32 protein-coding genes and 2 pseudogenes are annotated in these 52,301 nt (G+C 37.8%); 6 read left to right on the forward strand and 28 right to left on the reverse strand.

What is annotated here, in order from left to right; all coding sequences use genetic code 11:
- The first annotated feature begins 250 nt into the window (after positions 1–250).
- The 3 genes from KO502_RS02645 to KO502_RS02655 all read left to right on the forward strand — a co-directional run bounded on the left by KO502_RS02645 (position 251) and on the right by KO502_RS02655 (position 3,433).
- Positions 251–1,252, forward strand: a complete 1,002-nt coding sequence (locus tag KO502_RS02645) for an HAD family hydrolase (RefSeq protein ID WP_216021016.1) — start codon at positions 251–253, stop codon at positions 1,250–1,252.
- Positions 1,253–1,932: 680 nt separating this feature from the next.
- Positions 1,933–2,403, forward strand: a complete 471-nt coding sequence (locus KO502_RS02650) for a dihydroxy-acid dehydratase (protein ID WP_354668294.1) — start codon at positions 1,933–1,935, stop codon at positions 2,401–2,403.
- Between the two features lie 4 nt (positions 2,404–2,407).
- Entirely contained in the window at positions 2,408–3,433 is a 1,026-nt protein-coding gene (locus tag KO502_RS02655) for a glucokinase (RefSeq protein WP_252730464.1), read from the forward strand.
- 105 nt (positions 3,434–3,538) lie between these two features.
- Here KO502_RS02655 and KO502_RS02660 read toward each other — a convergent pair whose 3' ends face one another.
- The 12 genes and pseudogenes from KO502_RS02660 to KO502_RS02715 all read right to left on the reverse strand — a co-directional run bounded on the left by KO502_RS02660 (position 3,539) and on the right by KO502_RS02715 (position 29,867).
- Entirely contained in the window at positions 3,539–4,699 is a 1,161-nt protein-coding gene (locus KO502_RS02660) for a helix-turn-helix domain-containing protein (RefSeq protein WP_216021017.1), read from the reverse strand.
- A gap of 187 nt (positions 4,700–4,886) precedes the next feature.
- On the reverse strand, positions 4,887–8,087 hold the full coding sequence (locus KO502_RS02665) for a di-heme oxidoredictase family protein (RefSeq protein ID WP_216021018.1): 3,201 nt from the start codon (positions 8,085–8,087) through the stop codon (positions 4,887–4,889).
- 219 nt (positions 8,088–8,306) lie between these two features.
- On the reverse strand, positions 8,307–10,805 hold the full coding sequence (locus KO502_RS02670) for a carbohydrate-binding domain-containing protein (protein WP_252730465.1): 2,499 nt from the start codon (positions 10,803–10,805) through the stop codon (positions 8,307–8,309).
- A 424-nt stretch (positions 10,806–11,229) separates the two neighbouring features.
- Complete coding sequence (locus KO502_RS02675) at positions 11,230–13,137, reverse strand: glycoside hydrolase family 2 TIM barrel-domain containing protein (protein WP_252730466.1); 1,908 nt, start codon at positions 13,135–13,137, stop codon at positions 11,230–11,232.
- Positions 13,138–13,220: 83 nt separating this feature from the next.
- Positions 13,221–15,842: an exo 1,3/1,4-beta-D-glucan glucohydrolase gene (locus KO502_RS02680; protein WP_216021019.1), complete on the reverse strand. Its 2,622-nt coding sequence runs from the start codon at positions 15,840–15,842 to the stop codon at positions 13,221–13,223.
- Positions 15,835–17,115: a sugar MFS transporter gene (locus tag KO502_RS02685; protein ID WP_216021020.1), complete on the reverse strand. Its 1,281-nt coding sequence runs from the start codon at positions 17,113–17,115 to the stop codon at positions 15,835–15,837. Before KO502_RS02685 ends, KO502_RS02680 begins: the two co-directional genes overlap by 8 nt.
- Before the next feature lie 100 nt (positions 17,116–17,215).
- Positions 17,216–20,263 carry a TonB-dependent receptor gene (locus tag KO502_RS02690; RefSeq protein ID WP_216021021.1) on the reverse strand — a complete coding sequence of 1,016 codons (3,048 nt, stop codon included), beginning with the start codon at positions 20,261–20,263 and terminating at the stop codon, positions 17,216–17,218.
- A gap of 642 nt (positions 20,264–20,905) precedes the next feature.
- Positions 20,906–23,542 (reverse strand): annotated as a pseudogene (locus tag KO502_RS02695) (family 16 glycosylhydrolase); the annotation flags it as partial.
- A gap of 261 nt (positions 23,543–23,803) precedes the next feature.
- Entirely contained in the window at positions 23,804–24,649 is an 846-nt protein-coding gene (locus KO502_RS02700; protein WP_216021023.1) for a LytTR family DNA-binding domain-containing protein, read from the reverse strand.
- A gap of 3 nt (positions 24,650–24,652) precedes the next feature.
- Positions 24,653–25,795 (reverse strand): histidine kinase, encoded by a 1,143-nt coding sequence (locus tag KO502_RS02705; RefSeq protein WP_252730467.1) that lies wholly within the window; start codon positions 25,793–25,795, stop codon positions 24,653–24,655.
- Positions 25,796–26,712: 917 nt separating this feature from the next.
- A complete protein-coding gene (gene eno, locus KO502_RS02710; protein ID WP_216021024.1) occupies positions 26,713–28,011 on the reverse strand; it encodes a phosphopyruvate hydratase in 1,299 nt (432 codons plus the stop codon).
- Between the two features lie 224 nt (positions 28,012–28,235).
- Positions 28,236–29,867, reverse strand: coding sequence for a CTP synthase (locus KO502_RS02715; RefSeq protein WP_216021025.1), 1,632 nt, complete (start codon positions 29,865–29,867; stop codon positions 28,236–28,238).
- A gap of 344 nt (positions 29,868–30,211) precedes the next feature.
- Here KO502_RS02715 and KO502_RS02720 point away from each other — a divergent pair, with 344 nt between their 5' ends.
- The gene (locus tag KO502_RS02720) at positions 30,212–31,561 is read left to right on the forward strand and encodes an NAD(P)/FAD-dependent oxidoreductase (protein WP_354668295.1); all 1,350 of its coding nucleotides are present in this window, start codon (positions 30,212–30,214) and stop codon (positions 31,559–31,561) included.
- Between the two features lie 147 nt (positions 31,562–31,708).
- Positions 31,709–32,305 carry a DUF4202 domain-containing protein gene (locus KO502_RS02725; RefSeq protein WP_216021027.1) on the forward strand — a complete coding sequence of 199 codons (597 nt, stop codon included), beginning with the start codon at positions 31,709–31,711 and terminating at the stop codon, positions 32,303–32,305.
- Positions 32,306–32,580: 275 nt separating this feature from the next.
- Here the strand turns inward: KO502_RS02725 and KO502_RS02730 are convergent, their stop codons facing one another.
- The 5 genes from KO502_RS02730 to rlmD form a co-directional block, all read right to left on the reverse strand.
- Positions 32,581–32,934, reverse strand: coding sequence for a YbaN family protein (locus tag KO502_RS02730; protein ID WP_216021028.1), 354 nt, complete (start codon positions 32,932–32,934; stop codon positions 32,581–32,583).
- A 17-nt stretch (positions 32,935–32,951) separates the two neighbouring features.
- Positions 32,952–33,551: an RNA methyltransferase gene (locus KO502_RS02735; protein WP_216021029.1), complete on the reverse strand. Its 600-nt coding sequence runs from the start codon at positions 33,549–33,551 to the stop codon at positions 32,952–32,954.
- 70 nt (positions 33,552–33,621) lie between these two features.
- Complete coding sequence (gene mazG, locus KO502_RS02740) at positions 33,622–34,434, reverse strand: nucleoside triphosphate pyrophosphohydrolase (protein ID WP_216021030.1); 813 nt, start codon at positions 34,432–34,434, stop codon at positions 33,622–33,624.
- Positions 34,435–34,508: 74 nt separating this feature from the next.
- On the reverse strand, positions 34,509–36,869 hold the full coding sequence (gene relA, locus KO502_RS02745) for a GTP diphosphokinase (RefSeq protein WP_252730468.1): 2,361 nt from the start codon (positions 36,867–36,869) through the stop codon (positions 34,509–34,511).
- 154 nt (positions 36,870–37,023) lie between these two features.
- Positions 37,024–38,406, reverse strand: coding sequence for a 23S rRNA (uracil(1939)-C(5))-methyltransferase RlmD (gene rlmD, locus KO502_RS02750; RefSeq protein WP_216021031.1), 1,383 nt, complete (start codon positions 38,404–38,406; stop codon positions 37,024–37,026).
- A gap of 243 nt (positions 38,407–38,649) precedes the next feature.
- Between rlmD and barA the strand changes: the two genes are divergently transcribed.
- Complete coding sequence (gene barA / locus KO502_RS02755) at positions 38,650–41,517, forward strand: two-component sensor histidine kinase BarA (protein ID WP_216021032.1); 2,868 nt, start codon at positions 38,650–38,652, stop codon at positions 41,515–41,517.
- A 287-nt stretch (positions 41,518–41,804) separates the two neighbouring features.
- On the opposite strand, the gene KO502_RS02760 is transcribed toward barA, so the two are convergent.
- From KO502_RS02760 to rpoE, 11 genes and pseudogenes are all read right to left on the reverse strand, one after another.
- Positions 41,805–42,053, reverse strand: coding sequence for a hypothetical protein (locus KO502_RS02760; protein ID WP_216021033.1), 249 nt, complete (start codon positions 42,051–42,053; stop codon positions 41,805–41,807).
- Between the two features lie 214 nt (positions 42,054–42,267).
- Positions 42,268–42,999, reverse strand: a complete 732-nt coding sequence (pdxJ, locus tag KO502_RS02765; RefSeq protein WP_216021034.1) for a pyridoxine 5'-phosphate synthase — start codon at positions 42,997–42,999, stop codon at positions 42,268–42,270.
- A 108-nt stretch (positions 43,000–43,107) separates the two neighbouring features.
- The gene (recO, locus tag KO502_RS02770; protein ID WP_216021035.1) at positions 43,108–43,863 is read right to left on the reverse strand and encodes a DNA repair protein RecO; all 756 of its coding nucleotides are present in this window, start codon (positions 43,861–43,863) and stop codon (positions 43,108–43,110) included.
- 35 nt (positions 43,864–43,898) lie between these two features.
- Entirely contained in the window at positions 43,899–44,816 is a 918-nt protein-coding gene (gene era, locus KO502_RS02775; RefSeq protein WP_216021036.1) for a GTPase Era, read from the reverse strand.
- Positions 44,817–45,035: 219 nt separating this feature from the next.
- A pseudogene (gene rnc, locus KO502_RS02780) lies at positions 45,036–45,671 on the reverse strand (ribonuclease III); the annotation flags it as partial.
- Positions 45,672–45,806: 135 nt separating this feature from the next.
- Positions 45,807–46,739 (reverse strand): signal peptidase I, encoded by a 933-nt coding sequence (lepB, locus tag KO502_RS02785; protein ID WP_216021037.1) that lies wholly within the window; start codon positions 46,737–46,739, stop codon positions 45,807–45,809.
- Positions 46,740–46,898: 159 nt separating this feature from the next.
- A complete protein-coding gene (lepA, locus tag KO502_RS02790) occupies positions 46,899–48,689 on the reverse strand; it encodes a translation elongation factor 4 (protein WP_216021038.1) in 1,791 nt (596 codons plus the stop codon).
- Positions 48,690–48,896: 207 nt separating this feature from the next.
- Positions 48,897–49,409, reverse strand: a complete 513-nt coding sequence (locus KO502_RS02795; RefSeq protein ID WP_216021039.1) for a SoxR reducing system RseC family protein — start codon at positions 49,407–49,409, stop codon at positions 48,897–48,899.
- A complete protein-coding gene (locus KO502_RS02800) occupies positions 49,402–50,466 on the reverse strand; it encodes a MucB/RseB C-terminal domain-containing protein (protein ID WP_216021040.1) in 1,065 nt (354 codons plus the stop codon). Before KO502_RS02800 ends, KO502_RS02795 begins: the two co-directional genes overlap by 8 nt.
- A gap of 157 nt (positions 50,467–50,623) precedes the next feature.
- On the reverse strand, positions 50,624–51,370 hold the full coding sequence (locus KO502_RS02805; protein WP_216021041.1) for an RseA family anti-sigma factor: 747 nt from the start codon (positions 51,368–51,370) through the stop codon (positions 50,624–50,626).
- A 71-nt stretch (positions 51,371–51,441) separates the two neighbouring features.
- Positions 51,442–52,068: an RNA polymerase sigma factor RpoE gene (gene rpoE, locus KO502_RS02810; RefSeq protein ID WP_252730469.1), complete on the reverse strand. Its 627-nt coding sequence runs from the start codon at positions 52,066–52,068 to the stop codon at positions 51,442–51,444.
- Positions 52,069–52,301 lie beyond the last annotated feature (233 nt).

A 52,301-nucleotide genomic window follows, 5' to 3' on the forward strand; every position in this document is an offset into this window, starting at 1 on the left:
TAAATTTAACGATGTTAGTGTGCATCGAACAAGCTCCCAAGGGCGAGTTTAAAAGGCTTATATGCAGTGTTATTAATTTTGACAAGGGAACAACCATTCTCTTCAATCAATGCCTTGCCTCTAAGCCTTTTAATTCTCGCTGAGTGGGAAAGAACTTAATCAAATTGGTATTACTACAATCTATAATATTCTTTCTATACCTAGCTAAAGCAAGTTAACTAACTTAAATTAAACAGTGGAGATCAGTTCAATGCAATTATTTAGTCGATTAATTGTTATATTGTCAGCGTTTGCTATGACAGCGTGTGTGACAACCAGCGATCCACTTCCTTCATGGAATGATGGTCAGACAAAAACAAACATTGTTACTTTTGTAAAACAAGTAACCGATAAAAACTCCCCAAATTTTGTACCAGCAGCAGAGCGAATAGCAACCTTTGATAACGACGGTACATTATGGAGTGAACAACCTTATTATTTTCAATTAGCTTTTGTTTTTTATCAAATAAAAAACATGGCTGATAAACACCCTGAGTGGAAAACAACTGAGCCTTATAAAAGTGTGTTAGCTAACGATATAAAAGGTGTAATGTCTTCAGGTGAAAAAGGCTTAATGCAATTACTTGCGGCTTCTCATGCCAATATGACGGCAAGCGAATTTGCACAAGCAGTGACCGATTGGAGCATGACTGATACGCACCCAATCAGCGGCAAACCATATACCTCAATGGTATATCAACCAATGTTAGAATTATTAACATATTTACGCGCTAACGACTTTAAAACTTTTATTGTTTCTGGTGGTGGTATCGAGTTTATGCGCGCATTTACCGAAGACGTATACGGTATTCCACCTGAGCAAGTTATTGGTAGTAGCCTTGAATCACATTTTGAAATGCGTGATGGTGTGCCAACTATCATTAAAGATGCCAAGCTTCGCTTTAACGACGACAAAGAAGCTAAACCTATTGGGATTTACCGCCATATTGGTCGTCGCCCGATTTTAGCCGCAGGTAACTCTGATGGTGATGTAGCTATGTTGCAATACACAACCATTAACCCTAGTAAAGAAGATACCAGCCTACGTCTTGGTTTGATGGTTCATCATACTGACGAAAAGCATGAATGGGCTTACGATAGAGACTCAAAAATAGGCAAGTTTGATAAAGGCATTGAGGAAGCAGCCAAACAAGGTTGGACAATGATTGATATGAAGAATGACTGGAAAGTTATTTATCCAACAGTGAAGTAATATATTCAGCAATAAAGTAATCAAGTTTATTGTCTACAGCTAACCGCTCAATGTAATAATGCAAATTGATTTTAAAAGGCTGCTAAAGAAATTTAGCAGCCTTTTTTATATTCGTTGTCAAACCAAGTCCGTTAAATTATTGCTTTCCTGCCTAGATTAAAATAATTAAATACTGTGTTGCTTTCAACTACAAAAGCTAGCTATTGCTCAATAAATCGCCTTATCTTTAGTTATTTCTCAGTATATCAGGCCCCCTTTATCTCATTTTTATATCTTGTTAACGTATGTTCCGTAATCATTTCATTTTCATCTCATACATCATTCTTGATAACGCGTTTACATAGAGTTGTCCGCTTAAGTATCTCATTATGTTATCAACAAGCGACCAAGATATATCGCATAAAAGCGCCAAAAAATGATGTTTTAACCTGATGGCGTAAGTCAAATATACTTCAATCACATAAACAAGTTAATAGAGATACACAAAAACCAACACTAAAAAATGGCAAACTAATTTGGGTTGATGGGGTTAAGACTGCTGATGATAGTGAAATTATTACGACAATAGAGCAACCTTTCAAAAAAGATGGCGGCCTAAAAGTGCTTTCTGGCATATCGGCGTATCCGTTATAAAAATATCTTCACTGCCTGTTAGTAACTGTATTATTGAAGCGCCCGCAATAGTATTTGAAGATCAACATGAGATAGAAGTTGCTTTTAAAAATGGCGAGTTAGATAAGGATTTTATTGCCGTTGTTAAGTTTCAAGGGCCCAAAGCACGAGGAATGCCTGAGCTACATAAGCTTATACCACCATTGGCTGTACTGCAAGACAAAGGATATAAGGTAGCATTGGTGACAGACGGACGAATGTCAGGCGCATCAGGTAATGTACCTGCGCCCATTCATTTATCACCCGAAACACTTTATGGCGGCATTATTGCAAAAATTAACAATGGTGATTTAATTAATTTAAATTGTGAAATAGGCCACTTAACCTTATTAGTTGATGAACAAGTACTTGCTAAAAGATCAAGCGCTCAATCCCCTTTAGAGCAGCATCACGTTGGCATGGGACGAGTGCTTTTCGGTTTTATGCGTAACAATCTAAGATCGGCAGATACCGGTGCTTGTTCTCTATTTAAAAAATAGAACAATGCGCAAGTCTTTAAATATTGAAAATGAGAGTGTTAACATGACTAATGATTTACCTATAAAACCAACTACGGTCAATATTGTTGCCGACATTGGCGGCACCAACTTACGAATTGGTACAGTAAGTACATCAGGCGAGGTAGAGAGCTTAGAGGTTTATCGATGTGCTGACTATCAAGGCTTAGCCGATATCATTCAACATTATGTTAGTGCGCAAAATTTATCTGGTAAGTGTTTAAATGCTTGCCTTGCTATTGCCTGTCCTGCTGACAATGATGAAATAAAAATGACTAATTTACCGTGGAAATTTAGTCAGTCTGCACTAAAAAGCACATTACAGCTCAATACTTTGTATATGATTAATGACTATACTGCCATTGCTCATGCTGCGCCCTTTTTAAATGACAAGCAAAAAGTAAAAATTGGTGCTGGTATGACAGTGCCTCAAAAACCTATTTCTATATGTGGCCCAGGCACAGGGTTAGGTGTTTCCAATGTTGTTTTTCACAATCAGCAGTGTATTACCATTTCTGGCGAAGGTGGTCATGTTGATTTTGCACCAACAAACAGCACAGAGGCAGCAATATTAAACTTCCTGCTCACTAAATATCAGCATGTATCCTATGAACAATTATTGTCAGGCCTGGGTATAGAGCAAATTTACCAAGCAATATCACACATCAAGCAACAGCCTGTACAATCATATACCGCCGCTAAAATATCAGAAAAAGCTATTGATCGCAGCTGCGATATTTGCCATCAAACCTTACTGCAATTTTGTAAAATATTGGGCGCTTTTGCGGGGAATTTATCTTTAACCTTTGGCAGCTTCGGAGGCGTTTATATAGCAGGTGGAATAGTACCTCGCTTTATCGAATTCCTGCAGAACAGTGAATTTAGACAAGCATTTGAAGCAAAAGGACGTTTTGCAGGCTTTAATCAAAAGATACCAACCTATGTTATTACTGAAGAGCAACCGGGTATTTTAGGTGCTGCGGCGTATTTACGGCAGCAAATAAGCCATTAACACTTGCGTTGATAAACTAAAGCTAAGTAATATCTAGTTATTTACAAAGAATTCTGCAAATAATATTGTTTATTAATCAGCCTTAGCACTACTCACTTAAAAGCGTTACCTTCCAACATGTTTATCATTATCTGAATTAACTTTTCTATACTCACTCGGCGATACGCCAACTAATCGATTAAAAAAACGATGAAATGACGATTTATTATTAAAGCCAGACATTAATAAAATATCTAAGATATTTTTATTTTTCATTGTGCTGTCTTTGAGTAAACTTTTGGCTTCTTCAATGCGGTGGTAATTAATAAATTCAAAAAAACTGGTGTTTAATTTTTTATTTAATATGTATGAAACATCTTTAGCTGAAACCGCTATTTTTTTAGAAAATTCTTCAATATTTATATTTGGTTCAAGATGAATTTTTTCTTCAATAATAATCTTATTAATTTTGTTAATAATTTTCTCACACTCAATTGCTTTATCATTATTTTTTTTAATAAAGGGCTGACAGGTTAGCATTTTATGACTATGAAATAGGCTATAAATAAAAAGAGAGTTAATCAAAAAGAAGATAATATAATTATACATTTTGCCTATATTATCGGCAAAAATACCGCCCCATAAGTCAGCAACCACCACCACAATAAAAGACCAACTCCAACAAAGAATAAAACAAAAAGATATGATGGTTAACCAGTTAATTTCTACCGTAGAAAAAGTGGAGTAATTAGCCTTAAGCTGAGCATAATAGCGTCGTACAGAAAACAATGAAAATAAAGCATATCCCATAGATACTGTAGTAACAAAATACCACATGACAGTAGATATATAGGACTTTTGCAGAGTTACTTCGGAGTACATTTTTAAATCTTGGGTCGTTGCTGAATTTAAAAAAACAATAAAAAGCCCTACCGCCATAGGGATAAAGTGCAAACTATCAGATATTTTTATACGGTATTGGGTTTGTGTTATTGAGTAAACATACAATAAGAATAAAGGGCCTCTGGTTAAGTGGCCAATAACAAACAGGTAGGGAAGTAAATACTGACGAACGCCTGTAGAGATAGGAACGAGTTCATTCCATATTAATAATTTAGTTAAAATCTCTATTACAATAGCAAGCAGAAAAGCACCAAAAATAAAACGCTGTAAACCTTGGCTTTTATCTAAAAAGAATCGGTAAAATGCCAAAATTAAGCATTCAATGATGGTGATGATGAAACAAATATCGTTTAAATTAAAAATACGTGCGTCTATTACTGACATAGTTAACCCTTTAATTATCAATCCCTTATAAAAAATCAGAATTAAGTAGTCCAACGAGGAGTTCTAACAGTAAAACGCTGTTTCAACCCAGGTTAGATTAATGCGATACCAGGCTTATCAAATATAGCATGAACGGAGTATTCCTCCCCATTCACGCTAACTTATACATCAAAGGGATTAAATATACTTATAACGCTTCTAAGAAGTTAAGTAAGTTAGTTCGATGTTCATCTGTTAATGCTTTATAATTATTCGTTGATGTTAACGCTTCACTACCATTGGTACCATGCCAAAGAATAGCTTCTTCAATAGTGCGTGCTCTACCATCATGTAAGTATGTGCCGCCAGGGGCTTCGTTACAAACATCATCACCTTCAGCGCCCGTTGGGTTTATTACGCCATTGGTTACACACATTGACAAACCTAATCCCCAAAGTGGTGTAGTACGCCATTCTCGGCCACTAACCGTACCTTCGGCTAAGTTATCAGCCAAGCCATCCCCCATGTCGTGCACCAATAAATCGGTATAAGGTTGAATTGCTTGGTCTCGCACTTCAACTAACGGATGATATTCGCTTGTTTGGAATGATGGCGTATGACATTCAGCACAACCTGTGTCTATAAAGACTTGTTTACCTGCTTTAATTGACGTATTTTCAACGCCTGATTCCATGCCACGTTGTGCACGTACTGCAAGGGCTTGCACATAATACACAAGATTATCTAGGTTGGTATCGTCTAATGCTTGCGCAGCAGAGTTACAGTTAGTTTGATTACTACCACAATCAAGCTCAGGTAAAAGTGACGTTTTAACACCCATATCGGTATTTAATGCGCCTGCCACTTGATGTTCAACGCTGACAGTACCTGCTTTCCAGCCAAAACGACCGATACGCGTAAGGTTTGGTTCTTTAGGGTCGCTCACTAAGTTTACTCGACCAGAAACGCCATTAATACTCTCTGACTGCGCTAGCTCTAATGCAAAAATATCTGCCTCACTAATAGCTTCAAGCAAGCCTAAACCTACTAACCTTGGTGAAATACGAGCAGAGAACGTTGCTGGCTGTCCGCTTTCAAAAGCATAGGTTGGCGTGCGCAAACCTTCTTTGGATTCTGTCCACTGGGCAATAGATACTGTGCCCTCACCGCTACCACTTCCATTTGTACTGCCATTTTCACTAGCATTGCTCGGCTGTATTACCCGTCCACGCTCTGCGTCAGGCGCACCTGTTTCATCGCCCACTTTAAATATCCAGCGATCTAGTGGAACCCCAATGGCTTCAACACTTGAGCCGCCATTACGAACATGACAACCCGAACAGCTTTCGTTGACATGATGAGCGCCGATTAAACCCGTAACGTCTTCAAATTCACCGTTATCGTCAAACTCATCGTGTAGTCCATCATTAAATGATGAGTGAAATACGCGGCGACCTTCTAAGAATTTTTGCGATTTGTCATAGTCAATATTCAAGGCCATTTGCATAAAGTAATTGTCTGGCTCGTCGGTATATTGATATGGCGCGGTTGTATCGCCACCTAAACGGTATTCTTCAGGTAGTTCTCGGCTATCTTCTTGGAAATGCTCGTAATATTGAACGAACTCTCCAGGATTTTCTAAATACCAAGGAACAATACCTTTACCAGCAACATATAAAAATGTTGAACCGTAATAGTTTGTTTGCCCTGTTATCGCAACACCGTCTACTTCTCCACTAAACTGGCTAATTTCAAACTCCATTAAATCGCCAACCTCAATCGCTGGAGAGTCGTAAGAAAAATTACCTAGCGCGGTATCTCCTGCTGTACTTAGGTTTGACGGTGATTTTCGTGGGTTAAAAGTAACCGTTTTGGTGTAATGATAATATGTGCCGTCAAAGCCATTTTCATCACCTCGACTGGTATCTATTTCCATTAAGGAGTTGTCAATGTAGTCAGCGAGTGTGCCCCATCCCATATACCAAATACGACCTTCACGCTGCGTTGATATAGGCCAAACAGTGCGTACATTTAACGTTATACCCTCGCCTCCCATTGCTACGCGGTCAATGATTTCAATGCTTGAAGAGCGATGTTCAAAGTAATGGGCGATATAATGATCATAAGATTGAAATGCACTTTCTTTGGCGTGACGAGTACGCGGGCGATCACCAAAACGCGTGATTAATGCTTCTGTTGTGTACTCTTGATAAACGCCGTCTAAGGCGGTTGAAGTATCGAACAACGCTGTAACATCATCAGAAGAAAGTACAGGGCACCCTGAAATGCTTACTACTTCACCTGCAGGCGTGTCAACGCATTGGTCAATACGATCAATAACACCGTCATTATCTAAATCGCCCGTGTCGTCAGTTAAGCTAAGTTGTAACCAGTTAATATTAAAAGCACCATTAAGCACGTTAAGGCGCAGTGTATAAATACCTTGCTGTACTGTAATTTTGCCTACGTTATGGGTTTCATAGCTTTGCCAACTACCAGTGCTGTCTACCGTGTCAGTAGCGAATACATTACCATCTAACGCGAGTTCATAACTTGCGCCGCCTCGAGATGAAGCTACGCGTGTACTAATATTATAAATACCTGCACCTAAGGTTACGCTGTACTCTAACCATTCATCGGCAGCCGTCCAACCAACATTGTAAGTGCCGTTAATGTCGCCTGTTATTTGAATATCAACATCATCAGAGCGGTATTCACCACCAGTATTACCAATAGTGCTATCGTAAAAATCGGTATAGTCTTCGGCTTCTAGCAATAATTGGCTAGTAACCAGTACAATACAACCTGTTGAGTCTACCACTGTGTCTGCTGGGGTATCAGCACAGAGGTCAATGTCATCATTAATACCGTCATTATCTGTATCTGGCACTGCTGCGGCTGTTAACTCAAGGTTAAGCCAATTAATGTTAAAGTTACCACTATCAGCGGTAAGTGTGAGTATATGTTGATTATCAGTTACGGTAATAGAGCCAAGCGTTTGAGTTTCAAACGCTTGCCAACCATTCGTAGAAACAGAGCTGCTTGCAATGGTTAGGCCGTCAATACTTAGGGTGTAATCACCACTGGCAGCTGACGCAACGCGTGTATTTACTTCATAAGTACCTGCGTCCAATTCAAGTGTATATTCAAGAGTTTCTCCGCTTTCTATCCAGCCAACGTTATATCCGCCGCCTGTGTCTGAGGTGGTTTCAATATCAACAGCATCTGTGCGGTATTGACCGCCAAGATTATTGTCTGAGGTGTCAGAAAACCCTGTGTAATCTTCTGCTTGAATTAATACGCTAGCAGCGGTAGTAGCAGATACTTGAGTACTAGCTAACAAGAGTGTTCCTGTTAAGCAGCTAAAAAGGAGGTTGAATGTTTTTTTATTTAATTTTATTTTTTTCATTCGAGTTATTCCTACATTGATACTTTTTTATTTTTTCTCTGTACTGTGTACCTCTACATCAGTAATCCCATAAAAAAGTGAATGGTTTGAGAGTTAAATTTACAACTAAAGCACTTATTATCCTTATTAAGATGTTGATAAATGTATTGAAGTGTAAGTAACTACCATCCTTTTTTATCGAAAAGAATGGCAGCCGCCTTAATTAATAATTAGCGAAATTTATTGGCTAGCACCACTAACAGTATGCGTTGCCCAAGCCGAATCTCTAACCGTGCCATCATTATCTTGATAGGTATAGAAATACGTGATTACATCGCCAGCAGATACATTTTCTAAAGCGTATGTATTACCACTGCCTGTCAGGAGCATGCGTAAATTTTGTTGTCCACCGTCATTCAATTTATAGTGAACATCAGCCCAACCCGTTACGTTGACAAAAAACTCAACACTGCTGTCAGACGTTTCAGTTACACCGTGTACTTCAACCGCAATAACTTCACAGCCTGTTTCGTCTACGATTGTGCCTGCACTGGTATCTAAACATTGGTCAACATCATCAAGCACACCATCGTTATCTGCATCTACAACACTTGCATCAATAAGTTCAAGGTTTAACCAGTTGATGTTGAAATTGCCACTATCTACTGTAATGGTAAGTGTATGTTCACCGGCATCAACCGTTACCTCACCCAGTTCATGGGTTTCATAAACCTGCCATGCATTAGTAGCTACGGTATCATTGTTGATTGTGACGCCATCAACACTTAGGGTGTATGTACCCGTTCTATTCGAGGCTACGCGGGTAGAAATAGCATAGGTTCCTGCGCCAAGTTCAAGGGCATATTCAAGCATTTCTCCGCTTTCAATCCAGCCAACGTTATAACCGCCATCGGTGTCTGACGTGGCTTGAATATCAACCGCATCGCTGCGGTATTCGCCGCCAATATTATTTGACGTGGTGTCAGTGAAGTTAGTGTAGTCTTCTGCTTGTATTAGTTCGCTTTTGGCAACAATTAAAGGACAACCGTTATCATCAACCAAGCTACCGATAATTGTGTTTGGACATAAATCATCGTCATCGTTAACACCATCATTATCGGTATCAACAACGGTAAGGATTTCACAGCCATTATTATCAACTACAGCACCCGCAGGTGTATTTGCACAGTTATCTAATATGTCAGCAACACCATCACCATCTGAATCAGTAACAATCACTTCACCGCCACCTGTCCAGACAATATTATCTATCGCCATTTCAAAAGGAGCTATAGGTAAGGCACCATCGACACTAGCAATATAAAACATGCCTTCAAGTGACTGTAAGGCGATTAAGGTACCACGCATATCTGCAACAGGAATAGTTGCTGTTGCCCACTCACCATCACGAACTAACCCATAAGTTGTAGTATTTGCAGGAAAATCTAGCCAGTTTTGGTTGCTGTAGGTGTCTTCAATACCCACTTTAAAAGCCACATCAGCTGGAATTTTAATATCAAAGCTTATTTCGCCATTTTCAGCAAAGTTACTCATGTCACGTGCTTGTCGAGTATTAATACTACCACCAAACCATTCGTTTGAACCTGTGTAACTCCACGCAATAACATTTTCGCCTTCATTGGCAGCAATAGTGCCATCTTCTACGGTAGCTGTATTCCATACATAAATGTCTGAAGTTTGCCCTGCTTCTAGCTTATTATCGGTTGGTGTTACATCAGTAAACACACCAAAAGTACCCGCTTCAGGAACTGTTTGATCACCAATAAATACTTCACCTTGACCGTCTAATTCGTAAACACGTACGTAATCTATGTACATTTTGGCAGGTGTTGTTGCAGTAACTTGATCATTGGTTGCCGCATCAGTAAAGTTTCCACCAACCGCTAAGTTAAGTAGTAAATAGAAAGGGGCTTGAAATTCATCAGACTCGGCTGAAATAGTAAAAGGGGCGTCGAACATATCATATTCCACGCCATTGTCTTCTACCGTGAATCGAATCTCAGTCTCGGTCCAGTAGGTGCGATATGTTACAAAACGGTTTGTTAATGGTGTGTCTGAAAGGTGGGCATTGTCATTTTGCCAAGCAATACTTGCTGCACACGTTGGGTTGCCATCGCTACAGGCAGCATCAGTATAAAAAATAAGATTAGAGCCTGTGTAGTTATTTATTTCTGCATCGGGGAAACCAGCATCGGTGCGTGATTGCACACTTTGCCCCATTTCCATCATGTCAATTTCGCCTTTGGCTGGCCAACTTTGTGTTGTTGTACCTAGCATCCAAGCAGCGGGCCATAAGCCAATACCTACGTCAGGTATTTGTAAGCGAACTTCAATCATACCGTATTGAACGGAGATTTTATTACTACTTTGTACTTTGCCTGAGGTAAAAGCATAGCCATTGCTATCTTCTGAAATAGCTTCTAGAACAAGAGCTTTATTACCTATTTCTCCGGGTACATCTAGCACGTAGGCATTGCTTTCGCTGTACCATTGCAGTTCGGCGTTACCCCAACCACATAAACCTTGGTCGCAACCATCACCAACATCAACTGTCCAATTTTGTGTATCTAAGGTATTAAAGTTGTCTTCCCATAACAACGCTCCCACTTCGGCATTAGCTTGAGTACTCGCTAACAAGAGTAAACCGGTCATACAACCTAATCGAATTTTAGATAATTTTTTATGGGGTAACATCTCGTTGTAATTTGTATTTTTCATACTAACAATCTCTCTATAATTTTTGTTTTTATTTACACCTAATACCGTAAGCTAATAAACAGAGTCAGCTAGGTAATTAGATATTGGAACCACCTTGTTAATGTCAATTTTTAAGAAAAGTAAGTCGTCACTCTTTTACTTTTTTATCAGTAAAGCGTAGAAATAAAGAGTGACGCTATTTTATACCACTGATTTAATTAGCATTAATATGAAAGTTTTTTTTCAAAAAATTTAAATTATTTCATGTTTTTTTATATTAAAAATTAGAGTAATAAACTTATTTTTTCCTAAAAATCGGTAACTTGCGTTGATAGGTAACATAAGTAAGCTGTAATGTTTTTTAGTGGTTCATAGTAAATATCATTGAAGGTGAAATTTATGCTCAAACCAAGGCCAAGTATTAGCTACTTGACCTTAGTTGATATTATTTTTCATTCTCGATTAGTGATTGGTAAAAGTCATTCAACACAAACCACGCTTGTTTCTTTACACCACTTTCTGACAAGAGCCCTTTCCTATTCCAGAAGTCTTGAATATTTTTTAACGGTCTACGTGGTGAACGAAAATCTTTTAGGATCCAAGGACTAACACCTTGAATACCCGGAATATTCATTACCATTGCTAAATTGTACTTATATAAATCAGCTTGATACTCTTCTGTCCAACGCTCACCTTTAGCACCATGTTTACCTGAGAGTGCGCCTGCGCCAAACTCACTTACTACTACGGGCTTGTTATGCGGGTTTTGCCAAACAATATCTGCACACTTTTCAGATACCGAGTAATACCAACCGCAGTAATGATTAATACCAATAACGTCTACTGCTTCAATTAATGGGTCATCAATAACAACCCCATCTTTCGAGCTGCTATGAGTGTCCATTGCTGCCGTATACAAACGGTTATTGTCTAGTTCTCTCGCTTTGCTAATAAGCTTGGTTAAGAATGATAAACGACTGTCAGAGTTAGGCGTTTCATTAGCAACTGACCATAAAATAATGGAGGCACGGTTCATATCACGACGCAGCATTTCAACTAACTGTGTTTCTGCTTTTGTATAAACCTCTGCGTTATCAAACATTACTGTCCAATAAACAGGAATTTCAGACCACACCATTAAGCCAAGTTCATCAGCTATTCTTAACATGTTTTCATTATGCGGGTAATGCGCTAAGCGTACAAAATTACAACCTAACTCTTTTGCCCAAGTAAGTAATATTCTCGCGTCAGCTTCACTCCATGCTCGCCCATTCGTTAATGGCGATTCTTCATGTAGGCTAATACCACGTAAAAACAAAGGCTGACCATTTAATAATATTTCATCTTGCTTGGTGTTTATGGTTCTAAAGCCAATTTTGTCTTTAATCACCTCACCGTTGTAGGCAATATTTACTTGGTATAACTTAGGGTTATTTGGCGACCATAATTCAGGCGCTGCTTTAAAGCTAAATATCGCTTTACCTTGGCTATTCGCTTTAATTTGTTGAGTAATTCCTAATTCAGGAATACTTATTTCAACGTTAAGCTTATTACTTTTATCGTCTTTAGAACCGGCTAACCAAATTTCTCCTTGAATGGTATTAGTTGATTCGTTGTTTAACGCTACTTTGTAATTAGCAACATAGCTTTTAGGTAATGTTAGTATACTAACTTCACGGGTAATGCCGCCGTAATTCCACCAGTCGGTATTTACCGTAGGAACTTGGTTTCGCTCTCGTCGGTTGTCTACTTTCAAGGTGATAAAATTATCTCCATTTTGTAGGTGCTGACTTATGTCAAATTGGAAACTAGTAAAGCCACCTTCATGACTCCCTACTTTATTACCATTTACATACACAATAGCTTGGTAGTTAACCGCGCCAAAATTAACGATATAACGCTTATCGGTTTTCTTCTTTATTTGGAAGTTTTTGTGGTACCAAATTGTGCCTTCGTAAAACATTAACTCTTGCTTTTGAGTATTCCAATCACCTGGTACTTGCAGTGTTTCTGCTGCGTCAAAATTATACTCAATCAAGTCATCAGGCTTTGTCATTTTCTTGTTTTTGAAGTAACCCTGATCATAAGGCTCGTATCTATGGTTGTAATAACCATTTTCATACGGGTCAATAATATATGACCATGCACCATTTAAGCTTAATGAGTTTCTACTGGAAACATTTTGGATATACGCATTAACATGCATTAACGAGTACTCACTATTAACGTTATCGTTATCGTTAATAATATAAGCAGTATTACTGCTGTTGCTTGCATTGCTAGCGGCGTAGCTAATGCTTATAACGCTGAAGCAAAGATACAAGATCGCTAAACGCGTAGTAAGAGTTTTCATTGTTTCACCTTTTTAATTTTGGATTAATAGCGATGTGAAACCCCACTGAAACATTTATTGTAGCAGTGGAGCTTGATTGAAGATTACTGACAAGTAATATGCGTTGAGATGTCGTTATTTTTTTTCTTAAACGACACATTACTCACCGATACAGTAAGTGGCCCTTTTGAAGTTAATTGAAAAGGGGTAATGGTTTGTTCAAACTTCATGCCTTTTTCAGAAAAACATGCTAAGTCTACAGAAACATCTTGCCATGTATTAATTGGTAATTTGGCAAGGTGCTTCTGTAAATCCATATCAGCATTACAGCTACCTACAGGATCACCTAAGCGTTCGCAATTCATTGATAATGACACAGCTGAAGTCACTGGCTCATCTAGTTTAATACTAAAGTGCAACGAGAGTTTCTGTTCAACAATACTTGACAAATCTTCACTAAAATTACCAAAACTTGTGAATCGAATACCAGCGCCATTTCCAGTACTTCTCTCTGCTTGCATTTTGCCAATGCTCACTTTAAACGCATCTTCTTGGATCTGCTTATCAATGGTGCGATAACTAACACCACTAATAGACTGACTACTTGAATTAATGTGTTCATCACCTTCACTTGATGTTAAATACAATCGCCAAGGTTTAACCGTTTGACCATTAAAAATATGTTTGGCGTCATTAGCATTAACTTGAGCAACATAAATGTCATTTAGTTCATCGCTTAAGGTGTCTTTGTCTGAATATGTTAAGCCGTAACCATAAGCAAATAAAGGCTGTTCTTGGTTCACCAAGTTGTCGCCTTTATTCACATGTTGGTAGGCATTGTTTGGCCAAGAAAATGATAACTTTCCGTTAAAGTCATTTTGCTTAGTTTCATCAGCATTATTTAACAGTACATCAGCAATAGCACTGCCTTCAGAGCCAGGTAACCAAGCGGCGACAAACGCGTCACTGGCATTTAATTCAGCATTTACCCACAACGGTCTGCCGCTTAAGAATACTGAAACCACAGGTATACCTTGTGCTTTCAATTTTCTAAGTAACGCTAAATCTGATTTAGTCGACTTCTGATAAGCTAAATTAACAATATCGCCATGACCTTCTGCATAAGGGTCTTCACCGAAAACAACAATGGCAACATCAGGTTTTTCATCGTACTCAGCTGTAACACTTAATTGAACAGAGCCACCAGCAGCAGTTATTTGCTCAGCGAAACCATCATAAATTGAACTACCACCAGGGAATTCAGAGTTCACGTTATTAGTACCTTGCCAAGTAATTGTCCAACCGCCTGATTGTTTACCAATATTATCAGCACCATCGCCTGCAATTAAGAATGATTGCTTAGGTGATAACGGTAAAATGTTATTTTTGTTTTTAAGTAAAACTAATGATTCTCGCACTGCTTGTTTGGCAATATCTCTATGAGTTTTACTGCCAATGTGCTCGGTTTTATTGGAAAGAACTCTATTAGCTGGACTTGGTTTATCAAATAAACCCGCACGAACTTTTACTCGTAAAATACGCGTAACCGCATCGTCTATACGCGATAACTTTATTTCACCTGACTCAACTTGCTTAATGGTATTTGCCATTAACGGCTTCCAATCAGCGGTAGGTACCATAAAAATATCTAAGCCCGCATTTACCGACTGTGAACAACTGTCATTAGTACAGCCTGCAACTTGTCCGTGACCATTCCAGTCACCGACAACAAAACCGTCAAAGCCCATTTTTTCTTTTAGCACTTCAGTTAGCAGGTAATGACTACCGTGCAATTTTTTACCGTTCCAACTGTTGAATGATGCCATAACCGACTGTGCGCCAGCTGCTAAGCCGCCCATATAGCCTTGCGCATGAATATTAAATAAGTCGCTCTCGCTATCTATATTATTGCCTTGGTCATCACCATCAACGGTTCCCCCATCACCAATAAAGTGTTTAACGGTACTGATAACACGGCGATCACTAAGAAAGTCTTTATTTGCATCACCTTGTAATCCCTTAACAATGGCACTTGCATAGCTTTTCACAATAGCTGGATCTTCTGAATAGCTTTCATAAGTCCGCCCCCAGCGATCATCTCTAACAGTGGCAACTGTTGGCGCAAACACCCAATCAATACCTGTTACCATAACTTCGGTTGCTGTAGCCTCTGCAATTTGAGTAATTAACTCAGGGTTATTTGCTGCACCTAAACCAATATTATGCGGAAACAATGTCGCACCAATAACGTTGTTATGACCATGTACAGCATCGGTTCCCCACATGGTAGGGATAGTTGTTCCGTCAAGTGAATCATCAATAGAGGCTTGATACATTTGCTCAGCTAAATCAACCCAGTCTTGCGGTGTAGAGTGTTTGTTGTTATTTGGAAAAGCGCCGCCACCGTTAAGGTATGAGCCAAAACCATAACGGCGCATATCTGCAACCGTAATTTCTTTAATTTCAGGTTGTATCATTTGTGCTATTTTTTGCTCTAGCGTCATTTTTGATAAGAGAGCTTTAACTTGCGCTTCTAATTTAGGGTCTTTAACAACTTCTGATTGAACATAAGGCCAAAGTACTTCATTTGCTTTTGACTCTACATTAACTTCAGCATTCACATTGTCTGTAGTGTTAGCCGGTTCTGCTGTTGAGCTAGGTTCACCACAGCCAGATAAAGATACCGCAATAAAAGTCGCTAAAAAGGTAGGTTTAAATTTATGCATTGTTATCACCCTCGCTTAAAACTGGTTTGAAACCTTTAACGCCGTAATAAACAATAAATAGATAACATAAAATAGGTAAAATGAAAGCCTCCTGTAATCCTATCATGTCAGCCAAAACGCCTTGCAATAAGGGAACTATCGCACCACCGACAATAGCTAAACACAAGACACCTGCGCCGTGACTTGTTGCATCTCCTAACTTATTAATGGCTAAACTGAAAATAGTTGGGAACATAATAGAGTTGAATAAACCAACCGCTAATATTGCCCACATGGCTAATGCGCCTTCAGATAAAATAGCCACCGAAACTAAAATAATTGAACTGATACCGTTAATGTAAAGTACCTTATTAGCCGCTACTTTTTGCATTACTAAAGCACCAATAAAGCGGCCAACCATAGCGCCGCCCCAATAATAGGCGATGTAATGTGAAGCGGTGGCTTCATTCATGCCTGCTATTTTGGGGTCTGCTAAAAAGCTTACTAAGAAGCTACCAATGGCAACTTCTGCCCCCACATAAACAAAAATACCAATAGCACCAAGCTTTAAATGACTGAACTTTAACGCTTTAAGCGGTGATAATTGTACGTTTTCACTTTTACCTAAGTCAGGTAAATTCAGTCTTGTAAAAATAAAAGCCAATAAGATTAATGCGCCTGCAAGTATTATGTAGGGTGTTTGTACTGCAGAGCTGTCAATAACGTCCATATGCTCAGCGCCTTTAAACAATAACCAAGAGCCAAAAAATGGTGCAACTGTGGTACCTAATGAATTAAATGCTTGGGTCATAGTTAAGCGTGAAGAAGCCGTTTTACTTGGCCCCAAAGCACTAACATAAGGGTTTGCTGAAACTTGCAGCAAGGTAATACCTGATGCGAGTACAAATAATGCAAATAAAAATAGTCCGTACACTTCAGCATTTGCTGCGGGAATAAACAGTAAACAACCAACACTAGCAACGCCTAAGCCAGAAACAATACCGGTTTTATAACCTATTTTTCCAACAATAGCACCGGCAGGGATAGACACAATAAAGTAAGCACTAAAGAAACAAAATTGAATCAACATTGCTTGGGTATAATTTAAAGAAAACATGCCTTTTAAATAAGGAATTAAAATATCATTTAAACAGGTGATAAATCCCCACATGAAAAATAGCGAGGTTAATGAAATAAGAGCAAAGCGATTACTGCTATTTGTATTTGAATCATTAAATGATTCACTTACCGCAGAAGTTGTTGCATGTTCGGTAAATCCAGGAGAACTAGCCATGAGAGTTCCTTAGCCAATGTATATAAACAAAAAATAAAACAGGGTGTTCTGTTTTAGAAAAAAATCCGCCTTTGAAGCGACAAAGGCGGACTAAAAGTCGCTATTTGAAGCGATAGCGTGCACCTAAAACGTAACGAGTGCCGTACTGATTAGCTTCTAAAAACTGACGTTCATATCGGCCGTACTTTTGCTCTGTTTCATTAGTTAAGTTAATACCCTCAGCAAATACTGTGAAGTTATCGGTGATGTCATAGTTAACACTGATATCCCATTGTCCATAAGCTTTAGCATTTTGTGACGGTGCATCGGCAGAGCCTTGATCTTGCCCTATACCAATTAAGTAATCGTCGCGCCATGCATAGGTAGTTTTGATTGACCATCCATATTTCTCATAAAATCCTTGGAAGTTGGCAGAATCACTTGCACCTGGTAGCACTTGCTGAACACTTAGGCTCTCAGGATCATATTTTTCACTTGGATCCATTATCGTGCCATTTATGCCAACACCAAAACCAGATTCACCAAATACATGCTGAATGGCTAATTCAATACCTTGAACAGTAAAGGTTTGATCACTATTAAATGGCTGAGTAATATTCCACTCTATTAACGCATCAGTATCAAGCGGCTCTATATAACCTTGATCATTTAATACCGCACCGTTGGTTTGCATTTGGGCGAAAATAGCGTCGTTTGTGGCAACTTCATCACGTGCTAAAATATCAGCCTCGGCAACATTCCAGCGGTTACTTTGGTAAATATCATGAAGACCGTCAATTTGAACTTGGAAAATATCAGTACCTATCCAATCAACAACCGATTTATGAAAGTAGCCTACTGACGCGTAACTTGCTTCACCGTAGTAATATTCCAAACTTAAATCGATGTTTGTAGACACGTAAGGTTCCATGCCTGTATTACCATCATAACCACTACGAGAGCCAATTTTTGGGCTACCCGATAATATTCTAGTACCAGCTAATGCACTTAACGGAGCTCTAGCCAACGATTTACCCCATGACGCTCGCCCTATTAAGTCTTCAGTGAACTCAAATTTTGCATCAATCATAGGTAAGAACACGTCGTAATCACCCGTTGTTTCTAAAGCAGCATTATTGCCCGTTTCTAACTGGGTATGCCATTCACTGCCGCCTAACCACCATACGTCAACAGGTACATCTTGTTTAACGCGGCTTGTAACATTGGTTTTTTCATAACGTAAACCAAAATTCATTTGTACAGGTAAGCTGATTACATCAAATTCCATTAGCATTTGTGCATAAGCACTTGTTGTAACTTCTTGTACTGAAGTTTCTGAGTAGGTTGATCCGTCACGGTAAGCGGTTGGCGCAAAGTAATCATCGCCAAGTACCTCTTCATTTAAAAAAGACTCAGAACGTGCAACTACTTCATCAAAGTCAAAGTCATAGTAATAATTTAGTGCTAAATCATTACCACCACCGTCAAATTCATTAAGAAATTGGCTAGTGTCATTTTTAGTAAACATACTGTCAGGGAACATTGCCGTGTATTGAGGATTGAATAAGAAACCGCCAATTAAACCACTCCACGCACTTGAGCCACCAATAAGTTGATCGGCATGGGAGATACCCATTTTGATATTCACTAACGGTGAGTCAGTATCATTCTCCCATTCTGCATCAAGTTGAAATTGCTCAACCTCTGATTTACCTGGTGAATGAATAAATTGACTGAAATGTGAGTCCATTTCGCTTGGAGCTAATGTGGTTGAGCCATTATTCCAATTAACCAAGGTTTGTGGAATTTCGCCTTCACGATAATCGTAGGTTTTAGAAACCAGTTGGTCGGAGCCTAATACCAAAGAGCCATCACTACCAAGACCTTCATCAGCACCATTATCGGCTTCATTGCTTGAGTTATGGTAATCAAAAGCAAAACCTAAAGTTTGTGTTGCTTGCCAAGCTAAGTTTAAACCTATTGATTTTTCAGTAACTTCAGTGATACTTCTTGAGGCGGTATATGATGCATCGTTGCCACTAAATTCAGCATAAGTGGCTGTGCCATTTTCATCGAATTCATAAGCATTAATATTTCCACCGTAATCATGCCAAACTCCCCAGCCTAGCGAGTCACTGGAGGTAAATGCTTTACCAAAGCTGTAATCAATTGTCGCAATAATGTCGTCTGTAGGCGCATATTGTAAGCTAACAAAGCCATTGGTACGCTCTCGAGAAATGTCATCAAAACCGTAATTCATGCTTCTAGGAAGGTAGTAATTACCAACTCGCTCACCTTCACCATCTACAGGGCGAGGATCAGTTACCATGCTTTCATCAAGGTTTGATGGTAAAGCAACATTAGCCTGCCAACCTTGAATACTCGCATTTTGCTGTTGAAAATCTCTGCGATGATGCACAACAGATGCTGCTATACCGAAAGTTTCATTAGCAAAAGTATTACTAAATACGCCTGAAATTTCAGGAGTAACGTCATCACCTTCAACATTAGATTCGTCATACATTGCTTGCCCCATAACCGTCCATTTCAAACCTGGGCTATCGAAGGGTTTTAGGGTAACGATATTTACTACCCCACCAATACCGCCACTTGCGGTTTCAGCGCGTGCTGTTTTAATGACTTCTAAAGTACTGATACCTTCAGATGAAATGTTTTCTAAGTTATATGAACGTGAATTACCTGTAGCAGGCATTTGACGGCCATTTAAGGTAATTAAGTTATAGTCTGGACCAAAGCCACGTATGGTAACTTGACTACCTTCTCCGTTTGAGCGGCTTACACTAACACCTGTAATACGCTGTAAAGATTCAGCTAAATTTGTGTCTGGAAACTTCCCCATATCCTCTGATGAGATGGCATCAACAACACCTGAGGCATTTCGCTTTAGGTTCATTGATTTGCCTAAGCTACCAACAATACCGGTAACTTGAATGACTTCTATTTCTGCTTGTTTTTCCTTGAAATCAGCAATTTCTTCAGTTGCTAAAACTTCTGTGGGCTTAACTTGGGACTCAACTTCGGACTCAACGACAACAGCTTCTTCATCAGGAGCGGCTTCAACCGCAAATGCATGATTATAAGTAGCTGCAGATAATGCTGCTGAGATGTATATTGCTAAACGTGTTTTAGTAAATTTTGATTGTTTCATGATGACCTACTTAATTAATTCTTTTTATTAATATCAGGCTAATATCAGGCTAATATCAGTTAAATGAGTTTTATAAGGACGGCGCGTTCTACGCCGTCAACTTGTAATAACAGGTGGTTAAGGCGCAGTAATTGCGACGTTATCAATACGGTAAACTGCACCGTCACCCGTTCCCCATGTAGGGAAAACCATCAATACATCTATATCGCTAACATCTAAGCCCGCAGCAAATAAGTCTGAAAGTAAGAAGGTGTAGGTTTGCCATTCACCTACGGTAGGTGCTACCCCCTCTTGGCTAGCAGAAAGTTCAAGCTCTACCGCAGCAGATGCGCTACCAGATTCAACTTTGAATAACCAAGTACCTGAGGTGTCGGTTGGAGGTGTAACTACTTTCATATCGAATGTTACTGAGCCTGTACTTGAAATAGCTGTGGCATCGTATGAAACACTGTCATTAGCTAAAAAACCCATGACTGTTGGGGTAGACCCGATTGCAAATTCAGTAACCATGTTATGACTGCTACCATCATCAACTACAGCAGGTGTAGAGCCAGCACAACAATCCCAAGCAGGCCAGTCGGTATGCGCACTTTCATCAAATATAGTTAGCCCTTGCGGAGTAGAAACACTGCTAGGGTCAAATATCATAATATTATCAAGACGGTACGTTGCACCTTCACCAGCACCCCATGCAGGGAAAACCATTAGTACATCAACAGCACTTAAGTCTAAGCCGGCATCAAACAAACTTTGCAATGAATAAGTGTAAGTTTGCCATTCACCAACCGTTGGATTTACGCCTTCTTGACTATCCGATAAATTAAGCTCTACAGCACTAGCAGCATCGCCTGATTCAATTTTGAATAACCAATCCGCTGAAGTATCTATTGGCGCTGAAACAACTTTCATTTCGAATTGAACTACACCATCAGTTTGTAGTGCTGAAACATCAAGATACACATCATCGTCTGCTAATATACCCATTACCGTTGGATCAGCGCCGATAACGAATTCGGCTGTATTACCATGTTCAGTGTCATCGTTTTCAACGGTTGGTGTAGTGCCACCACAACAGTCCCATATACTCCAGCTAGTTCTTGGTGCATCATCAAACAGTACGTACCCGCTAAAACCAGTAGAAGCTGTTGGGTCATAAATCTTCATATTATCAATGCGGTAAATAGCATCTGCACCACTGCCCCATGCAGGGAATACCATTAATACGTCAATAGCACTGGCATCTAAACCTGCAGCAACTAAGTCTGATAAATTAAAGGTATAGGTTTGCCATTCGCCTTCAACAGGCGCTTTACCTTCTACGCTTGCCGTTAGATCAACAGCAGCTTCGCTATCTGCATTATCACTTTCAACTTTAAATGACCATGTAGCATCAGAAACGGTTGGTAAAGATACAACTTTCATATCAAATTGAATAATGCCATTACTTAAAATACCTGTTGCATCAAATGGTGCAGGGGTATCTGTAAACTCACTGCGAGAAATAAAGCCCATTACAGTAGGTGATTCGCCAATACTAAATTCCGCAACTGCACCGTGCTCGTCATCATCAATTTCAACCGTTGGCGTTGTACCACCACAACAGTCCCACATTGGCCATGAAGCATTTTGTTCATCTTCGAAAACAGTTACCGATGGAGATAAAATTTGGTCCGATTCAATTTTCACATTGGTCACCTGATAAACAGCCCCTTCACCTGTTCCCCAGGCAGGGAAAAACATGAGTACATCAATTGCGCTTACATCTAAACCGTTGTCTTGAAGAGTTTGCAGTGAATAAGTGTATGTTTGCCATTCACCAACAACAGGCTCTGCAGCTTCTTCACTTTCGCTTAAAAGGAAATCAACCGCTGTATCACCGTTGTCACTTTCAGCTTTAAAAGACCAAGGAGAGGTTGTATCATTTGGCGCGGTTACAATTTTCAAGTCAAATGTGACTTTGCCACTATCAACCATAAGAGATCCGTCAAATGGTTTTACTTGACCTGAGTCATCTGTAATGAACTCAGCTCTAGTAATAAAGCCGTTTACGGTAGGGGTTTCAGCAACCAAGAATTCAATAACGTTGCCTTTATCTGCATCTACAACAGTTGCAGGTGTTGAGCCACCGCAACAATCCCATGCAGGCCAGTTAGGGTTATTACTACCTGAATAAATAGTTAAGTTTTCAGCGGTAGGACCAACAGGTGCTTTAGGAGTAGGAGCTTCTCCTTCAACCAAGGCATCGTCTAAGCTATCATAACCGCCTCGCACGGTTTCACAGCCCTTACCTGTATCGGTATTTTGTATGCATTGATATACGCGCACATAATCAACTTGGAAACTCTGACCTGCTACAGCATCAGCATCAACACCAGTATTATTCACATTTTCAGGCCAGTCACCACCAACAGCAAAGTTCAAGATCATAAAAAAATCTTGATCAAACGGGGCTGCATCCCAATGGGTAGCTAGTTCACCGGTGTTTCTGTCAAAATATTCGGCAAACCAGCCTCTGTGTGCCAAACCTACCGCTTCATCTTTACTGTTGTAGCGAACTTCAGATTGACGTTGTGTTCCATATAAATGACCATCTATATACCAACGGATCTCGCCTTCTTGCCATTCTACCGCGTAAACTTTAAATTCATCTGCTGGGTTTACACTATCAATAACAGGGTATTCTTTACCTGAGTGTGAATTGTCAGGCCAAGATTCTCCGTAATGTAACGTTCCCCATATAGAGCTTTCTATGGCACCATCTTCGTCGGCTACTTTAAGGTTAACCGCTTCCATAATATCTATTTCGCCAGAATGTGGCCATCCGCCATAAACAGCGTCTGTAGGCATCATCCAAAATGCAGGCCAGCTTCCTTGTCCGCTCGGCAATTTCGCACGCATTTCGAAACGCCCATATTTAAAATCTGCTTTGTTTTGGGTGATAAGTCTTGCTGATGTAAAAGGTTGCTCTGCGCCTTCTGCTGCGGCCAATGCTTTAATATTAAGCATGCCATCTTCTACATACGAGTTTTCACTGCTGTCGGTATAACATTGCTTTTCGTTATTACCGCCACCGTCACAATTTACTTCATGAGTCCATTTTGTGCTGTCTATTGTCGTTCCATCGAATTCATCATTCCAGACCATCTTCCAATCACTTACTGGTGCAAGTGGGTCAACCGTACTTGGTGTTGCTTTTGTGTCAACGCCCCCACAACCAAAGAGTGTGGTTGTAGATATGCATGCAAACAAGAGTGTTAGTTTTTTTGTTGCTTTTATCATAATAATTATTCCAAATATCTAACAATTGTCGCTATATACTGCGATCGGTAATTGAGAGGGTTACAACACAATTATCGATTTATAGCTTGATGGCTCTTCAGCTTAAACTGATTATTTAACCATCCCCTAGATTCATATTGGGATAAATACAAAAAGCTTACAATTTAAATAAGGCATGAGCACATAACGATGAGACATTTGTCATTTAAACAAGTATGAATGCGACAAAGTGTATTAATTATGCGATGAAGTGCTCATTCATCACAAATAAATAGCTTGGCCTCGATTTAGATCAACTATTTTTTGAATGGACGGACTGAAATTTCGACTCACCTTTAAAAACACTTCATTAGCTAACTCAACAATACACTCACTGTTTTTTAATGAGCGAATACTTTCAATAAAATTGACATTAACTAACGTTGATTTGTGAATCCGTTTAAATACTCGTTCATCTAACTGGCTGGCAATTTTCTTCATGGTTATGCGCACTATATGCGTTTCGGCTTCGGTATGAATACACATATAATCACCAGCCGCGTCGATCCAACGTATATCTTTTACAGGCAGGAATATTTTTTCGTTATCGTTACTTTTTATTACTATTTTTTGAACGTAATTGGTGGGGAGAGGTCCATCACTAACGAGCCAATCTTCTAATTCAGTAATGTTTACCCCCGAGCTTTCACCTAATGCTTTAATCAGTTTGAATTTTTCATGATTAGAGTTTTGTGGGGTATGACGCTCTAAAATACGTTCAACGGTTTTTTGCAATCGCCCAAGGTTGGCAGGTTTCATTACATAGTCAATTGCATTTAACTCGAAAGCTTCAAGCGCATACTCACCATAAGCCGTAACAAAAACTACCAATGGTAAGATATCGGATTGTAGTGATTGAACCACTTCAATGCCATTTAAACCGGGTAATCTTAAATCTAAAAATAATACGTCTGGTGAGAGTTCCTGACATAACTTAATGGCTTGGTCGCCATCAACGGCTTCTGCAATAACTTTTATTTCAGGTATTTTCTCTAAGCGTAACCTTAGCCCTTCAAGTGCTAGAGGTTCATCGTCAACAATTAATGCCGTTAGTGGTTTTGGGCACATAGTTTAGCTCCCTTGATTGTATGGAATAGAGATGGTTATACAGGTCCCTGTACTGTAGTTATCTTTCATCTTAATAGTAAAGTCGCCATTGAACATGGTGTCTAAACGCTTGCGTGTATTACTCATGCCAATACCAAAACCATGACTGTTTTTTTCATTCATAGCGGTGCCATCATCTTTCACATATATAAATAAACGTTTCTCTTTAACTCTCGCCGTAATTGAAATTAGACCCGCTTCTTTTCTGGGCTCAATGGCATATTTAATCGCGTTTTCAACTAACGGTTGTAACAACATACTTGGTACCAAACAACTCCTCGCTTCAGGGATAATATCTAAACTCACTAGTAAGCGTTCCCCAAATCTAACTTTCTCAATAGAAAGATAGAGTGCTAATAATTCGAGTTCTTTAGCTAGAGTCGTTTCTTTTAATGCATGCTTATCTAAGGTATAACGGAAAAACTCACAAAGCTTATCTAACATATCGTTCGCTTTATCGTTTTCGTTTTTATAAATGAGCGTTGAAATAGCGTTTAAAGTATTAAACATAAAGTGAGGGTTTAACTGGTACCGTAACATTTGTAATTGAGCATCTTTTACAGCAGTTTGTGCCACTAATCTTTTTTCATGCTCTTTTTGTAGGTTATTGTTATATAGCATAACAAAGAAGATCGATGTCCAAACATACATGGTGGTAAGTGAGAATAACAACCAACCACCAAATTCAAGTAAATTCCAAGCTTCATTCCATTCTTGATGATACACCACCACTTTATAGCAGCTTAGTTTAATGATATTAAAGATAACACCTAGTATTGACGCGGAAAAAAAGCTAAGCAGGAGCGTTTTTTTTAAAGGCAATCGCACTGCTTTTTGTATAATAAACCATTGAAAATATGATAATAAAAAGCCACATACAGTTTCTACAAAAAGGTTAATTAACTGTGCACTTAAACTAAAGTCTGCTTTTTCAAATTGTGGGTGAACAATGGCTAAAAATACAAACACCGAGTAGCCCAACCAACCGACAATTTGTATTGTCCAAAATTGTTGACCTTGATTAGAAAGCAAATTAGGCTTTAATTGTTGCCTAGAAAGCAGAGAAGAGTCACTTTCTTTGTAGGTTTTTTCCATATCTAGAATCATGTTTAATTACTGTAACTTATGTTGATAGTGCCTTTTGGCTCCATATTTATCAATAGCTAAAACGATAAACTAACTAGTGCAAATATTCAGTTTTTTGCGATAAAGCGAGAGGATTCTGCGATAACGCCTTATAGACAGATAAAAATTAGGACTTCACAGTACACCTCGCTATTTCCGAACAAAATTAGATAAACGGTATTTAATCTTCCCTCCCCTAAATAACAGGCATAAAAAAACGCGACTAAAAAGTCGCGTTTTTTGTCTGTAAATACGAAAATGATATTTACAAAATAATGATTAAAATTAAAGCTTATTCTTTGAATAGCGAGGCGCTTGCACGGAGTTGACGCTAGTCAAGATTCCGGACATCATGTCCTCCACCCTACGGGTTAGCTTCCAGCTATGCCAATTTATTCCAGACAAATTGGTGAGTACAAGCAACGCAGTGACTCTGCTCACTTAGCAAAACTCTCCCATAAAAAAACGCGACATCAGTCGCGTTTTTATATCTACAATTTAAATAATCAAAATTGCAGAGTAATGATTAAGACTGAAGCTAATGAGTGAAAGAACAAGGCACTTGCACGGAGTTGACGTTAGTCAAGATTCCGGACATCCTGTCCTCCACCCTAAGGGTTAGCTTCCAGCTATGCCAATTTGTTCCAGACAAATTGGTGAGTACAAGCAACACGGTTTTTTTTGCTCAATTAGTAATATTTAACCAAAGTATAAATATAAAAAAACGCGACTTCAGTCGCGTTTTTTTATGTCTGTAAAATCAAAATAAATGTTTTTTACAGAATAAGGTTTTAAATTGAAGCTTAATTACTTGAAGAGCAAGGCGCTTGCACGGAGTTGACGAATGTCAATGAGTACAAGCAACGAAGCTATTCTGTTATTAAGAAAAATTTATAATCTTATTGGCCTTTAACTTCTGATAAGCCATTGTATGGTGCTTTTGAACCTAAAGCTTCTTCAATACGTAGAAGTTGGTTGTACTTAGCAACACGATCAGAACGGCTTAATGAACCAGTTTTGATTTGGCCAGCAGCTGTACCAACCGCTAAATCAGCAATAGTTGCATCTTCAGTTTCGCCTGAACGGTGAGAGATAACAACTGTGAAACCAGCGTCTTTAGCCATTTTGATAGCTGCTAACGTTTCAGTTAAAGAACCGATCTGGTTAAACTTGATTAAGATTGAGTTAGCAATACCGTTGTCGATACCACGCTTAAGGATCTTAGTATTTGTTACGAATAAATCGTCACCAACTAATTGGATTTTATCACCCATTAGTTTAGTTTGGTGTGCAAAACCGTCCCAGTCAGACTCGTCAAGACCATCTTCGATAGAAACGATTGGGTACTTGTTAGTAAGGTCTTGTAAGAAGAAGTTAAATTCTTCTGAAGTGAATTTTTTGCCTTCACCTTTAAGATCGTAGATGTTTGCTTCTTTGTCGTAGAACTCAGATGCAGCACAATCCATAGCTAAGGTGATATCTTTACCTAATTCATAACCTGCGTTAGCAACAGCTTTTTCGATTGCAGCAAGAGCCGCTTCGTTAGACTCAAGGTTTGGAGCAAAACCACCTTCATCACCAACTGCTGTTGAGTGACCGTCAGCTTTAAGTACTTTAGCAAGGCTATGGAATACTTCAGCACCCATACGTAAACCTTCACGGAAGTTAGGAGCGCCAACAGGTTGGATCATGAATTCTTGGATATCTACAGAGTTATCAGCATGCTCACCACCGTTGATGATGTTCATCATTGGAAGAGGCATTGAGTAAACACCAGAAGTACCGTTTAAGTCAGCAATGTGCTCGTATAAAGCAACTTTCTTAGAAGCAGCCGCCGCTTTTGCAGCAGCAAGAGATACAGCTAAAATAGCGTTTGCACCGAACTTAGCTTTGTTTTCTGTGCCATCTAAGTCGATCATGATTTGATCAAGTTCAGCTTGTGCTAATGCATCTTTACCAGCTAAAGCCGCTGCGATTGGACCATTTACAGCTTCAACCGCTTTAAGAACACCTTTACCTAAATAACGAGCTTTGTCACCGTCACGTAATTCTAAAGCTTCACGTGAACCTGTAGATGCGCCTGATGGAGCAGCAGCTAAGCCAACAGAGCCGTCTACAAGATGAACTTCAGCTTCAACAGTTGGGTTACCACGAGAGTCCATGATTTCACGTGCAATAATCTTACTAATATTTGACATTACTATTCCTATTATTTATGACGCTCAAGCGACGTGCTGAGCTATAAGGTTAATTTTCTACTTTGCTAATTCCACTACCTTTAAGCGACTTAAAACTAGTGGATTAAATAGCTTTTTTTTACTTAAATAAACGTTAAAATACACATTTAACAATTCAGTGATTAACGTGCTTTTATATATAAAAACATAAAAATGAAGTAATCACTCCATTTTTATAGTTTACTTTACTTACTTTGCTGTAAGGCAAAACTGGTTGCCACAAAACTTTCAAATAACAAATGGCCATCACGCGGAGTAGAATTAAACTCAGGGTGGAATTGGCCCGCAACAAACCACGGGTGGTCAGCAATTTCAATTACTTCAACTAAACTCTTATCAGTTGATAAACCTGAGAAAGTCAATCCTGCTTGGCTCAATTGTTCACGGTACTTGTTATTTACTTCATAGCGATGACGATGTCTTTCATAAATCGTTTCACTACCATATATATCACAAGCTTTAGTGCCTTTAATCAAGTGACATAATTGTGAGCCTAAACGCATAGTGCCGCCTAAGTCTGACTCTTCACTACGGTATTCAACTTGACCTTCTTCATCTAACCATTCGTTGATTAAGCCAACAACTGGGTATTCTGTTTCGCTATTAAACTCTGTACTGTGCGCGCCGGCTAAGCCTGCAACATTACGTGCAAATTCAATTAATGCTACTTGCATACCTAAACAAATACCTAAGTAAGGTACTTTATTTTCACGTGCATATTGCGCTGTTAAAATTTTACCTTCAACACCACGCTCACCAAAGCCGCCAGGTACTAATATTGCGTCAAGCTCGGCTAATATGCCTACACCTTTAACTTCAACATCTTGCGAGTCTATGTACTTTATATTAACGGTCACTTGTTTTTTCAAGCCCGCGTGTTTTAAAGCTTCGTTTACTGATTTGTATGCGTCTGGTAATTCGATGTATTTACCAACCATACCCACAGTGATTTCACCCTTAGGGTTAGCTTCATGATAAAGCACTTCTTCCCATTCAGATAAATCCGCTTCAGGTAGGTCTAAACCAAAACGTTTAGCAACAATTTCGTCAGTACCTTGTGCTTTTAACATGGCTGGAATTTTGTAAATACTGTCAACATCACGCATTGACACAACCGCTTTTTCTTCCACGTTAGTGAATAAAGCAATTTTAGCGCGCTCTGAATTAGGAATAGCACGGTCTGAACGGCAAATTAAAATGTCAGGTAAAATACCAATAGAGCGTAAATCTTTCACTGAGTGCTGTGTTGGTTTAGTTTTTATTTCACCCGCTGCAGCTAAATATGGCACTAAAGTAAGGTGCATAAACATAGCACGATCGCGTCCAACCTCTAGCGCTAATTGACGAATAGCTTCTAAGAAAGGTTGTGATTCCATATCACCTACCGTACCGCCAATTTCAACCATAGCAATATCGTAACCTTCCGCGCCTTCAACTACACGGCGTTTAATATCGTTAGTGATATGTGGAATAACTTGAATTGTCGCACCTAAAAATTCACCTTTACGCTCACGCGCTAAAATGTCTTGGTAAATTCGACCTGAAGTAAAGTTATTGCGTTTGGTCATTTTGGTGCGAATAAAACGCTCATAATGACCTAAGTCTAAATCAGTTTCTGCGCCGTCTTCGGTAACAAAAACTTCACCATGTTGTATTGGACTCATGGTGCCAGGATCAACGTTAATATATGGATCCAGTTTAAGCATGGTTACTTTTAAACCACGCGCTTCAAGAATTGCTGCCAAGGATGCTGCGGCAATTCCTTTACCAAGAGACGATACTACACCGCCTGTTACAAAAATATATCTAGTTGTCATGTTTACACCGATGTCAGAAAAAACAGAATTTTGCGCTTAAGTAGCTAATAAATATAACCTTTACAAAAAAACATATTAATTTACTTTGTGTTTATTACAGCCAAGTGTAAGAACTAAAAGCAATAATTAAGAGTAGTTTTGTAGTTATTTATTAATTGGTTAAAGGAGTTTAGCCAATTAAGCAAGACGGGAAAGTATTATACTTAAAATAGCCGTGAACAACAAAGAATAATTTGCTTATTAATACACTAATAAATTGGCTGATGCTTTGATGTACGATATAGATACGGCATCTATGCATCAATTTATGTTATTATCCCTGTTATGTAAATTTATCGGAGTAAATTATGCGTATTGTTGTTATTGGTGGTGGTGCAGGCGGTCTTGAGTTAGCCAGTAAATTAGGTAAAAAAACAAATGCTAAAAATTTACGCGATCAAGTTCAGGTAACCTTAATTGATCAAAATGATACCCATTTATGGAAACCTTTATTACACGAAGTAGCTACAGGCGCGCTTGATTCAGGTGTAGATGCGGTAAGTTATCGTGCCCAAGCACATAACTGTGGTTTTGATTTTCAACTAGGTAAAGTCATTAATATTAATCGTGATGAACAAAAAATAGAACTAGCGCCACTTATCAACAGTGATAAAGAGGTGGTACTTAAAACTCGCTACGTGCAATATGATTACGTTGTTTTTGCCTTAGGCAGTATTACTAATGACTTTAACGTTGAAGGGATCAGTGAAAATTGTATTTTCTTAGATAAACCCTCACAAGCAATGCGTTTTCACAAAGAATTATTAGAGTCACTATTAACACTTGATGAAACCTTAAAAACAGAGCCTGATGCATCTCTTACTATTTCTATAGTCGGTGCTGGAGCAACAGGTGTAGAGTTAAGTGCTGAGCTATTTCATGCCGTAGAAGTATTAAAGGTTTATGGATTAAGTCGTTTAACTGACTCACATTTAAAAGTTAATTTGATTGAAGCTGGTCCTAGAATTTTACCTGCGCTTCCTGACAGAATTAGCGCTAATGCCAGTTTTGAGTTATCAGCGCTTGGTGTGCAAGTAATGACAAATACTCGTGTGGTTAAAGGGCAAGCTGATGGCTTTGTTAAAGATGATGGCGTATTAATAGCCAGTGACATGATGGTATGGGCTGCAGGGGTTAAAGCTCCCGACTTCATGCAAAATATTGGCGGTTTAGAAACCAATAGAGTCAACCAATTATTAGTCAAACCAACACTACAAACCTTAACCGATGATCATGTTTTTGCTATTGGCGATTGCGCTAGCTTACCATTAGATCCTAATGGTGTTACTCCAGCAGATGGCCGTCAACGCATGGTACCACCAACGGCACAAGCAGCCCACCAAATGGCAAGTTTAGCTTATAAAAATTTAACTTCTATCATATTAAGCCACTCACCAGAGAGTGAGCCACTAAAGTCTTTCAAATATAAAGATTACGGTTCTCTTGTTAGCTTAAGTCATTACTCAACTGTAGGCAGTTTAATGGGTGGCTTAACAAAAGGCTCTATGATGATAGAGGGGAGACTTGCGCGAGTAATGTATGTCAGTTTGTATCGCATGCATCAATTAGCTCTTTTTGGCTTTTTCAAAATGATTTTAATTACAATATCTGGCCATATTAATAAGGTTATTCGACCTCGTTTAAAGTTACATTAAACTGAACGCTTGTAATAACCTTTTACTAAAACTGCTCACTAATAAAAAGGCTGGTTGCTGTGTTATTAGCATCGGGTCAAACATAATTTTTAACTACTTTTCAATTGATTTTTAATACTTATTACCCGAATACAGAGGTTGAATAACATGACTTTAGAAAAATTAAACAATACCTTAGCGGCTATTGACAACATCAACAACCAAGATCCTAATACCATTAACGTAAACGGTGAGAACCAACCAAAAGAATTAGTGTATGGTCAACAAATGACTGATTGCTTAACGCAATATTGGCCTGACGCAAACGAGTTATTACAAATCGCCGTTCGCGCCCAACACATTAAACGTTGGCAGTTAAAACGTAGTGAATTTGCAGAAGGTAAAGCCGGTTATTACCAATGGCGCATTGCCCAAGGTAAATTTCATGCTGAATTAACTGCAAGTATTATGCTTGAGCAAGGTTATAGTACTGAAGAATCGGAAAAGTGTGCGTCGATTTTACGAAAAGAAAACTTAAAATCAAACCCTGATACACAAACACTAGAAGATGTTGCTTGTTTAGTATTTTTAATGCATTACTTTAATGACTTTGCCGCGCAGTATACTGAGCAAGATAACGAAGCAAAAATTATCAGAATTGTACAATTAACTTGGGGAAAAATGTCAGAACGTGGCCATGAAATAGCTTTAAGTTTAACCCTACCTGATCATTTAGCGGCATTAGTGGGTAAAGCTCTGGCGTAAAGACAGTTAAAAGTTAACCTAATTAATTGCACGATTAATAGCACCAATGAAGACCTCTTTTTATAAAGGGATAGCGCGAACAAGTTCCCGCCTACAAAAAAACCTCTTACCCTAGATGGGAACTTGTTCGTACTTAAAGTTGTTCACTCTTATAAACGGAATTTAACTTGAAGGATACAACTTATTAGACAGGCATTCTATGTTCACACTACTACGTAGGCGGGAACTTGTTCGCGCTTTGTAACCAAGTTATTTGCTTAGCGGTTATTTAACGGCTATTTACTTAACGGTAAGCGAGCAACAAAAATAAAAGGCCCTGCAATTAACACAATAACTAATATTGTTAGCAGAGCATTTTTCAATAAGTAAGCTGACCAACACACAGATAACACCATAGTTAATAGCGCAATACGTTTTGATTTAAGCGAAATACTGCGTGTTTCTTGCCAGTCTTTAATCAGTGGGCCAAAGGTTTTATTCGCTAACAACTTTTGCTGTAATTCAGGGGATGATTTAGCAAAACAGGCTGCCGCGACAAGTAAAAAAGGAACCGTAGGTAAAATAGGTAGTACCGCACCTAGCAGCGCTAAGCCAACAAAAAATAATCCTATTATTTTGAGTAATAACATCTAAGCTCCTACCCTTTTTAAATCTCTTGTTTCCACTTGTTAAATATTGAGGTGTTGTTAGTGTCTCTACTTTTACGAATCAGATCGTTATCCGCACTAGTTGAGTTTTCTTGTGCGATCACCTTTTTAGCAAGTCTATCGTAAAGCAATACATTAACTGTTGCCGCTAAATTCATACAACCTATGGTTGGCACGTACACAACGTCATCAGCAATATCAATAACATCTTGCTTTATTGAGCTATCTTCTGGGCCGAATATATAAACAGCTTCATCTGGATGAATAAAGTGCGGTAACGGTGTTGCACCTTCAACTAAATCAACACAAATAATTTTAGTGGATGGCGGAAGGTTGTCTAACGATTCTTTAAGGTTTAGAAAACTGTCTACTTGCACTAACGGAATTTTGGCTGACATATTAAAAGTGTCAGTTTGTAAAATATTCTTGTGATATTGAGCCGCTTTAGCGAAGCGATTACCATTATAAATAATTTGATCGGCTTGGTAACATCCTACTGCACGCATAACAGCGCCAACATTGGTTGGCGTTTTAGGATTAGTTAACGCTATGGTTACGTTTGCTAATTTTTCTGATTCAACTGGTTTTAATGTGTTCATAACGGTTGCAGCGTTTTACGCCTTATTTTCCTAAGATTACTTTTATACAATTTAACTATAGTTTCGCTTGTTAGCTTTGTTTTTCTTGAATTTTAACTTGCTGCCAATAGTTTTCTAACTCGCTTAGATCATGTTCGGTAAAGCTTTTACCTGACTCATTGACTTGTGCTTCCACACCATGAAAACGTTTAGTGAATTTTTGGTTCGCTTGTCGAAGCAGCTTTTCAGGATCTTCTTTGGCGTGACGGCATAAGTTAACCACGGCAAACATTAAATCACCAAGCTCTTCACCTAGTGCTTTTTTATTAAGTGTATCCGCATCTAATTCGTCTTTAACTTCTTGTACTTCTTCTTCAATTTTTGCAAATACATCATGCTTATTGTCCCAGTCAAAACCGACATGAGAACAACGTTTTTGAATTTTGGCGGCTTGTGATAACGCCGGCAAGTTTTTCGGAATATCCGCTAAAATACTTAAATTTTCAATATTGGTTCTTTGCTTCCTTTCTTGAGCTTTTTCATTTTCCCAATTAGCTTTTATTTCAGCGTCTGTTATTAAACTCGCATCACCAAAAACATGTGGATGACGACGAATAAGCTTTTCACAAATAGCAGCAATAACACTGTCAAAGTCAAACAGCTTTTGTTCTTGCCCTAATTGACTGTAAAAAATCACTTGAAATAATAAGTCACCTAGCTCTTTTTCAAGTTCAGCAAAGTCGCCTTGCTCAATAGCATCAACGACTTCATAAGCTTCTTCAATGGTGTGACTAGTGATAGTAGTGAAATCTTGTTTTAGATCCCACGGACAACCTGTTCCAGGATCACGCAATTGCGCCATGATCCAACGCAATTTTTCTACAGATGCTTGTTCATTTAACATGGTAATTAATTCTTATTTATTAATGCTTTTAAAAGGTACTTCACGTGTAATTAAAGTATGAGTTGAAAGCTAGCTTACAAACGTCTAACTTTCATCACATCATCTAGCTGGCTTAGTTTATCTAAAACACGTTTTAATAACTCACTGCTTTCTACTTCTAATTTCACATTCATAATAACAGTTTGTTTTACATGATCGGTATTACTTTCCATACCAACAATACTGACTCTTTCGTTAGATATGATAGTAGAAATATCACGTAATAACCCTTGTCTGTCGCTACAAATAATTTGTGCTGAGGCTTCATAACTTTGCTTGTTATTGCCCCATTGCACTTCCACTAAGCGCTCAGGCTGCATGCTCAGTAAATTAGTTAATTGTTCGCAGTCTTGTCTGTGTACTGAAATTCCACGACCTTGGGTGATAAAGCCAGTAATACTATCACCAGGTACAGGTTGACAACATTTAGCCATATGGGTAAGTAAGTTGCCCACCCCAGATACGGTAATGCCATTATCATCTTGTGTTGTGTTTTTATGAGCAGAGCTTTGTTTAACTAAGCTTTGCGGGTCTATTTCTGGCTCAGGTTTAAACTTACTGTCTAATTGAGTAAAGTAAGTTACAACATGTTGCAGTCTTATATTATTGGTGCCAATACCCGCATAAAGATCATCAACCGTTTTCATATTAAAGTGCTTAGCGGCAGCTAATAGATCAAGATGTTCAATGTCGTATTTAGCTATTTCGTTTTCAAAAAACTCTTTACCTTGAGCAATATATTTATCTCGATCAAGCAATTTAAAAAAGTGTTGTACTTTGGCGCGAGCGCGAGAAGAGTAAATATAACTCAAATTAGGGTTTAACCAATCTCGGCTTGGGTTTGGCTTTTTACTGGTGAGTATTTCTACTTGGTCACCAGTATGTAACTTGTGCGTAAATGGGACAATTTTGCCAAACACTTTAGCGCCAATACAACAATGACCAACATTAGAGTGAATATAGTAAGCAAAGTCTAATGGTGTTGAGCCCATAGGTAAATCAATTACGTCACCACCAGGGGTGAATACATAAATGCGGTCTTCAAATACTTGGCTGCGTAATTCATCAAGAATTTCACCGCTTTCAGCAACATCATCTTGCCATTGTAATATTTTCCGTAACCAGCCTATTTTATCGTCAAAGCTATTACTTTTACCTTGGGCATTACCTTCTTTGTAGCGCCAATGTGCCGCGACACCAAGCTCGGCATCATCATCCATTTGCTTAGTTCTAATTTGTACTTCTACCGATTTACCATTAGGGCCTAAAACAACGGTATGAATTGATTGATAACCATTAGATTTTGGGGTTGCTACATAGTCTGAAAATTCTTTAGCAATATGTTGCCATTGAGTGTGCACAACACCTAAAGCAGAGTAACAATCTTGTACTCTTTCGACGACAACACGTACCGCTCGCACATCAAAAAGCTCTTCAAAATCAAGAGATTTTTGCTGCATTTTTTTCCAAATACTATAAATGTGCTTAGGACGACCATAAACTTCGCCATTAATACCTAACGCTTTTAGCTCGCTACCTAAGTGACCAACAAAGTTACGCATATAATCTTCACGTTCAAGGCGTGTTTCGTCTAACAGTTGAGCTATTTTTTTGTAAACTTGCGGGTGTAAATAACGAAATGAAATATCTTCTAATTCCCACTTTAATTGACCTATACCTAAGCGGTTGGCAAGTGGTGCATATATATTAGCGCTTTCTTTAGCGGCTAAAACGCGTGTTTCTTCATCGCTTTTTTTCTTTTCGCGTAAATCGCATAAACGCTCAGCAAGTTTAATAACCACAGCTCGCACATCATCAACCATTGCAAGTAACATACGACGCACATTATCGATATTTTGCGGTTCTTGATCGTTAGATTGATTACCTTCTTGGCGCAATGCTTTAATAGCCGCCATTTGCTCAACACCTTTACAAAGTAAAAGTATGTCTTTAGAAAAATTTTCTTTAACAAATATTATTTTAATCAGTTTATGTTCAAGTAGCGGTGAGATAAAAGCCGCAACGAGTGAGTCTGCATCAAGATTTAAGGCACTTAATATTTCCACCATTTCCATGCTTTTTTTAAGTAGTAATGGAGACTCATCTGTATTGTTGCTTTCTTTAGCGTTATTTTCTTGATGATTATTTTCTTTTTGGCTACTTTCTTTTTGACTACCTTCACTTTGATAATAGTCTGATACTTGCAGCCATGCTGCAGATAATGCTTTGCCTTTAGCCTCGGTTAATGCCAAGTTACTTAGCCATTGTTCAAAGCTATGTACTGTTATTTTATGTGATTTACGCACAGAAACCATGGGATGGCCTTTATCCTTAGAAAATTTGATAATACCAGTTTCATTAATTAAGTGATCTATTTTAGACGGAGATAAAATCATTAAATACAAGGCATTTATTTACATAACTAGTTGTTCTAATTATTAAATAAATAACGATATAGTTAGTGGTTTTAGCTCGTATAAATGATCACTTAGTTTGTGAGATTGGCATAATGTATATAATACCAATAATACAACACTGGGTGTTTAAATATTAGAGTGTAAACAATACCATAGTCTCAACATGCTTTGTTTGTGAAAACATATCCATCAGTGATATTTTTTTAATTTTGTAACCTTGGGCAACCAATATTGCGCTATCTCTTGCTAAAGTAGCAGGATCACAACTCACATATAAAACAGTAGGTATTTTTAACTTAGCTATTTGTTTTACTGCTTGTTCAGCGCCAGCTCTTGCAGGATCGAGTAATACTTTATCAAAAGCTTGTTCAGTTGCCCATGCAGTAGCGAGCCAATCGCCGTTTAAATCTGCTTGATGAAATTGGCAATGTGTTAAGCCATTTACTTGCGCATTATGAGTAGCTTTATCTACCATCACCTGTACGCCTTCAACACCCACAACAAGTTTAGCGTTTTTCGCTAACGCTAAACTAAAGTTACCTAACCCACAAAAAAGATCTAATACCTTATCGGTTTCATCCACACTTAACCAGTTTAACGCTTGATTTATCATGGCATTATTTACTTGATGATTAATTTGAATAAAATCACTGCTAGCAAAATAAATTTTATTACCATCAGATAATGAATAAGACAGTTTCGACTCTGCATTTTCTATAGGTGTTTGTTTATTACCGTCATCAATAATTACATGCCAAGCATATTGTTTAGCAAACTGCTGCCAAAGCTGATTATCGGGCTTATTCATCGCTTTTAGTTGTCTAACTACTAACACAACTTTACTAGCAAATTGCTCATTAGCTAGTTGATTAACATCAGCTTGAATGACTTCAATATGGCCAATTGCCGCTTTAACTGTCAATTGAGCTAATAACTTTTTCAATATTGGGAAAATAGTATTTAACGGTTCAACTAACACAGGGCAGGATTTAATAGCAGCTAACTGATTAGTTGATTTTTGTCTAAAACCTATTATTGCTTGACCATTTTTATCAAACTGTACACCAATACGTGCTTTACGACGATAATGCCATGGCTCACTTTTAATAGGCACTTGCCAAGGTAAATCGGCTTGTTCTATTTTTGCCGCTAAATTGTTAGCACTAAAGCTCCGAGAGAACAGCTCAGTGATTTTTTGTTGTTTAAACACAAGTTGCTCTGAAAGAGCTAACATTTGTAAATCACAACCACCACAAAGGCCAAAATGCTGACACTCAGGAGTAACTCGATAATCACTTTTCTGGTTAATAGTGATGACTTTAGCGCGTGCATATTTACTTTTTTGTTCGATAATTTTTGCCGTTACCACTTCACCAGGTAAGGCACCAAAGATAAATAATGGTTTTTTATTTAAACGCGCAATACCTACGCCATTGATATCGAGCTTTTCAATACGAGCAGTTAGGGGCGCATTTGATACTTTAGGTTTAGCGACTGCTTTAAAAAAATTTGCCATTTCTGCCTTAAAACTTACAATGAATTTACGTTATTTAGTGTATATTTAGCTCTCTCATAGATAGAAAAATGGTAAATTTATCAATGTATATGAGCGTATTTATGTTAAGTTTGAATATTAATAAAATGGTTATTGAATGCATTAATTAACGCTTTAAGTAATAATCAAATATATTGTGAATAATTAACGAATAACTAAAGCCTGTATTTTACCCTAAATTCATCATAAAAGTTCAACAAAAACATGCAAAAGATCAGCCTAAAAGACTGGGTTATCATACTCACTATTGTCCCAACTACCCTTATTGGGTTTAGTTTAGCGAGTTATTTTTCATATAGTCGCTCTGTTGAGCTAAATGATTTTCTTGAGCAGCGCGCAAAAAGTATTATTGAGCCTATCGCCATCGCTAGTAAAGACCCGCTAATACACCACAATCGAGATAAATTACGTCAACTGATTAACTTTACGCACCGTAATCAATCAAACATAGTGAAAAGTATTGCTGTTTTCACTAAAGATAATCAGATCTTTGTTACTAGCGCTTATCATGGCGATATTGACTTAATGCAATTAAAAGCAGGCAACATTCAGCCTAATTATACGACTACTGAAAACTCCGACGATTATATTATTTTTAGAACACCTATTATAGTTGAGCATTACCATGCTAAACAGGTAACAGCTAACGACTCATCTTACCTTGCCGATACTGAACACTTACAATTTGATGAGCTAATTAATAATGAAAAACCTGTAACCATTGGTTATATCGCCATGCAGGTAGACAAAAACCAGCTTAGCTTTAAACAACAAAGCCAATATTTGATTGCTTTTGCTTTTGCTTTACTCGGTACCTTACTTAGCGGTATTTTTGCATTAAGACTTATAACCAAAGTGACTAAACCTATTAACTCTATGGTGCAAGCTATTGAGCGTATTAGAGAAGGCAAGTTAGAAAGCCGAGTAAGTGGTCAACTTATTGGTGAGTTGAATTTTTTAAAAAATGGTATAAATGCCATGGCTCAATCTCTTGATGGCTACCAAAATGAAATGAATGCCAGTATTGATCAAGCAACGATCGATTTACGAGAAAGTCTCGAACAATTTGAAATACAAAACGTAGAGTTAAGTTTAGCTAAACGTAAGGCACAAGACGCCAACAGAGTGAAATCTGAATTTTTAGCCAACATGAGCCATGAATTACGTACTCCGCTTAATGGCGTTATTGGCTTTACTCGACAAGTACTTAAAACCCCGCTGACTGAAAATCAACGTGATTATTTGCAAACAATAGATCGTTCCGCCAATAACTTATTAACGATTATTAACGATATCCTCGACTTCTCTAAACTCGATGCCGGTAAGATGGTTATCGAAAATATTCCTTTTTCATTTAGAGAATCGATTGAAGAGACCTTAAAGTTATTGGCGCCTTCAGCACATAAAAAGAATATTGAACTATCTATAAACTTACCAGAAGAAATCCCCGATTCCCTGATCGGTGATACCATGAGAATTAAACAAATAATTACTAACTTAACCAGTAATGCAATTAAATTCACTCCGCAGGGCTCTGTTTCTATTGATATAGCGAGTGAAGAGATTAATCAAAAGAGTATAAAACTGAAAGTAACCGTTGAAGATACCGGTATTGGAATGACCGTTGAGCAGCAAAAAAGTATTTTTGATGCATTCACTCAAGCAGATCAAAGTATTACGCGTTTATACGGCGGCACAGGGTTAGGTTTAGTTATATGTCAACGTCTTGCTCAAGAAATGCGCGGCGATATAGGATTTAGTAGCGAGAAAAACCAAGGCTCAAGTTTCTGGTTCACTTTTCAATGTGATGTTAATGCAACGCCTTTAATATGGGAGTTTAGCAATAAACACTTAGCCAATAAAACAGTACTGTATTACGAAGAAAATGCGCACGCTAGAGAAGCAATTAAAAATATTTTTAACCACTGGCAGATGCAAGTAACTAGTGTTATTAACAAACATCAACTGTCTCAGGTGTTAACGCAAAGTAAGCAAAATCAACAAGCTTTTGATTATGTTCTAATAGGCGATAATCAAACGGTTACCGCCTTAAGTGAATTAAAAAGAACCATCGCACAATTAAAACCACTATCGAATAATATCCATATAGCTTTAAACAGTAACTCTCCATGTTTACAAGACGCACTTATAGCCAGTGGTGCTAATAGCTGTTTGAGTAAACCTCTGACCTCAAACAGTTTAAACCGAATCTTTCAATCATCAATCATAGATGAACCACAAAAGCTCACATTAAGATCTCCTATAGGAAACAGGCTGCCTATTAAGGTGTTAGCGGTTGATGATAATGAAGCTAACCTAAAATTAATTAATGCCTTGCTATTAGAGCAAGTTGAAGAAGTTATTACCGTCGACAATGGTATGGCTGCTGTTGAGCGCTGTAAAAGTGAAACTTTTGCGTTAATTTTTATGGATATTCAAATGCCAATACTCGACGGTATAAGTGCTTTAAAAGAAATAAAGCAAATACCGCTTAACATGAACACGCCTATAATTGCCGTAACCGCACATGCATTAAGTGGTGAAAAAGAAAAAATGCAGCAACAAGGCTTTAATGCTTATATGACTAAGCCCATTGATGAAACAATGCTACGCCATATCATTTATGAGTACTGTGATTTTAATCATTTAAATAATTCTACGACAGAAATAATAGTAAATAATGATAAAGCTGACGTTGAAGCTAATCATTCATCTATGGTTTTTAATTGGGCTTTAGCATTGAAGCGCAGTGCTAATAAAGAAGATCTAGCCAAAGAAATGTTTCTTGGTTTAGTTGAGAGTTTACCTGAAACAGAGCAAGGCATACATGATGCTATCAAAACCCATGATATAGCACTTATTAAACGCCTTATCCATAAATTAAATGGTGCTTGTTGTTATACAGGCACACCTAACCTAGCAAAAATAACTAACCAATTAGAAACACAATTAAAGGTAGGGTTAAGTCTTGATGAACTTGAACCAGAGTTTTTTGAATTTTTTGAACACATAGAACAAGTATTACTTGCTGCTCCTGCGGCATTAAAAGAAATAAATGATAATATAAAGTAGATAACCTGATCTCGATTTAACAGCGCTTCTACTAGTTATACCAATTCCGATAATTTTCTGGTCTAGCTGTACGAAGTAAAAATATTTAAAGACAAGGCTTGATTGAGTAATAACGGGTTATTGCGATTGAAAGGAACCTAGGATTTAGGTATTTTAACTAGTACAGGTGATCAGTAATTTAACGGACTTGGTATTATTAGGCAGATGCTTAACACATAAAAAAGCAACAGAGTATGTTGCTTTTTAATTAGAATTTAATTGAAATTTAGTTGAAATTTATAAGTGCATTAACGAAGTACGATATCCGGTGACGTATTAATTTCTCCATCTTCAGTAATAACAGCAACACCTCCACTACATTGAAGTACTGCTAATCGCTCATTTCCCTCTTTTCGTACAAAGGTTAATTCATAGCCGAATTTACCTAAGCTACTTGCAGAGAATTTTTGCGATAATGATAACTTATTCCACCATGCGGATTGTTCAGGAGTTTCTTTACGACGCTCTAACATTGGTTTCATTTGTGCTTGCATCATTTAACCCCACTCGTTTATGTTGAGTCCGTTCTACACTGCTTAAAATAAGTGTAGACCATAATAGAAACAAAAATAAAGTAAATGCTGTTTTTTTAGTCGATGATATTTTTTAACTTATGATGATACTCCTGAACATTTTCCATCGACAATCCAGAAAAATTACACCAACTAAAAAATAGCTTTTATTTATTAATACCTTAATCAAAAACCTAACTTAAGATCTTGCCTCTAACATTAACTTTTTCATATCACGAACAGCGGTATCTAAACCATCAATAACAGCACGCGCAATGATAGCATGACCAATATTTAATTCGATGATTTCTTTAATTGCCGCAATTGGTTTAACATTAAAATAATTTAAACCATGCCCCGCATTCACTTTTAACCCTAAACTGTGAGCGTATTTAATACCTACCGTTAGACGTTCTAGCTCTACTTGCTTTGCTTCTTCACACGTTAAGTCTGCGTAGTGACCTGTGTGTATTTCGATATAAGGGGCTTTACTTGCAAATGCTGCGTCAATTTGCGCTTTGTCGGCATCAATAAATAAACTAACAGCAATACCTGCATCCGCAAGCTTAGCTGTTGCTTGAGCCACTTTATCAAATTGCCCAACAACATCTAAACCACCTTCAGTGGTAAGCTCTTCACGTTTTTCTGGTACTAAGCAGCAAAACTCAGGCTTTACTTCACAGGCAATAGTCACCATTTCATCGGTGACAGCCATTTCAAAATTCATACGTGTTTGTAATGTTTGTTTTAAAACATATATATCTCGGTCTTGAATATGACGTCTGTCTTCACGTAAATGTACCGTAATTCCATCTGCGCCTGCGTGTTCTGCTACGCATGCTGCATGTACAGGATCTGGGTATGTTGTACCTCGTGCTTGTCTTAGGGTCGCAATATGATCAACATTTACACCTAATAATAATTCAGTCATATTCTCATTCTCTAGTTTTTGTCTTTAATAATAATTGGGCTATTCGTAGCTTTTGTTCATTTAAGTCGTGTTATAACAAGGTTAAATAATTTGTAACTATTACTATAATTATGACTTTTTGGAAAATAATTTCCGGCTATTTAATGGTTTATTACCTAACAACTGGTTAATAACATGGCGCATAAGTAGCTTAAAGGTAAAATTTATTGCGTCAGTTTCAGCATTGCTTGCTTCGCTAGGCTCTTTATCATTTACTTGATTCGTATTTTCTGGTTTTTGATACAGCGTCTCTTGTTGAGCAATAGCTTGCAGATGCGACGCTGAAAAGCATTGTTCACTATTTTTGGGTAAAGCACTGTACACAGGAACAAACCCTTGTTCAGGTATATAATGAAAATAATGTGCATCGTATTCAAACACTGGGGAAAAATCAAAAGACAAGCCTAACTCTTCTAATAATGAGAGTTCGAAATAGCGTAATTGTGGCGCTATAGCCGAGCCTTGCGATAAAGCTGTTAATGTTTTTTGATACTGTAAAAATAAATCTGTGCAAGCAATGTGTTCTGTCAGTAAGCGGATCATTAATTCATTGATATAAAAAGCACTAAAGAGGCTGTGCTTAATTAATGAAAAAGATTTAGCTGTGCTATCTACTTGCGTTATTTGCTTAAAAACCCCCTCACCTTTCATGATGACTTTAAGCGGTAAAAAAGGCTGAATTAAGCCTTTTTTAATCGAACGTTTAGACTGCCCCACATAAACCAATGCGGTGACTTTACCGTCGTGTTCGGTTAACAAGTCAACTAATAATTGATTTTCACGATAAGGTCTACGGTGTAAAACAAAAGCATTTTGCTCAACCATGTTTTCTTACTCGATACTGTTGATTAAGTATATGCCTAACCAGAGTAATCATCACCGTAACCTAAGCTGCGTAATGCGCGCTCATCATCAGCCCAACCTGATTTAACTTTTACCCAAGTTTCAAGAAACACTTTACTGTCAAATAAGTTTTCCATGTCACGTCTTGCTTCTTGCCCAATAGTTTTCAAACGCTCACCACGATTACCAATAACCATACGTTTTTGACTTTCTCGTTCAACTAAAACTAAAGCATTAATATGAATAATGCCTTTTTCATCCATTTTAAACTGCTCTATTTCAACAGTAATGGAGTAAGGTAATTCATCACCAGTAAAGCGAATTAGTTTTTCACGGATCACTTCTGAAGCCATAAAACGACTAGAACGATCAGTTATGTGATCTTCAGGAAACCAAAAATCACTTTCAGGCAATGAAGATAAGCATAATTTGCTAATGGTATCTACGCCATGTCCTTTGGTTGCACAGATAGGAACAATGTCTCTAAAGTCATGCATTTCGCCTAACTTTTGTAAATGCGGCAATAACTCGTCCTTATCAGCAATATTATCGGTTTTGTTCACCACTAAAATACATGGCATACCACTTTGTTTAACTTTGGTTAAGACTAGCTCATCATCTTGAGTCCAGTTTGTCCCCTCAACTAAAAATACAATTAACTCTACTTCAGCAATTGAACTACTTGCCGCGCGATTCATTAACCGGTTAATGGCACGTTTTTCTTCGGTGTGTAAGCCTGGAGTATCAACTAAAATAGCTTGTCTATTTTCTTCGGTTAAAATACCTAAAATACGATGACGAGTAGTTTGTGGTTTTTTCGAGGTAATACTAATTTTTTGCCCTAACATGGCATTTAATAATGTTGATTTACCAACGTTTGGGCGACCAACAATAGCAATTAAGCCAGCATAGGTATCTGAGGTATCGATTTGCATAATATAATGTCTCGTGCTGGTTTATTTTTTTGTGTTACTTCTAGTAGGAGTGCTTTTATTGCTAGTCTTTTGAGCAGCTCCGGCTTTTGCTTTTACAGGCCTTGAAATTTTATTTTTTTTGCCACTATTAGTTACTTTAGACGTATTAACAGACTTAGACTTAGATAAAGTAACATTTTTAGCTGGCTTAGTTATTTTTACCTTACTGTCTTTAGCTTGCTCAATTAAGGCAAGGATCTGCATTGCCGCTTCTTGCTCAGCCTTACGACGACTTGTTCCCTTAGCAATAACCACATCTTTAATAACCGATGTTTGACAACGAACAGTAAACTCTTGGTTATGCGACTGACCTGTTGTGTCAATCACTTCATAACTTGGTAGTTCTATTTTTCTACCTTGTAGATATTCTTGTAAACGTGTTTTTGGATCTTTTTGTTCGTTACCCGGTTTAATAGCGGTTAAACGTTTTTCAAACCAACTTAAGATTAGCGTTTTACAACGTTCTATAGAAGAATCTAAATAGACCGCACCAATAATAGCTTCTATCGCATCTTCTAAAATGGATTCACGACGATGACCGCCACTTTTTAACTCACCTGGGCCTAATATTAAACATTCACCTAACTCAAAATCTCGAGCAACTTTAGCTAAAGTAACCCCCTTAACTAAACTAGATCGCATACGAGTTAAATCACCTTCATCATGCTTTGGAAACTTATCAAAAAGTGCTTCGGCAATAACAAACCCTAGAATTGAATCCCCTAAAAACTCCAGCCTTTCGTTATGCTGGCCTTTAGCGCTACGATGAGTAAGTGCTTGCACCAAAAGTGTTGGATCATTAAATTCATAACCCATTTTCTTGGTTAATCTAGCAAGATTATGTGGATTTATTTTCACGAGTGCTCACTATTCCTCTGACAACTATGGATACTTACTATCTGAATATTAAAATCATAGGTGTTTAAAAAAAGTTTAAAAAAACTAGCCATTTTAATTAATAGCTCCGATACGTGAGAAACGAATAGCGGTTGGTACCCAGTTTGGTAAAAAGCTATCATCGCCACGTTCAAAATCAAAACTCATCCATATAGCAACCGCCTCACCAACAAGATTCTCTTCTGGAACAAACCCCCAAAAACGTCCATCTAAAGAGTTATCGCGATTATCACCCATGACAAAATAATGATTTGCAGGTACTAAAAACTCATCAGCCGCGGTGCCCGCTTGCTGAAAATACATTGCTGTGCGGGTTGGACTATGAATATCATTTAAAACATGATGGCTTTTGTTCAGCATATCAGATTGAAATTCTTTCATACCAGACTTAGAATCCGGTCCTTCATAATTACCTAATAATTTTTGCGGTACTTGTACAAAATCAGGACATTTTACATCTGTTTCTTGGCATGCAGCCTTAATATAGAGAGATTTATTACGATAAATAATACGGTCGCCAGGTAAACCAATAACACGTTTTATATAATCAATTCTTGGATCTTCTGGGTATTTAAATACCGCCACATCGCCACGCTCAGGCAAGCCGTTTTCAATAAACTTAACTCTTGCTACCGGATCTTTTAAACCATAGTTAAATTTATTCACAAGAATAAAGTCACCATCAAGTAACGTTGGCATCATTGAGCCTGACGGAATTTGAAAGGGTTCATATAAAAAAGAACGTAAAATTAAAACAAAGGCAATAACAGGAAATATTTGCACTGCAGTATCAACTAGTGGAGACGGTTCATTTAAAGTCGCTAATGCTTCTGGTGTTAATTCGGCAGCATGTAATTCTTTTGCTGTAGCTTGCGCTTCTTTGACTTTTAATTGACGCTGCGGCGCTAAATAAAATTTATTAGCAAACCAAACTATCCCTGTAAGTACTGTGATTACCACTAAGATAATCGAAAAATAAACTGCCATATTAATCCTAAATTTTGTTATTTTTTAAATGCTACAATCGTAAACTTTGTTAAGTAAATACAATCCAGTTAACGCTTTATCATTTAACATCTTTAGCTGTGTGATATCAGCGATAATACATTAAGAGAAAAACGTTAATTAATTTAACGATGATAGAAATTAGCCATCAAGTTTTAAAACGGCTAAAAATGCTTCTTGAGGTACTTCTACATTACCTACTTGCTTCATACGTTTTTTACCGTCTTTTTGCTTTTGTAGTAACTTTTTCTTACGGCTAATATCACCACCGTAACACTTAGCGGTAACGTTTTTACGTAATTGTTTAACGGTTGTACGCGCAATAACGTTATTGCCAATAGCTGCTTGAATAGCGATATCGAACATTTGACGATGAATTAGCTCTCTTAATTTATCTACTAGTAAGCGTCCACGCGCAACAGAGTTTGTTCTATGCGTGATCATTGCTAATGCATCAACGCGATCGCCGTTAATCATTACGTCTACTCGTACCATGTCAGCAGCTTCAAAACGTACAAAATTATAGTCGAGTGATGCATAACCACGACTTGTTGATTTAAGTTTATCGAAGAAGTCCATAACCACTTCAGCCATTGGTAATTCATAGGTTACCGCAACTTGGTTACCGTGGTAAATAATGTCTTTTTGCACACCACGTTTTTCAATACATAAAGTAATAACATTACCTAAATACTCTTGCGGCACTAAGATATTAGCTTGCACAATTGGTTCACGTATTTCGTAAATATTATTGATTGCAGGAAGGTCTGCTGGGTTATCAATAAAAACAACCTCACCATTGGTTGTTTCTATTTCATAGTTTACCGTTGGTGCTGTGGTGATTAAATCAAGATCGTATTCACGAGATAAACGCTCTTGAATAATTTCCATGTGTAGCATACCAAGGAAACCAATACGGAAACCAAAACCTAATGCGGAAGAGTTTTCTGGTTCAAAAAATAATGATGCGTCATTTAAGCTTAATTTGTTTAAGGCATCTCTGAAGTTTTCATAATCATCAGAGCTAATAGGGAAAATACCTGCATATACTTGTGGCTGAGCTTTTTTAAAGCCTGGTAAGGCATTGGCTGTTTCTTTTTTGCTAATAGTAATAGTATCGCCCACTGGCGCACCATGAATTTCTTTAATACCGGCAATAATAAAGCCAACTTCACCCGCTTTTAATACACCAGTATCCGTTTGTTTTGGCGTAAAAATACCGACTTTATCAATTTGGTGAACTTGTCCTGTAGACATCACCAACATTCTGTCGCCTTTTTTAACTTCTCCGTTCATAATACGAACGAGTGAAACAACACCTTGATAATTATCAAACCACGAGTCAACAATTAACGCTTGTAATGGCTCGTCTATATTACCGACCGGTGGTGGAATATTTTTAACAATAGTCTCTAAAACGTCTTCAATGCCAAGCCCTGTTTTAGCTGAACAGGTTACCGCTTCTGTGGCGTCAATACCTATAATATGTTCGATTTCTTCACACACACGATCAGGATCCGCTTGTGGTAAATCAATTTTATTTAGAATCGGAAGTACTTCTAAATCCATTTCAATTGCGGTGTAACAGTTAGCAACTGTTTGCGCTTCAACTCCTTGACCAGCGTCAACAACCAGTAGTGCACCTTCACATGAAGCTAAAGAACGCGATACTTCATAAGAAAAATCAACATGGCCTGGAGTATCGATAAAGTTTAATTGGTAAGTTTCACCATCTTTAGCTTTATAATCTAAAGTAACACTTTGCGCTTTAATGGTGATACCACGTTCTCGTTCAATATCCATTGAATCAAGTACTTGCGCTGACATTTCGCGCTCTTGCAAACCACCACAGTGCTGGATAAGACGGTCAGAAAGTGTGGATTTACCATGATCGATATGGGCGATAATTGAGAAGTTTCTAATGTTTTTCATAAAGGGCAGTCAAATAAGCAGCGTTAAAATAATACAATGCCGTGATTTTAACGAATTTACTGCCTTGGGGCTATCTTTTGTTCAGATATCTTTTGTTTCTAACTATTGCAGCTAATTAACCTAAACTCGGTTTAATTACAGCCAAGCTCAAGATTCCTTTACATTTATCCCTTGGTTACGTGGAAAATGATACTAGTTGTTTACCGTTTATTTAGAATGAGAGGTAATAGAGATTTCAGTGTTATTTTCTGATGGTATTATTTCAATAATTTTAGGTTGTAACTTTGCACTTTGCGTACCGTATTGTTGTTGGTACTTTGCAACACGATACCCCAAATATGCACCAGCAATACCAAGCCCTAACGCAAATAATTCATGATTTAATACTTGCTGACTTAACAACCACTGCCCTAATGCTGAACAACTAAATAAGCCAAGTAATGGGAATAAGTAAACCTGCCCAGCACTCGTAAGAATATCTTGTTCTGGTAAAGCTAAAACTACACAATCACCTAATTTCAAGGTTTTACCTGAAGCATGTTTAATATCGCCGCTGTAAGGTAAACTTAAAGTAAGCTTTCCTTGCGGTAAAGCTTTGGCAACTTGGCCGCTGCCGCAGGTATCAACCTGAGCGCAACTACTACAGGTTGATTTTACTTGGCTAGTAACCGTAATGTAATCAGCTTCAATAGCAACAACATTAGTCAGCTCTTTAATCATTTTTCAGCTCATTTGTTGGTGATTTTCGACTTGATAAACCTTCATTTTTTAATGTTTTATCATCTGGGGCTTGGTTAGCACTTACTCTTGATAAAGCTGATGCTGGAGCAATTGATTCAGCAATTTTTTGAGCAGTATCTAAAGGAATTTCGCCAACCACGCCAACCTCAATCCCTTGGGAAATAGCATTAAAAACTAAGGTTGCACCATCATTCGCATATTCTGCTGCCCTAAATTTTTCGTTACTAAGGTTAACATAAACAGAAATATCAACTAAACCATCAGAGAACAATATAAAGTCTACCGTTCTATCTGCGCCACGATTATAACTATTTAAATAGTGTTGATTAGATTTCACCATAGAAAAGCCTCGAGGTAACCAATCAACTTGCCAAGTAAGCTGTTTATTTTGCTGCTGATTGGTTAAGGTGATTGCTTTAGGTAATTCGGTTGATTTAAGTTGTATTAAGTTATCAGATAACTTGTCGTTGACTTCAAGATGAGTAAGTTGCACTTGCTCTAATAGTTTTCCTTGGCGCGTTAACACTGCCATCTTCAATAATATGCCGGTATTTTGATCAAGCCATAACCAATAACTGTAACGGTACTTATCTTTGGCAACGATACGAATAAGTTGTGCAACCCTACCTAATATGCGACTTCTACCGACAGAAATAAAACGATAACTTTCTTCTAACTCACTGATATCACCACGAAAAACACTTGGAATAGGACCTCGAGTATCATCAGAAATAACAGAGTAAGGCTCTTGATCAGGCTCAAGATAACTAACAAGTTCACCTTGGCGTAATACATCATGACGAGAGCCATTTAGACGAGTTAATATTTCGAGCTCTTGTCCTGCTTCATCAATACCGTGAAACCAATGATAAGGCTCTGCTTGATTATTTTTAACAACAACAAAAGATGCTGAAAAGTTCAATTGACGTAGGGATTGAGAGAAGCGTTCGAGCCAAAGTTTTGCAGACTCTGTTTCTGCTGCACTAACTGATAAATTAACGCATAACACTAATAAAAAAAGTACCGGTAATTTCATGATTTCTCGTAAATAATGACTGAAGGTTAATTATTTCAATTCTTTGCAGAGTGATATTATCAACTAATTCAGCCAATCACGCTATTTTATATTACGTGGGTATTTCCTATGTATTACATGATTTTAGTTTAAATCATGTAATACACGTCATTACGTTTTAATTAGCACCTAATTTAACTTGCTGATTATGATCTTTTAATAATGATTGTAAGCGACGCTGTTGCGCAACCCTTTCTGCCACATTTTGCTCATTTTTAGCTTGTTGTGACTGTTGCGATTGTTGTTGATTCTGTAAATATTGCTCTACCTGAGGCGATTGCACAGAAAAACTAACCGGATTAGCATACCCTGCTAAAGGTACGGTTTGTACTACTTGATTTGGCGTTATCGAGTTATCAGAAACGTTATGCTGCACACCAACAATCATTAATGCGGCAGCTGAAGCGGCAATAGCAACCTGACCGATAGGTTTAGCAAAATTAGCTATTTTAGCTTTAAAGCGGTTAGTCGCATTAACAACATTATTAGTATTTTGATTAGTTTTTTGTACGGCATCTTGTACATTATTAGCTTTGCTTATTTCAAGCTCGGCATTAAGTGAATCATCATTTTCAACAAGCGAACTTGATTCTTTTGTTGATACTGCATTAGCAGATAGCTTAGGGGAAAGTATAGTCGCTTCTTGGGCAATGGCCTCAGCAATACTTTGGCTTAAGTCTAACTGTAAAGCCTCTGGCGCTTCATCACGAAGAACATCACCAATTAAATGATAATTTTTCCAAGTACTTGCTAATTCATCATCCTTTAGCATGCTATCAATTAAACGGGGACTAATACTATCGTCTGTAGACGGAGAGTAATTATCGACTAATGATGAGATTGACTCTGATTTAATTTCGCTCATACTTACCTTAAAAAAACTGGTTAAATTTTACTTTACACATGACTTAGCTATGCAATTAAATTGCTGTTAACTTAGTTATTTTTTTCTAACAAAGGTCTAATTTTCTTATCGATCGTATCACGCGCTCTAAATATACGTGAACGAACAGTGCCAACAGGACATTCCATTATTGTTGCTATTTCTTCATAGCTTAAACCTTCGATTTCTCGAAAATTTATTGCTAATCTGAGATCTTCAGGTAATGACTCCATCGTACTGAAGATAAGTTTTTTAATTTCAGCTGTAAGCAATATCTTTTCAGGTGATGCATTTTCACGTAAAGCGTCACCTGCGTCGTAATTTTCTGCATCATCAACGTCAATATCATTACTTGGTGGCTTTCTACCAAGAGCTACACTATGGTTTTTCGCACAATTTACGGCAATACGATACAACCAAGTATAAAAAGCACTATCACCTCTAAAATTAGGTAATGCTCTGTAAGCTTTAATAAAGGCCTCTTGAACAATATCAGGCACATCACTGTTATTTTTAACATAACGACTGACTAAATTAGCCACCTTGTGCTGATATTTAGTCACTAAGAGATTAAATGCACTTTTATCGCCACGCTGAACCCGCTCAACTAATTGTTGATCAATATTAGGTTCGCTCTGTTGAGCCATATCTTTTAACACTGACAATGGATTTGTACTCATATATTTATTGGCTCATAACTAACACATAAAGTAAGACTAAGGTTTTTCCAAAAAGTTCTTTTTATTTTATTTTTTTTTGAAAAAATTTATTTCAATACTTAAAAGCATTTTACTTATGTGGGTTATCAAACACAATTGTTGCTAGTATCCAGAATATAATTCGCAGTTTAACTTAACTTATTAGACAGTTATAACTTAACCCTTACCTTGCATTTATACCAAGTTGATTAAGT

It is taken from the genome of Colwellia sp. E2M01, assembly GCF_018860585.1.
Classification (GTDB): Bacteria; Pseudomonadota; Gammaproteobacteria; order Enterobacterales; family Alteromonadaceae; genus Colwellia.

What these genes read in the sequence shown, in the direction of transcription:
- rpoE (WP_252730469.1), bottom strand. Translation starts at nt 52,068, where the DNA reads ATGAGTACAAATCCATTGTCAGTGTTAAAAGATATGGCTCAACAGAGC.
- KO502_RS02665 (WP_216021018.1), bottom strand. Translation starts at nt 8,087, where the DNA reads ATGAAAAAAATAAAATTAAATAAAAAAACATTCAACCTCCTTTTTAGC.
- lepB (WP_216021037.1), bottom strand. Translation starts at nt 46,739, where the DNA reads ATGGCAGTTTATTTTTCGATTATCTTAGTGGTAATCACAGTACTTACA.
- KO502_RS02700 (WP_216021023.1), bottom strand. Translation starts at nt 24,649, where the DNA reads ATGTGCCCAAAACCACTAACGGCATTAATTGTTGACGATGAACCTCTA.
- KO502_RS02760 (WP_216021033.1), bottom strand. Translation starts at nt 42,053, where the DNA reads ATGATGCAAGCACAAATGAAACCAATGTTAGAGCGTCGTAAAGAAACT.
- rlmD (WP_216021031.1), bottom strand. Translation starts at nt 38,406, where the DNA reads ATGGCAAATTTTTTTAAAGCAGTCGCTAAACCTAAAGTATCAAATGCG.
- KO502_RS02715 (WP_216021025.1), bottom strand. Translation starts at nt 29,867, where the DNA reads ATGACAACTAGATATATTTTTGTAACAGGCGGTGTAGTATCGTCTCTT.
- KO502_RS02680 (WP_216021019.1), bottom strand. Translation starts at nt 15,842, where the DNA reads ATGCATAAATTTAAACCTACCTTTTTAGCGACTTTTATTGCGGTATCT.
- KO502_RS02725 (WP_216021027.1), top strand. Translation starts at nt 31,709, where the DNA reads ATGACTTTAGAAAAATTAAACAATACCTTAGCGGCTATTGACAACATC.
- KO502_RS02805 (WP_216021041.1), bottom strand. Translation starts at nt 51,370, where the DNA reads ATGAGCGAAATTAAATCAGAGTCAATCTCATCATTAGTCGATAATTAC.
- KO502_RS02685 (WP_216021020.1), bottom strand. Translation starts at nt 17,115, where the DNA reads ATGGCTAGTTCTCCTGGATTTACCGAACATGCAACAACTTCTGCGGTA.
- relA (WP_252730468.1), bottom strand. Translation starts at nt 36,869, where the DNA reads ATGATTTTATCTCCGTCTAAAATAGATCACTTAATTAATGAAACTGGT.
- barA (WP_216021032.1), top strand. Translation starts at nt 38,650, where the DNA reads ATGCAAAAGATCAGCCTAAAAGACTGGGTTATCATACTCACTATTGTC.
- recO (WP_216021035.1), bottom strand. Translation starts at nt 43,863, where the DNA reads ATGGTTGAGCAAAATGCTTTTGTTTTACACCGTAGACCTTATCGTGAA.
- KO502_RS02670 (WP_252730465.1), bottom strand. Translation starts at nt 10,805, where the DNA reads ATGAAAAATACAAATTACAACGAGATGTTACCCCATAAAAAATTATCT.
- era (WP_216021036.1), bottom strand. Translation starts at nt 44,816, where the DNA reads ATGCAAATCGATACCTCAGATACCTATGCTGGCTTAATTGCTATTGTT.
- eno (WP_216021024.1), bottom strand. Translation starts at nt 28,011, where the DNA reads ATGTCAAATATTAGTAAGATTATTGCACGTGAAATCATGGACTCTCGT.
- KO502_RS02705 (WP_252730467.1), bottom strand. Translation starts at nt 25,795, where the DNA reads ATGATTCTAGATATGGAAAAAACCTACAAAGAAAGTGACTCTTCTCTG.
- KO502_RS02690 (WP_216021021.1), bottom strand. Translation starts at nt 20,263, where the DNA reads ATGAAACAATCAAAATTTACTAAAACACGTTTAGCAATATACATCTCA.
- KO502_RS02735 (WP_216021029.1), bottom strand. Translation starts at nt 33,551, where the DNA reads ATGAACACATTAAAACCAGTTGAATCAGAAAAATTAGCAAACGTAACC.
- KO502_RS02660 (WP_216021017.1), bottom strand. Translation starts at nt 4,699, where the DNA reads ATGTCAGTAATAGACGCACGTATTTTTAATTTAAACGATATTTGTTTC.
- mazG (WP_216021030.1), bottom strand. Translation starts at nt 34,434, where the DNA reads ATGTTAAATGAACAAGCATCTGTAGAAAAATTGCGTTGGATCATGGCG.
- KO502_RS02675 (WP_252730466.1), bottom strand. Translation starts at nt 13,137, where the DNA reads ATGAAAACTCTTACTACGCGTTTAGCGATCTTGTATCTTTGCTTCAGC.
- KO502_RS02645 (WP_216021016.1), top strand. Translation starts at nt 251, where the DNA reads ATGCAATTATTTAGTCGATTAATTGTTATATTGTCAGCGTTTGCTATG.
- pdxJ (WP_216021034.1), bottom strand. Translation starts at nt 42,999, where the DNA reads ATGACTGAATTATTATTAGGTGTAAATGTTGATCATATTGCGACCCTA.
- KO502_RS02795 (WP_216021039.1), bottom strand. Translation starts at nt 49,409, where the DNA reads ATGATTAAAGAGCTGACTAATGTTGTTGCTATTGAAGCTGATTACATT.
- KO502_RS02655 (WP_252730464.1), top strand. Translation starts at nt 2,408, where the DNA reads ATGCGCAAGTCTTTAAATATTGAAAATGAGAGTGTTAACATGACTAAT.
- lepA (WP_216021038.1), bottom strand. Translation starts at nt 48,689, where the DNA reads ATGAAAAACATTAGAAACTTCTCAATTATCGCCCATATCGATCATGGT.
- KO502_RS02730 (WP_216021028.1), bottom strand. Translation starts at nt 32,934, where the DNA reads ATGTTATTACTCAAAATAATAGGATTATTTTTTGTTGGCTTAGCGCTG.
- KO502_RS02800 (WP_216021040.1), bottom strand. Translation starts at nt 50,466, where the DNA reads ATGAAATTACCGGTACTTTTTTTATTAGTGTTATGCGTTAATTTATCA.